This window comes from Paenibacillus lautus, from assembly GCF_050482385.1.
GTDB classification, from domain to species: domain Bacteria; phylum Bacillota; class Bacilli; order Paenibacillales; family Paenibacillaceae; genus Paenibacillus_AQ; species Paenibacillus_AQ lautus_B.
This window is the reverse complement of record NZ_JBCNHV010000023.1, coordinates 1-57,671: the sequence shown is the minus strand read 5'-3', so window position 1 is coordinate 57,671 and position 57,671 is coordinate 1. Positions and strand designations below refer to the sequence as shown.

53 protein-coding genes, 2 pseudogenes and 1 riboswitch (1 of these 56 running past the window's edge) are annotated in these 57,671 nt (G+C 50.4%); of the genes and pseudogenes, 45 read left to right on the top strand and 10 right to left on the bottom strand.

The features are described 5' to 3' along the window. Window positions 1-227, bottom strand: partial view of a VOC family protein gene (locus ABEW73_RS27500; RefSeq protein WP_076325301.1) — the 5' portion only. Its footprint begins 178 nt before the window's first position; only the first 227 of its 405 coding nucleotides appear in the window; the start codon lies at window positions 225-227; the stop codon falls past the left edge of the window. A 122-nt stretch (window positions 228-349) separates the two neighbouring features. Continuing rightward, window positions 350-1,798 carry a cardiolipin synthase gene (gene cls / locus ABEW73_RS27495; RefSeq protein ID WP_430173435.1) on the bottom strand — a complete coding sequence of 483 codons (1,449 nt, stop codon included), beginning with the start codon at window positions 1,796-1,798 and terminating at the stop codon, window positions 350-352. 223 nt (window positions 1,799-2,021) lie between these two features. On the opposite strand from cls, the gene ABEW73_RS27490 reads away from it, so the two are divergent. The 4 genes from ABEW73_RS27490 (at window position 2,022) to ABEW73_RS27475 (ending at window position 5,826) form a co-directional block, all read left to right on the top strand. Next, complete coding sequence (locus ABEW73_RS27490) at window positions 2,022-3,101, top strand: AI-2E family transporter (RefSeq protein WP_430173399.1); 1,080 nt, start codon at window positions 2,022-2,024, stop codon at window positions 3,099-3,101. Between the two features lie 237 nt (window positions 3,102-3,338). Further along, entirely contained in the window at window positions 3,339-4,286 is a 948-nt protein-coding gene (locus tag ABEW73_RS27485) for a ring-cleaving dioxygenase (protein ID WP_430173397.1), read from the top strand. 1 nt (window position 4,287) lies between these two features. Further along, window positions 4,288-4,899, top strand: a complete 612-nt coding sequence (locus ABEW73_RS27480; RefSeq protein ID WP_430173395.1) for a flavin reductase family protein — start codon at window positions 4,288-4,290, stop codon at window positions 4,897-4,899. A gap of 183 nt (window positions 4,900-5,082) precedes the next feature. Then, window positions 5,083-5,826 (top strand): SDR family NAD(P)-dependent oxidoreductase, encoded by a 744-nt coding sequence (locus tag ABEW73_RS27475; RefSeq protein ID WP_430173393.1) that lies wholly within the window; start codon window positions 5,083-5,085, stop codon window positions 5,824-5,826. A gap of 64 nt (window positions 5,827-5,890) precedes the next feature. On the opposite strand, the gene ABEW73_RS27470 is transcribed toward ABEW73_RS27475, so the two are convergent. Then, window positions 5,891-6,832, bottom strand: a complete 942-nt coding sequence (locus ABEW73_RS27470; RefSeq protein WP_430206406.1) for an exosporium glycoprotein BclB-related protein — start codon at window positions 6,830-6,832, stop codon at window positions 5,891-5,893. 517 nt (window positions 6,833-7,349) lie between these two features. Continuing rightward, window positions 7,350-7,495: riboswitch (cyclic di-AMP (ydaO/yuaA leader) on the top strand. 350 nt (window positions 7,496-7,845) lie between these two features. Between ABEW73_RS27470 and ehuB the strand changes: the two genes are divergently transcribed. From ehuB to ABEW73_RS27425, 9 genes and pseudogenes are all read left to right on the top strand, one after another. Then, window positions 7,846-8,700, top strand: coding sequence for an ectoine/hydroxyectoine ABC transporter substrate-binding protein EhuB (gene ehuB / locus ABEW73_RS27465; protein ID WP_430173832.1), 855 nt, complete (start codon window positions 7,846-7,848; stop codon window positions 8,698-8,700). Window position 8,701: 1 nt separating this feature from the next. Next, a complete protein-coding gene (gene ehuC, locus ABEW73_RS27460) occupies window positions 8,702-9,355 on the top strand; it encodes an ectoine/hydroxyectoine ABC transporter permease subunit EhuC (protein ID WP_430173831.1) in 654 nt (217 codons plus the stop codon). Window positions 9,356-9,357: 2 nt separating this feature from the next. Beyond that, window positions 9,358-10,020 carry an ectoine/hydroxyectoine ABC transporter permease subunit EhuD gene (gene ehuD, locus ABEW73_RS27455; RefSeq protein WP_430173830.1) on the top strand — a complete coding sequence of 221 codons (663 nt, stop codon included), beginning with the start codon at window positions 9,358-9,360 and terminating at the stop codon, window positions 10,018-10,020. A 13-nt stretch (window positions 10,021-10,033) separates the two neighbouring features. Further along, window positions 10,034-10,891, top strand: a complete 858-nt coding sequence (gene ehuA, locus ABEW73_RS27450) for an ectoine/hydroxyectoine ABC transporter ATP-binding protein EhuA (RefSeq protein ID WP_430173829.1) — start codon at window positions 10,034-10,036, stop codon at window positions 10,889-10,891. 24 nt (window positions 10,892-10,915) lie between these two features. Beyond that, window positions 10,916-11,428 (top strand): diaminobutyrate acetyltransferase, encoded by a 513-nt coding sequence (ectA, locus tag ABEW73_RS27445; protein ID WP_215161873.1) that lies wholly within the window; start codon window positions 10,916-10,918, stop codon window positions 11,426-11,428. Between the two features lie 16 nt (window positions 11,429-11,444). After that, a complete protein-coding gene (gene ectB, locus ABEW73_RS27440) occupies window positions 11,445-12,737 on the top strand; it encodes a diaminobutyrate--2-oxoglutarate transaminase (protein WP_430173828.1) in 1,293 nt (430 codons plus the stop codon). After that, complete coding sequence (locus ABEW73_RS27435; RefSeq protein WP_430173827.1) at window positions 12,734-13,126, top strand: ectoine synthase; 393 nt, start codon at window positions 12,734-12,736, stop codon at window positions 13,124-13,126. Before ectB ends, ABEW73_RS27435 begins: the two co-directional genes overlap by 4 nt. 14 nt (window positions 13,127-13,140) lie before the next feature. Beyond that, window positions 13,141-14,049 carry an ectoine hydroxylase gene (gene thpD / locus ABEW73_RS27430; RefSeq protein WP_430173826.1) on the top strand — a complete coding sequence of 303 codons (909 nt, stop codon included), beginning with the start codon at window positions 13,141-13,143 and terminating at the stop codon, window positions 14,047-14,049. Further along, window positions 14,046-14,581 (top strand): annotated as a pseudogene (locus ABEW73_RS27425) (DUF2179 domain-containing protein). The gene thpD and the pseudogene ABEW73_RS27425 overlap by 4 nt, the downstream one beginning before the upstream one ends. Window positions 14,582-14,720: 139 nt before the next feature. On the opposite strand, the gene ABEW73_RS27420 reads toward ABEW73_RS27425, so the two are convergent. Together ABEW73_RS27420 and ABEW73_RS27415 are read right to left on the bottom strand one after the other, a co-directional pair. Next, entirely contained in the window at window positions 14,721-15,242 is a 522-nt protein-coding gene (locus ABEW73_RS27420) for a DinB family protein (RefSeq protein WP_430173825.1), read from the bottom strand. A gap of 76 nt (window positions 15,243-15,318) precedes the next feature. Beyond that, entirely contained in the window at window positions 15,319-16,278 is a 960-nt protein-coding gene (locus ABEW73_RS27415; protein ID WP_430173824.1) for a helix-turn-helix transcriptional regulator, read from the bottom strand. A gap of 258 nt (window positions 16,279-16,536) precedes the next feature. Between ABEW73_RS27415 and ABEW73_RS27410 the strand changes: the two genes are divergently transcribed. Then, on the top strand, window positions 16,537-16,761 hold the full coding sequence (locus tag ABEW73_RS27410) for a hypothetical protein (protein ID WP_430136639.1): 225 nt from the start codon (window positions 16,537-16,539) through the stop codon (window positions 16,759-16,761). A 28-nt stretch (window positions 16,762-16,789) separates the two neighbouring features. Beyond that, window positions 16,790-17,452, top strand: a complete 663-nt coding sequence (gene rnhA / locus ABEW73_RS27405; protein ID WP_430173823.1) for a ribonuclease H — start codon at window positions 16,790-16,792, stop codon at window positions 17,450-17,452. Between the two features lie 132 nt (window positions 17,453-17,584). Here rnhA and ABEW73_RS27400 read toward each other — a convergent pair whose 3' ends face one another. The 3 genes from ABEW73_RS27400 to ABEW73_RS27390 all read right to left on the bottom strand — a co-directional run bounded on the left by ABEW73_RS27400 (window position 17,585) and on the right by ABEW73_RS27390 (window position 20,230). Further along, a complete protein-coding gene (locus tag ABEW73_RS27400) occupies window positions 17,585-18,250 on the bottom strand; it encodes a DJ-1/PfpI family protein (protein ID WP_430173822.1) in 666 nt (221 codons plus the stop codon). A gap of 50 nt (window positions 18,251-18,300) precedes the next feature. After that, the gene (locus ABEW73_RS27395) at window positions 18,301-18,891 is read right to left on the bottom strand and encodes a TetR/AcrR family transcriptional regulator (RefSeq protein ID WP_430173821.1); all 591 of its coding nucleotides are present in this window, start codon (window positions 18,889-18,891) and stop codon (window positions 18,301-18,303) included. Between the two features lie 460 nt (window positions 18,892-19,351). Then, entirely contained in the window at window positions 19,352-20,230 is an 879-nt protein-coding gene (locus ABEW73_RS27390) for an AraC family transcriptional regulator (RefSeq protein ID WP_430173834.1), read from the bottom strand. A gap of 157 nt (window positions 20,231-20,387) precedes the next feature. Here ABEW73_RS27390 and ABEW73_RS27385 point away from each other — a divergent pair, with 157 nt between their 5' ends. The 16 genes from ABEW73_RS27385 (at window position 20,388) to ABEW73_RS27310 (ending at window position 40,222) form a co-directional block, all read left to right on the top strand. Continuing rightward, window positions 20,388-21,122, top strand: coding sequence for a ThuA domain-containing protein (locus tag ABEW73_RS27385; RefSeq protein WP_430173820.1), 735 nt, complete (start codon window positions 20,388-20,390; stop codon window positions 21,120-21,122). 285 nt (window positions 21,123-21,407) lie between these two features. After that, the gene (locus ABEW73_RS27380) at window positions 21,408-23,207 is read left to right on the top strand and encodes a cache domain-containing sensor histidine kinase (protein WP_430173819.1); all 1,800 of its coding nucleotides are present in this window, start codon (window positions 21,408-21,410) and stop codon (window positions 23,205-23,207) included. After that, entirely contained in the window at window positions 23,200-24,435 is a 1,236-nt protein-coding gene (locus ABEW73_RS27375) for a response regulator (RefSeq protein WP_430173818.1), read from the top strand. Before ABEW73_RS27380 ends, ABEW73_RS27375 begins: the two co-directional genes overlap by 8 nt. A 193-nt stretch (window positions 24,436-24,628) precedes the next feature. Continuing rightward, entirely contained in the window at window positions 24,629-25,693 is a 1,065-nt protein-coding gene (locus ABEW73_RS27370; RefSeq protein ID WP_430173817.1) for an ABC transporter substrate-binding protein, read from the top strand. Window positions 25,694-25,758: 65 nt separating this feature from the next. Then, entirely contained in the window at window positions 25,759-26,865 is a 1,107-nt protein-coding gene (locus tag ABEW73_RS27365) for an ABC transporter ATP-binding protein (RefSeq protein ID WP_430173816.1), read from the top strand. Beyond that, window positions 26,849-28,540, top strand: coding sequence for an ABC transporter permease (locus ABEW73_RS27360; RefSeq protein ID WP_430173815.1), 1,692 nt, complete (start codon window positions 26,849-26,851; stop codon window positions 28,538-28,540). The genes ABEW73_RS27365 and ABEW73_RS27360 overlap by 17 nt, the downstream gene beginning before the upstream one ends. A 77-nt stretch (window positions 28,541-28,617) precedes the next feature. Then, window positions 28,618-29,874 carry an extracellular solute-binding protein gene (locus ABEW73_RS27355; RefSeq protein ID WP_430173814.1) on the top strand — a complete coding sequence of 419 codons (1,257 nt, stop codon included), beginning with the start codon at window positions 28,618-28,620 and terminating at the stop codon, window positions 29,872-29,874. Window positions 29,875-29,939: 65 nt separating this feature from the next. After that, complete coding sequence (locus tag ABEW73_RS27350) at window positions 29,940-30,797, top strand: protein phosphatase 2C domain-containing protein (RefSeq protein ID WP_430173813.1); 858 nt, start codon at window positions 29,940-29,942, stop codon at window positions 30,795-30,797. A gap of 107 nt (window positions 30,798-30,904) precedes the next feature. Then, window positions 30,905-31,840, top strand: coding sequence for a sugar-binding transcriptional regulator (locus ABEW73_RS27345; protein ID WP_430173811.1), 936 nt, complete (start codon window positions 30,905-30,907; stop codon window positions 31,838-31,840). 395 nt (window positions 31,841-32,235) lie between these two features. Beyond that, entirely contained in the window at window positions 32,236-32,901 is a 666-nt protein-coding gene (gene deoC / locus ABEW73_RS27340; RefSeq protein WP_430173810.1) for a deoxyribose-phosphate aldolase, read from the top strand. Between the two features lie 82 nt (window positions 32,902-32,983). Beyond that, window positions 32,984-34,162, top strand: coding sequence for a NupC/NupG family nucleoside CNT transporter (locus tag ABEW73_RS27335; RefSeq protein WP_430173808.1), 1,179 nt, complete (start codon window positions 32,984-32,986; stop codon window positions 34,160-34,162). A gap of 81 nt (window positions 34,163-34,243) precedes the next feature. Next, the gene (deoB, locus tag ABEW73_RS27330; protein WP_430173807.1) at window positions 34,244-35,422 is read left to right on the top strand and encodes a phosphopentomutase; all 1,179 of its coding nucleotides are present in this window, start codon (window positions 34,244-34,246) and stop codon (window positions 35,420-35,422) included. Between the two features lie 23 nt (window positions 35,423-35,445). Next, the gene (gene deoD / locus ABEW73_RS27325; RefSeq protein ID WP_076325327.1) at window positions 35,446-36,153 is read left to right on the top strand and encodes a purine-nucleoside phosphorylase; all 708 of its coding nucleotides are present in this window, start codon (window positions 35,446-35,448) and stop codon (window positions 36,151-36,153) included. 190 nt (window positions 36,154-36,343) lie between these two features. Beyond that, window positions 36,344-37,645 (top strand): pyrimidine-nucleoside phosphorylase, encoded by a 1,302-nt coding sequence (locus ABEW73_RS27320; protein ID WP_076325328.1) that lies wholly within the window; start codon window positions 36,344-36,346, stop codon window positions 37,643-37,645. 514 nt (window positions 37,646-38,159) lie between these two features. Continuing rightward, entirely contained in the window at window positions 38,160-39,122 is a 963-nt protein-coding gene (locus tag ABEW73_RS27315; protein ID WP_215161904.1) for an MraY family glycosyltransferase, read from the top strand. 233 nt (window positions 39,123-39,355) lie between these two features. Beyond that, window positions 39,356-40,222 carry an SDR family oxidoreductase gene (locus tag ABEW73_RS27310; protein ID WP_430173805.1) on the top strand — a complete coding sequence of 289 codons (867 nt, stop codon included), beginning with the start codon at window positions 39,356-39,358 and terminating at the stop codon, window positions 40,220-40,222. A gap of 248 nt (window positions 40,223-40,470) precedes the next feature. On the opposite strand, the gene murQ is transcribed toward ABEW73_RS27310, so the two are convergent. After that, window positions 40,471-41,382 (bottom strand): N-acetylmuramic acid 6-phosphate etherase, encoded by a 912-nt coding sequence (gene murQ, locus ABEW73_RS27305; protein ID WP_430173803.1) that lies wholly within the window; start codon window positions 41,380-41,382, stop codon window positions 40,471-40,473. 51 nt (window positions 41,383-41,433) lie between these two features. Beyond that, complete coding sequence (locus ABEW73_RS27300) at window positions 41,434-42,390, bottom strand: BadF/BadG/BcrA/BcrD ATPase family protein (protein ID WP_430173802.1); 957 nt, start codon at window positions 42,388-42,390, stop codon at window positions 41,434-41,436. 226 nt (window positions 42,391-42,616) lie between these two features. Between ABEW73_RS27300 and ABEW73_RS27295 the strand changes: the two genes are divergently transcribed. The 14 genes and pseudogenes from ABEW73_RS27295 to map all read left to right on the top strand — a co-directional run bounded on the left by ABEW73_RS27295 (window position 42,617) and on the right by map (window position 57,497). Next, a complete protein-coding gene (locus ABEW73_RS27295) occupies window positions 42,617-43,453 on the top strand; it encodes a MurR/RpiR family transcriptional regulator (protein ID WP_430173800.1) in 837 nt (278 codons plus the stop codon). Window positions 43,454-43,498: 45 nt separating this feature from the next. Further along, on the top strand, window positions 43,499-44,893 hold the full coding sequence (locus ABEW73_RS27290; RefSeq protein WP_430173798.1) for an ABC transporter substrate-binding protein: 1,395 nt from the start codon (window positions 43,499-43,501) through the stop codon (window positions 44,891-44,893). A gap of 130 nt (window positions 44,894-45,023) precedes the next feature. Beyond that, a complete protein-coding gene (locus tag ABEW73_RS27285; protein ID WP_430173796.1) occupies window positions 45,024-45,941 on the top strand; it encodes a carbohydrate ABC transporter permease in 918 nt (305 codons plus the stop codon). Between the two features lie 33 nt (window positions 45,942-45,974). Beyond that, on the top strand, window positions 45,975-46,808 hold the full coding sequence (locus tag ABEW73_RS27280) for a carbohydrate ABC transporter permease (protein WP_076325335.1): 834 nt from the start codon (window positions 45,975-45,977) through the stop codon (window positions 46,806-46,808). Between the two features lie 14 nt (window positions 46,809-46,822). After that, window positions 46,823-47,929: an ABC transporter ATP-binding protein gene (locus ABEW73_RS27275; RefSeq protein WP_430173794.1), complete on the top strand. Its 1,107-nt coding sequence runs from the start codon at window positions 46,823-46,825 to the stop codon at window positions 47,927-47,929. 26 nt (window positions 47,930-47,955) lie between these two features. After that, window positions 47,956-48,651, top strand: coding sequence for a hypothetical protein (locus ABEW73_RS27270; protein ID WP_430173793.1), 696 nt, complete (start codon window positions 47,956-47,958; stop codon window positions 48,649-48,651). Beyond that, window positions 48,648-49,826: a DUF1343 domain-containing protein gene (locus ABEW73_RS27265; protein ID WP_430173791.1), complete on the top strand. Its 1,179-nt coding sequence runs from the start codon at window positions 48,648-48,650 to the stop codon at window positions 49,824-49,826. The genes ABEW73_RS27270 and ABEW73_RS27265 overlap by 4 nt, the downstream gene beginning before the upstream one ends. A 3-nt stretch (window positions 49,827-49,829) precedes the next feature. Further along, window positions 49,830-51,020 carry an anhydro-N-acetylmuramic acid kinase gene (locus ABEW73_RS27260; protein WP_430173789.1) on the top strand — a complete coding sequence of 397 codons (1,191 nt, stop codon included), beginning with the start codon at window positions 49,830-49,832 and terminating at the stop codon, window positions 51,018-51,020. 407 nt (window positions 51,021-51,427) lie between these two features. Next, window positions 51,428-52,897 carry an FAD-linked oxidase C-terminal domain-containing protein gene (locus ABEW73_RS27255; RefSeq protein ID WP_430173788.1) on the top strand — a complete coding sequence of 490 codons (1,470 nt, stop codon included), beginning with the start codon at window positions 51,428-51,430 and terminating at the stop codon, window positions 52,895-52,897. A gap of 16 nt (window positions 52,898-52,913) precedes the next feature. Further along, a complete protein-coding gene (locus tag ABEW73_RS27250) occupies window positions 52,914-54,308 on the top strand; it encodes a (Fe-S)-binding protein (protein ID WP_430173787.1) in 1,395 nt (464 codons plus the stop codon). 326 nt (window positions 54,309-54,634) lie between these two features. Then, a complete protein-coding gene (locus tag ABEW73_RS27245; RefSeq protein WP_430173786.1) occupies window positions 54,635-55,201 on the top strand; it encodes a class I SAM-dependent methyltransferase in 567 nt (188 codons plus the stop codon). 172 nt (window positions 55,202-55,373) lie between these two features. Beyond that, entirely contained in the window at window positions 55,374-56,012 is a 639-nt protein-coding gene (locus ABEW73_RS27240) for a hypothetical protein (protein ID WP_430173785.1), read from the top strand. 110 nt (window positions 56,013-56,122) lie between these two features. Next, window positions 56,123-56,218 (top strand): annotated as a pseudogene (locus ABEW73_RS27235) (TerC family protein); the annotation flags it as partial. A gap of 532 nt (window positions 56,219-56,750) precedes the next feature. Then, window positions 56,751-57,497, top strand: coding sequence for a type I methionyl aminopeptidase (gene map / locus ABEW73_RS27230; RefSeq protein ID WP_076325344.1), 747 nt, complete (start codon window positions 56,751-56,753; stop codon window positions 57,495-57,497). Window positions 57,498-57,671: the final 174 nt, after the last annotated feature.

Genomic DNA, 57,671 nt, shown 5'->3' with positions numbered 1-57,671 from the left:
ATTCCATTCCCGCGCTCCAGGGTTTGGAATATGGAGTCCGACATAAAGATTGGAATTCCTCCTGCTACCAGACTAAGATGCATGACTTTGTCTTTAAGCTCTTCCTTGGTTCCAGGAATTTCGCCATGGGTTTGCACGGACAAGATCTCCCCGCCTAATGCTTGGGTATAAAACTCAGCCTGCGCTTTTGCATCCTCAGAGAAAATATACGGTGTCAGTTTAGCCACGTTCAACATCCTTCCCCGTTTTAAAATGATGGATTCGTTTTCCTTGGCTTTAGTATAAACGGTCTGAGTCTCCCGCATTTCTTCTGGATTGCTAAATGTTGCGGCAGCGCTAAAGGCTTGTTTTACAGAATAGGCGACAGCAAGCGTGAGATGGATTCCTTAAACTTGATCCACCTTGATCGCTCCAGATACTGCTTCATCGTAAGCTGGCTGGATACCTGCAGATCCCGATGAAAGATGTGAGTCAATTGTTTTGATAAATCCTCATCGTACAGGAACGCATTCACTTCAAAATTCAGCTTGAAGCTTCGAACATCAATATTCGCCGTGCCGACGGAAGAAATCTTCTCGTCAATGATGATGGTCTTGGCATGAATGAAGCCATTATTGTAGAGATACACGTTAGCCCCGGTTCTTAGCATTTCCCCGATATAGGATAAGGTCGCCCAATAGACAAAGGGATGGTCCGGTTTATCGGGAATCATCAGGTTAACCTCAACGCCGGACAGCGCCGCAATGCGGAGTGCATCCAGAAGGCTGGCATCGGGGATAAAATACGGCGTCTGAATGTGAATCGATTTCTTGGCGGACGAAATCATTTTGATATAACCGTTCTTGATGTGTTCATATCTGGAATCCGGACCGCTGGTCACAATCTGAATCCCGACATTGCCAGGTGAATCGATCTTGGGAAACAGATTCGATTCATAGGAAATATCGTTATGGTGCGAGGCCTGATTCCAGTCGAGAATGAAACGAACCTGCATCGCATAAACAGCTTCACCTTGAATGCGCAGATGGGTGTCCCGCCAATAGCCGAACCTGGAGTTGAGACCCAGGTACTCATCCCCAACGTTAAAACCGCCGACATATCCGATGTCGCCATCAATGATAGCGAGCTTTCGGTGATTCCGGTAATTCAAGCGAAGATTAATGAAGCGTAGCTTGGACGGGAAGAAGGCCTCGGCTTCTCCGCCGGCTTCGCGAAATGTTTTGAAGAAGCCCTTGGTTAATTGACGCGAGCCCAGCTCGTCGTACAGAACCCGGACCTTCACGCCTTCTTTTGCTTTTTTGGTCAACAGGGACATCAGCTTCTTGCCCAGCTCGTCCCGACGGATAATGTAGTATTGAATATGTATGTAGACTTTGGCTTCCTCAATATCCTGAAACAACCGTTCAAATTTCTTGCGTCCATCCGTGAAAATTTCAACGTGGTTGTCGTCCGTAAGGATCGCCTGATTCTCATTGATATGCATATGGATTAAATCGCTGCTATCCGCCGCGGCTTGATTGCTGAACGGGTATTCCCCGTTATTCATCCCTTCCATTTGAGACAGCAATACCTTCTCGATGCCGGTTTTCTGCAGATCATCCCAATGAAAGAGACGGATTCTTCTTAAATTTTGGGCGAACAACAGGTACAGCGCAAAGCCCAGAATCGGGATGAAGGACAGCACCAACAGCCATGCCCAGGTGGAGCCGGCATCCCGCCGTTCCCTAAAAACCACGAACATGGAGAACACGATATTCAGTACGATGATCAGACCAAGAATGATGGATGTAACATGCATGTTCATAATATCCTCCTAAACTATATCCTTGCCCTTGCAATCCTTCATATTATACGTGAGGCGTTAGGAGAAGTATATATCCGCAGGATGAAGTGAACGGAATGGTTATAAAAGCGATGGCGCTACAATCCGACATCCTATACCAGTGCAGACGCAAGCGATTTGTATATGCACACATTGTCATGATACGATGGTGAAAAAAATAGGAGAAGGGGCATGCTTTTTGCTGAAAATGAACAAGTTTTTCAAATTATGTCTCGCCATGATTCTGGTCCTCATTATTATTTATTTGGGATCGCTGGTGGATTTTATATTCAGACCGATACTTTCGTTCTTCTCGATCATCCTCGTGCCGCTGATGCTGTCCGGATTCTTCTATTACCTGCTCAGGCCGCTGGTTGATCTCCTCGAAAAGCGCAAGCTAAATCGCTCGCTGGCCATCCTGCTCCTATATGTCGTGTTTGCAGGCATACTTACAGGTTTTATTATTGGGGTATGGCCATCCCTGCGGGATCAGATCATTGCTCTTGTGGAGAATGCGCCCGCATTATTTGCTGCCTTAGGTGAACAGCTGCAGGAGTGGGAAAATAACGGGCTCTTTAAGGAGATATTTCCGGAAGATTCTAATCCACTTACCCAATTAACCGATTATTTGAACCAAGGCTTCACGTTTTTGACGAATTATATTATGAACCTGTTTTCGTTTGTTTCGAATTTTGCCATCGTCTTATTTACGTTCCCGATCCTGCTGTACTACATGCTGAAGGAAGGCGGGAAGTTCGGGGAGATGATTGTCAGCTTTTTGCCTAACCGCTTCAAGGAAGTGGGAGCTTCGGTACTGGATGAAATCAACAATGCCCTCAAAGGGTTCATCGTTGGACGAGTGCTCGTCAATCTGGCGCTGGGTGTCTTGATGTACATCGGCTTCCTGATTATTGGTCTGCCTTATGCATTACTGCTTACGACCGTGGCGGTTATCGCGAATTTCATACCATTTATCGGAGCTATTCTATCCGCGATCCCGATCGTGATCATCGGCTTCATTCAATCCCCGGGGACGGCGATCTGGTCGCTTGTTGTCATCCTGGCAGCCCAGCAGATTCAGGATAATCTGATTGGTCCGTATATTTTTGGCAAGCAGCTGGCGATTCATCCCATTACGATCATTATTCTGGTTTTGGTTGGACAGGATCTCGGCGGAATTATAGGGGTTCTGCTGGTGGTACCGATTTACATGATCATTAAGATTATTGTAACAAGAGTGTATCAGCTGTTCTTTAAGGAAAAATGGCAAAAAGCATAGACGCGGGATAGACATGTGGACGCAGTTGTATACTGAAGCCGCCTAAGAGCGTGGAATCGTTCTTGGCGGCTTTTTGTCTGCCCGAGGTAGAAGGGATGCTTGACAATGAGAGAAAAAATATATAATCTTAAATTAAAGATATTAAATTTAAAGATTGTATATTCATCATACAGATACGAGCTGGAATCAGTTATGAAAACATTGGTTTGGACACAAAACGATGAGGAGGCGATGGATATGGCATTACAAACGGCAGGCATTCATCATATTACCGCTTATGCGCAGGACCCGCAGAAGAATGTTGATTTTTATACGGGTGTGCTGGGGCTCAGATTGGTGAAGAAGACGGTGAATTTCGATGCGCCTGAGGTGTACCATTTGTATTTTGGGGATGAAGAGGGACACCCGGGGACTATTATCACCTTCTTTCCGTCTCCTGCTTCGCGTAGAGGGAGACGTGGAGGAGGACAGGTTGGGTATACAACCTTTGTCGTCCCTACGGGTGCTCTGCCTTATTGGGAACAGCGTTTACGAAGCTTCGACGTCCCTGTCATGAGAGCATTCCGTTTTAACGAACATTATCTTCAGTTCTCCGATCGTGATGGGCTTTCTTTGGAGTTGGTCGAGCGGGAAGACGGACCGAAGAGCAGTTGGTCTGTGGACGATGTAACGCCGGACACAGCGATTAAGGGGTTTGGCGGTGCGGTCCTGTTCAGCAGCAAGTGGAAGGAAACGAAGATAGCGCTGGAGCAGGTAATGGGACTGACCTTCATGGGAGAGGACGTTAACTATGCGCGGTTTCAATCAGCAGGGCCCTTCGGCAACGTGATTGATTTACCGATGCGGGATATCCCGTGGGGCACCGGAGGTGCCGGAACGACCCATCATATCGCATGGCGGGCTCAAAATGAAGGTGAGCATGTTACATGGCAAGAGTGGGTGAAACAACATGGCTTTTTGCCAACGGATATTAAGAACCGCAACTATTTCAAATCGTTATATTTCAGGGAACGAGGGGGGATCTTGTTTGAGATTGCAACCGATCTGCCCGGATTTACGGTGGATGAAGACCTGGACTCACTGGGGGAACAATTGAAGCTTCCTGCCTGGTTTGAACCGGAGCGAGCCCGTATTGAGGAAGGTCTGGAGCCTATTCAAGTCAAAATACAAGAGAGGGGTAACTGAAGTGATATCCATTGACCCGAATACCCAAAGCGAACGGGACACCTACAAGCTGCTGATCGGGAGCGTTGTTCCGCGGCCAATCGCTTTTGTTACGACATTATCGGAGGACGGTGTGCTGAATGCGGCGCCATTTAGTTATTTCTCCATTCTCTCCAGCAATCCGCCCTTGCTGTCCGTTTCCGTTCAGCGAAAGAACGGTACGGCTAAGGATACAGCGAGAAATGCCATGCATAGCGGCGAGCTTGTCATCCACATCGTGGACGAAGACAACGTAGAAGCCGTGAACGAAACGGCGGCGAACCTGCCCCCGCATGAGAGTGAACTTGTCCGAGCCCATTTAACCCCGGTCGTTAGCGAGGTCGTTAAAGTTCCCGGCGTTCTGGAGAGCAAGATTCGCATGGAATGCGTGCTGGAGCAGGTCGTCACTTTGAATGGAGCGGATCAGCTACCTGGTGCCGATCTGCTGATTGCCCGCGTAGTCCGCTTCCATGTTGCGGAGGAGCTTTACGAGCAAGGCCGGATTGACGCTGCCAAGTTGAAGCCTGTGAGCCGTATGGCGGGCAATATCTATGCTTCACTGGGAGAGATGTTTACGATCGAGCGGCCTGTATAACAACGGACGGGCTGGATAAGGTTAGGATGCAGCGAATATTAAGTTGTGAATATCCATATGCCGTTATTCGATAGTATGTAATGAAAGAAACAGGGGCTTGTGGAATATCATGCCTGGAATATGTTAACTCTACATGAATGTGGAGACGATATGATGAATTCACAATATAGGAGTGGTTGACAAATGAAATTTGAATCCAAGGTTGTCATTGTGACGGGAGGCGCCAGCGGGATCGGCGAAGCAGCAGTAAGGCTATTTGTAGAAGAGGGAGCCAAGGTTGTTATTGCGGATTATTCGGACCGGGGACAGGCTGTTTCGGATGAATTAAGAGGCGCAGGTTTTGAAACGCTGTTCGTTAAGACGGATGTAACCCAAGAACAGGAAGTTGCGAATATGGTGAAGCAGACGGTTGAGCATTTTGGCCGTGTCGATGTATTGTTCGCCAATGCAGGCATTGCTCATGATGCCCCTGCGGATCAGTTGTCGATGGACAACTGGCAAAAGACGATTGATATTAATCTTACAGGGGTGTTCCTGTGTGATAAATATGTAATCCTACAGATGTTATCCCAAGGAACCGGAGGGGCGATCGTAAACTGCGGCTCGATCCATAGTCATGTCGGAAAAGCGGGTGTTACCGCCTATGCTTCCGCTAAGGGAGGCGTTAAGCTGTTAACCCAGTCGATGGGCGCGGACTATGCTCCAAAAGGGATCCGGGTCAATGCCGTATGTCCGGGATATATCGATACCCCGCTTATTAAGGGAAGAACGGAAGCAATCACCGAGCACCTGGTCGGCCTTCATCCGATGGGCCGCTTGGGACAGCCGGAAGAAGTAGCAAAAGCCGTGTTGTTCCTTGCCAGTGAAGATGCGTCCTTCATTACAGGCACAAGCTTGCTGGTGGATGGCGGATATACGGCCGTATAATCGAAGCAAAGCCCCGATATAAAAATAAAAATCGGGGCTTTTTTTTGCAGAAGGAAAACGAAACTTATATAATGCTGACGCCAGCGCTGCCGTAACCTGCGACTGCAGTGACTAGAGTTGTGCCAGCAGCGGTTGCCGAGAATACCATTAACAAGCGGGTATTGGCTGCCACAGGAATGGCCAGGCCCTCTACAAAGCCATTGCTTACCGTTCCGAGGGTTATGACGCCTGTGAGTGGCGGAGCCAGTGTAACAAGAGCGCCTGGGATCGGTGCGAAAATATTGCTTGTAGCCGGTGCACTGTACAGTTGTGCTGTGATCGTAACCGTCGTTCCCACCAGGGTAAGCGCCAACGTATTGCTGAAGGTAGCGGACAGTGCGGTGATGGTGCCGGCTCGAGGCGTGTTGAATGCAAAATCAAGCGCAGTACCTGCTGCTCCTGTAAGGTCGATCGTTCCGCCAGCGAGGGTAACGGTAGGGCCGGAAATACCAAAGCCGACCAGACCGATTGTACCTGCTACTCCGCCCAAAACAGTCGTCAGAGCAAGCGGTGTACCGGATGCGAATGGGATGATGGCTCCTCCGGCAGCTGCTCCTGTAGCTCCTGTAGCTCCTGTAGCTCCAGTAGCCCCAGTAGCTCCAGTAGCCCCAACGGCTCCAGCAGGCCCAGCCGGTCCGACGGCTCCAGCAGGCCCAGCCGGTCCGACGGCTCCAGCAGGCCCAGCCGGTCCGACGGCTCCAGCAGGTCCGACAGGCCCGACAGGTCCAGCAGGTCCAGCCGGTCCAGTGGGTCCTGCAGGTCCTGCAGTACCGGTGGTCGGTCCGGCAGGTCCGGCGGGTCCAATCGGTCCGATAGGACCTTGAGGCCCGACAGGTCCACGGATAGCTCTTGGGCATCGACGCTTTTTAACAACACAGGCATGACCTTCATGATCTTTATGGTGACCATGCCCATGCTTTTTCTTCGCATGAATGACTTTTTTCTCTATCTTTTTGAGAGCACACAATATTTCTTTTTTTTAGAAGAACCTTCCAAATAGGGCGCCTCCTTTAGATTTGCTTTATACTACGCAAATGCTCTCGGTACGGCATGGGTTAATAGCATATAAATGATAGATAAACACCTATAATTCCCAGAATGTACGCTAGCCCTGAAGGCATTCATCTATTGACAAATAGCAAAAATATAGGATGAATTTCGAATTTTCTACGATATTCATAGGCTTATTACGGAGCGTTTCAAAAAAAAAAAATTAGGCCCTAAATCTAAAGGGGGAAGCTTCCACAATCCGGATTTAATTCATGGCATAAACTATCCAACCCATGAACGAGTAAGGGAGGCATGTCAAACGCCTGCTATATAGCGAAAAATAAACCTGGAATAAAGTCCCTGCATGGTAGGGGAACAGGCTTGAATGAGGCATTTTTCTAGCTTGCATACACCCTGGAAGAATGGCATTTCTGCGTCTGAATTTCCAGAAAAAGCGGTTAAAAGGGTTTGACTTTTCCTAAACTTCCCTTTATCATGGACACACGCTTAGTTTCCGGCATACATTTTCCGGAAAGCGGGGGAACCAGTTTCACCAGGGGCGAGTCACTTGGAATCATGAGTGTAGGGTACCATCTTACCCGAGTCCGTCAGCTAACCTCGTCAGCAGTGGATGGGTCTTGCATACATAATGGATGTTCATAACAAAGGCCCTTGATTCTCTTAGGGGCCTTTTCTCTATTTTTTGACCCCCTGCTGGCGGAGCTATGTCTAAATCCCCTGTTTGGTGGTCTTTTTGTATTCTGCTAAAGAGGAGGGGCAAGGCCTGCAAATGTTTAACCAATTGAATCGGTCAGATCGCATTGGGTTTAAGCGTGCAAGGAGATGGATGAATCATCTTCCCTGAAGCCCCGACTCGTGCAAGGTGTCTGAGTGTCCTTATATCCAAGTTAACATATGTGTTAACAAGGATAATTTCATTATGCCATTTTGTAAGAATTGCAAAGACATTACGAAAGGTTGTGGAAGGTTTTGAAGAGAGTGGTTGTACTGATATTGTCAGTGATTATGGTGGTATCGCTTGCGGCTTGCGGCGACAAAGGGAGTACGTTGGATCGCGCCATGGAGCAGGGGTATATCACCGTAGGTTTTGCGAATGAGAAGCCTTATGCCTATAAAGAGGCCAACGGGGAGCTGACGGGAGAAGCCGTTGAGATTGCCCGGGTTATTCTGGAGCGGCTTGGCATCAAGGAAATGAGGGGAGAGCTTACGGAATTCGGTTCACTGGTTGCCGGACTGCAGGCCGAGCGGTTTGATCTAATCACCGCAGGCATGTTCATTAATCCGGACCGCTGCTCTGCCGTATTGTTTGCTAATCCGGAGTACAGCATCGGGGAGGCCATTGCGGTAAAGCAAGGGAATCCGACGGGACTCGGAAGTTATGAGGATATTGCTAATCATGACAAGGCTAAGGTCGCCGTCATGACAGGCGCGGTTGAAATCGGCTATATGGAGAAGTCCGGTATTCCTTCGGACCGGATCATACAGGTCCCCGACCAGGCCTCGGCTATTAGCGCCCTTCAGGCAGACCGGGTACAGGCGATCACCATGACGGGACCCTCCCTGCAGGCGATGCTGGATTCGGCTAGTGATGACAATATCGAACGTGTAGCTGATTTCGTGCAGCCGGTCATCGATGGAGAAAGCGTTCGAGGTTACGGTGCTACGGCTTTCCGCAAAGCGGATACCGAGTTCCAGGAGGCTTATAATGCGGAGCTGCAAAAAATGAAGGAGTCGGGCGAGCTGCTGGACATTCTGCAGAAGTTCGGATTCACAGAAGAAGAGCTTCCGGGTGAAATGACGGCTGCTGCGCTTTGCGGGGAATAGCATGCCGAATTCGTGGATTGATTTTCTCCCTACGCTGCTAAAAGGGGCGGAGATCACGATTGTGGTTGCTTTCTTCTCGGCTATCCTTGCGGTCTTGATGTCCTTTGCAGCCGGGTTATGCCGACTGTCGAAGCTGTGGATCATTCGCACATTGACAGCTGTGTACGTGGAAGTCTTTCGGGGGACCTCCTTGCTGGTGCAGCTGTTCTGGCTATATTTCGCCCTTCCGTTCATCGGCATCGAGCTTCCGAAAATGTTGGCGGCCATCCTCGCGATCGGGCTAAACTTCGGCGCATACGGCTCGGAGATCGTCCGAAGCGCTGTGCTGGCCGTTCCGAAAGGACAGTGGGAAGCCGCTTTAGCGCTTAATCTGAAGCCTTGGCAAAGGCTGTGGAATGTGATATTGCCTCAAGCTTCCTTGCGAATGCTTCCCCCTTTCGGGAATCAGCTTGTGGAACTCATCAAATCCACCTCACTGGTTTATTTCATCACGATGGCGGATTTAACGTATCAGGCGATGGTGCTCCGCAACAATTACATCTCCTGGACGACCGAGATTCTGGTACTGCTGCTCCTCATGTATTCTGTCATTGCTACGCTCGTATCGCTGGCAGTTCGACTGCTGGAGCGTAAATGGACAGCGGGGAGGTTATAGTCATGTGGGACTGGAACTATGTGTGGGATATCCTGCCGCAGCTCTTGAGTGCGTTAAAGATGACGGTATGGGTGACGATCTGCGCTTTCGTGGTGGCATTAATCATCGGATTGCTGCTTGCCTTTGCGACGCGGAGCCGATTTAAGCTGGTGTCGCTTATAACCAAAGGAATGATTGAATTTATTCGCAATACACCGCTGCTGGTTCAGGTCTTCTTCCTGTATTACAGTCTGCCGCTCCTAACGGGAATTTCCATTCCGGCCTTCTATGCCGGGGTCATCGGTCTCGGGCTGCATTACAGCACCTATCTGTCCGAGGTGTACCGTTCCGGAATCGAGGGAGTGCCGAAGGGGCAATGGGAGGCTGCCACAGCACTGAATTACACGAAAGCTCAAACCTGGCGGAGTATTATCCTGCCGCAAGCGGTGCCGCCAATCATTCCGGTACTGGGCAATTATTTAATTGTCATGTTTAAAGAAACGCCGATTCTATGCGCCATCACGCTGGTGGAGATGATGCTGACGGCCAAAAATATCGTGTCGCAGTCGTTCCGTGCATTTGAGCCGTATACACTGGTCGGGATTCTGTTCCTGATCATCAGTTATATCGCATCTTTGCTTGTACAAAGGCTGGAAAAACGTTTGAATCTGCAGCGTGGAAAATAAAGGAGGGAGTCTATTGAATGCCGTTGTGATTGATGAGCAAGCGGAAGCGTCGAAGGTGCCGCAGCAGGCGAATAATCCCGCTACCGCTGCGGGTACCAAGCCGATTGTGAAATATACGGGCGTGACCAAGTCGTTTGGTGATCTCCAGGTGCTTAAGGGTATCAATCTGGAGATGCAGCCGGGAGAAAAGGTGGCTGTGATCGGTCCGAGCGGATCGGGTAAAACGACGATGGGCCGGATGCTGATGACGCTGGAAGAACCCACCGAAGGAACCATCGAGGTTGATGGCGAGCTGCTCTGGCATATGGAAGAGAAAGGGAAGCTGGTTCGGGCCAGCGAAAAGCATTTGCACCGGATGCGATGCAACGTCGGCATGATCTTCCAGCATTTTAATCTGTTCCCGCACATGAATGTGCTTCGCAATGTGACGGAGGCCCCGCGTAAGGTGCTGGGTTTATCCAAGGAGGAGGCAGAGGAGCGGGCCGTCTCCATGCTAAGCAAGGTCGGTTTGGCCGACAAGCTGAAGATGTATCCGTCCAATCTGTCCGGGGGGCAGAAGCAGCGGGTTGCCATCGCCAGAGCGCTGGTCATGCGGCCGAAGGTAATGGTGTTTGACGAGGTCACCTCGGCGCTTGATCCGGAGCTGGTCGGCGAGGTGCTGGAGGTCATTCGGGAAATCGCGGATGAAGGCGAAATGGCCATGATGCTGATTACGCATGAGATGGATTTCGCGAAGGAAATCGCGGATCGGGTCATATTCGGAGCCGATGGAAGGATCGTTGAGCAGGGCACGCCGGAGGAGATATTCGATAATCCCCAGAGCGAGCGGCTGCAGAGCTTCCTGCAGCGATTCCGTTCCAACGGAAATTAGTTCTGGAAAGAGGTGATGTATAGAATGGCTGTGGATACTGAAACCGAAATTGTTTACCGAAGACCGGAAGCACGGGATGGCACCCGGGTGTGGGAGCTGATACGCGACACCGGATCGCTTGATCTGAACTCCCCTTATTGCTACATGCTGCTTGGAGATTACTTCCATGATACCTGCATGATCGCCGAGCATGAAGGAGATATCATCGGTTTTATTTCCGCCTTCCGTTCTCCTCGTAATCCGGAGACGCTGTTCGTATGGCAAGTGGCCGTTGCTAATTCGCATCGGAGGCAAGGCATTGCCAAGGCGATGCTGACTGGTCTCATGAATCAGAAGGCATGCCATGGCGTCCGTTACATTGAAGCTACGGTATCGCCGAGCAACATGGCGTCCCGTCGTTTGTTTCTCGGTTATGCCGAGGAGAAATCCATTCCCAGCACCGTAACCGTAGGTTATGGAGCAGAGATGTTCCCCGATGGGACATCTCATGAAGATGAGCCGTTATTCGTGATTGGCCCCTTTTTCAATGACATTTAAACAAATGGAGGGAACTATGGACAACCAAGTCATGGAGAAACCGAAGCTTACTGTGTTTAACAAGCTGGAATCGGAAGTAAGAAGTTATTGCCGGAGCTTTCAGACCGTTTTCGACAAGGCCCGGAATGCGAAGCTGTGGGATACGCAGGGCAATGAATACATTGATTTTTTTGCGGGAGCCGGTGCTTTAAATTACGGACATAACAATGAGAAGATTCGCGAGAAACTGGTCGACTACATGCTGAAGGACGGCGTCACGCATAGTCTGGATATGGCTACAGATGCAAAGGAAACGTTTCTGACCCGATTTCAGGAAGTCATCCTGAAGCCGCGCGGGTGGGATCACAAAGTGATGTTTCCCGGTCCGACCGGAACGAATGCCGTAGAGGCAGCGCTCAAAATCGCCCGCAAAGTGACGGGGCGCAGCACCGTTCTGTGCTTCACGAATGCCTTTCACGGCATGTCGCTGGGATCGCTGGCGGTAACAGGCAACTCCTTCAAGCGCCAGGGCGCCGGCGTAGATCTGAGCCATTCGGTATTTATGCCTTATGAGGGTTACTTTGGCGATGACGTGGATACGATGGCATATATGGAGAAGCTGCTGGATGATCCGGGAAGCGGCATTCCGCTTCCGGCGGCGGTTATTGTCGAGGCGGTGCAGGGGGAAGGCGGATTGAACGCTGCCAGCCGGAAATGGCTGCAGAAGCTGGAGCGTATCTGCAAGGATAAGGGGATGCTGCTTATTTTGGATGATATCCAGATGGGCTGCGGCAGAACCGGGCCGTTCTTTAGTTTCGACGATGCCGACATTGAGCCGGATATCGTATGTCTCTCGAAATCGATTGGCGGCTTTGGCTTGCCGATGGCGATTACGCTGATCAAGCCGGAGATCGATATATGGGAGCCGGGGGAGCACAACGGTACCTTCCGGGGCAATAATCTTGGATTCGTTGCCGCGGCCGAAGCGCTGAATTATTGGAAAACGAAAGATTTTCAGCTCGATATCGGCATTAGGGAGAATCGGATCCGCCAATCATTGGAAGGCGTTGTGAAGGATTACCCTGAGCTCGTCGGCGAAATTCGCGGCAGAGGCATGATTCAGGGGGTTGCTTTTGATAAGCCGGAGCTCGCAGGCAGGCTGTCCGAGATCGCCTTCGAGCAGGGATTGATTATGGAAACGTCGGGTCCGCACAGCGAAGTGGCAAAGCTGATGCCGCCGCTGACGATTGAAATGAACACATTGGCACAGGGATTGGGGATATTTGAGAACAGTATGAAACAATTAGCTGCAGAGGAGAGGTTGTCATGATTGTTAAACATTTGGAAGAGATCGTGGATACTAAGGACGATATCGATACCAAGACATGGAATTCGAGAAGGCTGCTGCTCACCAAAGACGGCATGGGTTTCTCTCTCAATGATACCCTCATCAAGGCCGGAACGGAGACGCTGATCTGGTACAAAAACCACGTCGAAGCCGTGTACTGCATCGAAGGGGAGGGAGAAATCGAGGTTGTCGGGGGTGAAACCTACCCGATATCTCCTGGGATGATGTACGCGCTGGATGGTCATGAGAAGCATTATTTGAGAGCCCGTTCGCAGATGCGGATGGTCTGCGTATTCAATCCGCCGCTTACCGGTGCTGAAGTTCATGATGAGGAAGGAACCTATCCGCTGCTCACCCCAATTCCAGACTAAGGAGATGATATGCGATGAGTAATAATCATGTGTCGGCCCTTCAGGAAAAAGAACTGGACGTTTATCCTTCAAGAATACATTCGGAGCCCCGAATCCTAAAGAGACAGGACCCTGTCGTTCATTCCGAATGGAGTCCGGATGCTGCGTTAACGCAGGAACAATCCGACTTCTATGAGCGCAACGGATATTTATTTCTGGAAGACTTCTTTGGTCGAGAGGAGCTGTCGAAATATCAGGCGGAAGCCCGCAGTTTGCAGGTAACGGCAAGAGAAGCGGAGAAGGATGAAGTGATCCGGGAGCCAGGCGGAGATGAGGTGCGGTCGGTATTTGCGGTGCATAAGAGCCACGAAGTGTTCAAGAAGCTATCCCAGCATCCGAGACTCCTGGCGATTATGGAATACCTCTTGGGAAGCGAAACGTATATCCATCAATCCCGAATTAATTACAAGCCGGGCTTCACGGGCAAGGAGTTTTATTGGCACTCCGATTTCGAAACGTGGCATGTCGAGGATGGAATGCCTCGCATGAGAGCCTTGAGCTGCTCCATTGCACTAGAGGATAACTACTCTTATAACGGACCGCTTATGGTTGTACCTGGGTCGCATAAGGAATTCGTTGCCTGCATCGGCCAAACGCCGGAGGATCACTTCAAGGATTCCTTGCGCAAGCAGGAGTACGGTGTTCCGGATCATGACAGCCTGACACGGATGGTGAAGAAAGACGGTATCGACACGCCGGTTGGCAAAGCGGGCTCAATCGTGATTTTTGACTGCAACATTATGCACGGTTCGAACAGTAACATTACGCCGATGCCGCGCAGCAATATTTTCATGGTTTATAACAGCGTGGAGAACAAGGTCAAACAGCCGTATTCGGGCCAGAAGCCAAGACCGGAGTATATCGCCACCCGTGATTCTCTATGATCTCGCTGTCCCTTATCGGTTCCATCATCGGCATCAACGTGATCTATGTCTCGATCTTTTCGCTGCGGCTGATTCTGATGATCAAAGGCAGAAGGGGGATCGCCTCCCTTCTGGCCATGCTGGAGGTATTCGTCTACTTGCTCGGCCTCAATCTCGTCCTGCAAAATCTGGACAATCCCTTTAATATGGCGGCCTATTGCCTCGGCTTCGGCCTTGGTGTGTATGCGGGCAGCCGGATTGAGGAGTATCTGGCACTGGGTACATCGTGGTACAGGTCATTGTTAATTCTGTTGAGACGAACCTGGCGATGAACCTGCGGGAGAAGGGATATGGCGTGACCGCCTGGGAAGCGGACGGCAAGGATGGCAAACGGCTCGTGCTTCAAGTGCTCGTGAAACGGAAGAACGAGCGGCGGTTGATGGAGTCACTATCCAAAATGTCGCCGCAGGCGTTCATTATCTCCCATGAACCGAAGAGTTTCAAGGGCGGCTTCTGGGTACGATTGACGGAAGGACGCAAACTGAAATTGTAGAACACATGTAATAGGAAAGCCTGCTTTGGAACCCAATTCTGAAGCAGGTTTTTTGGGGTGCTGTATTTGCCGGCCTAATACCTGGTATGGAATTTCTGGATCAGGGGCGAGGGGCGATTGCCGCTATGGTTCGAGTCATTCAGGTAAGAACCAACTCCTGCTCATTCTGGTACCAAAAGAAAGCGTAGTCGGTCATCGCGGAGGAGCTTCCGAGCTGGCGCATCATGGCGGCAATATTTCCACGATGGTACGTGCCGTGGTTCACGACATGAAGCATAATCTCGGACAGACGGGTATCCCGGATCCCGGCATAAGGATTATCCAATCGGATGATCCGTTCCAGGTCAGGGTTTTGGCTGAGAAAAGCCGTGAATCGCTCTGACAGCTCGATAAACCGGAGGTTTAGACCCTCCAGTGAAATGGACTCAAGCTCGTCTCGGAGCTGGAAGGCCTCCGTTAAAGCATGGTTCATGTCCATTCCGGACAAAATGTTCATCCATCCGAGATCCGCCGTGTAGATGTGAATCAACGCTTCGGATACAGTTGGGAAAATGCTCGTTATTTTCCGATTGTACAATTCGCCCGGCAGCTCCAGCAGGCGGTTGAATATCGCTTGGTTGGCCCATACATGGTACTCATACATTTTGACAGGATAGTTCATCGTGATCGTCCCCTTTGGCTTCTTCGTTTTTGCTTTCTTGGGAACATTGTAAATAAAAAAGTATGACAGCGGACTGTCATACTTTTGCGTAAACCTGCAGCATGGCTTCTAATTTGGATTGCATGCGCATCCTTAAGTCAGCCGGCTCAATGATCTCGATATCCTCGCCAAAGCTCAGCAGGGTAGACCAGAACCACCACGAATCTGGATGTTCGACCTTGAACGTGAGACGGAGCGAGCCGTCCTCATGAAATTCCCGCTGCACATCATAGAAACGATCCATCGCTCTAGCCAAGGCCCGGGGAGATACGTGAAGGATGACTTCTATCGCATCGGGTGAAGGCTCCCAGGTATGCTGCTCCCCTCGGTGGTACGGATTCTGCTCTTGAAGATGGGGCCCGTGCGTGTGCTCCTCTGAATGCTGGTGCTGAAAGGGCTCGGCGGATGGGGACAGCTCCGACATTCTCGAAATCCGGAATTCGCGGTAATCGGCTCTGGTTCTGCAGAAGCCGTACAAATACCAGGATCCGAATTTATACATGAGTCGCAGAGGTTCGACTTTACGGTGAATGCGTTCATTCTTGGCGCTTATGTATTGAAAGGAGATCACATGCTTGTCGGTAATGGCGCGGCGAAGGAGACGGAGGCTTTCGTTGTAAGAGCGCCAGCTCCCGATATCCATGGACAATCCCTGCGATGCGGAGTTGCCGGAACGGTCTATGGTCTGCAGACGCTGAATGGTATCCATAGCCCGTTCATCCTCAAACACCGTTGACATGCTGTGCAGGATGGTGATCAGGGCGCTGACATCGTAGGAGCCGAGCAAGCTTTTGTCCATCTTGTATTGTTCCATAATGCCATACCCGCCGTTCACTCCTTGATACGATACAACCGGAATGCCGGCTGCGCAGATCGCATCGATGTCGCGGTATATGGTTCTTTGTGACACGTTATATTTCTCTGCCAGGGCAGACGCAGACAGGATCTCGTTGTTCAGCAGCATGTAAATCATGGATATGAGCCGCTCCAGTTTCATATCGGTTTTAGCTCCTCCTGTCTGTTTGGGATCTATTCTCCAATGATTCCGTATTATATCATAGGTTTTATGAAGAAGGAGAAGAGATACCAGATGAGTCGGAAAATGAGATCTCTTCTATAAATAAGTGAGAAGGAATATACGGCTGGCGATTGTTCGTTCATGCGGAGTGGCCGGAACCTGACCGGCTTTTGTTCCATTCCCACCCATTTTGCCTTACAATATAGGAAATCCCATAATACAAGGAGTGTGAGCCTCATGGCCCGTACCAAAACGCAAAAATCGCTCCGCAAAGCGGAACGTGCCGGAACATGGTCAGCCGTCTCGATGAGAAAGACCAACGAAGATTACAGTGCGCTGTCCCAGCATGTGAGAGTGAAGCCGACGAAACAGGAACAATTGAATAAGATCAAGCACAGAAAGCGGATCGGAGACGATGGCGCTTTTTTTGTTGGTTTCGGAGGATGTGATATAGTACGCTAGAGAGGTTAGTTCAGGATGGAGGTTTATGATGGCGAAGCAAAAATATTATGTAGTCTGGGTAGGTAAAGTGCCCGGAATTTATACAAGCTGGGGCGAATGCCAACAGCAGGTTAATCAGTTTACAGGTGCGAAGTTCAAGGCGTTCGAATCCCGAAGCGAAGCGGAACAGGCTTATGCGGCAGGTTATAAAAATTACTGGGGGCAGCAGTCCGGAAGCAAGTCGGGCAGCTCAGGCTCCAAGAGCTATAAGCGCAGCAGCGCATCTACTGCCGAAGAACCCGGCGAGATCGATTATGACAGCATCTCTGTAGATGTGGGGACGCGGGGAAACCCTGGACCCGTTGAGTACAAAGGCGTGGATACGCAGACGGGAGATATTCTGTTCTCGTGCGGACCGATTTCGAAGGGAACGAACAATCTCGGCGAGTTTCTGGCCATCGTCCACGCGCTGGCTTACCTGAAGAAAATTGGCAGCACCAAAACCGTGTACAGCGATTCCATGAATGCACTCAAATGGCTGAAGCAGAAGAAGGTGGCCACCACGCTTCCGCGCGACGCGTCAACCCAAGAGATCTGGGATCTGGTGGACCGGGCCGAGCACTGGCTTCGAACCAATACATATGAGAACAAGGTGCTGAAATGGCAGACGAAGAGCTGGGGAGAGATCAAGGCCGATTACGGGCGCAAGTAATCATACGACTACGACGTAGAAAACGGTGCATTTTCCATGGACTGGAGTATGCGGACTGATATGAAGTGACAAGTTAAGGCCAAGGCGCGGAACCTTAGAACCTGCGCCTTGGCTTTTTCGTTTATGTATGCTTTACGCAGGTCCGGTATTCCAATACGGGTACTCTATCGTGTCAGCCGTTCTTTGAGATCCTTCGGGCCCCAGCCACTGGCCGACCAGATAGAGCGCCATGTCCAACCCGGCAGATACCCCGGCTGAGGTGAGAATATTTCCTTCATCCACGAACCGCACATCCTTTATCACTTCCACATCGGGATACCGTGCTTCCAAATACTCTAGTGCATAAGCATTGGTTGTGGCTTTTTTGCCCGTTAGAAGCCCCGCTTCCGCGAGGATAAGGGCACCGGAGCATACCGAGGCTATTTTACAGCCCGCGACAGCATAGTTTGCAATCCACTGGAGTAATTCACGGTTCTTTAAGCACTGGCGGACGGCCTTTAAGGGGCCGCCTGGCACAATGACGAGGTCATAAGGAGGGTGATCATCCTTGAATTGTAGTTGAGGCACAAGCTGCAGACCGTTATGAGCCGTTACCGTATCCAGCGTATTCGAAATCATCGTGACATGAAAGGGTTTTTCTTGAAGAGGGAGATCTTTCATCAGTAATCGTGAGACATCCTCGGGTTCAAAGACACTTAACGAGAAAACTTCAAACGGTCCAGCGAAATCCAAGACATCTACATGGTCAAACAGAATGATACCGATTTGGACGGGTGTTTTCAGGGATAACAGCTCCATTCAAGTATTTTTGAGACTGATCGGTCTTTTTTTGGGTAAAAAGAAAGGCCTTATTTCATGCAGTTATGAATATAAGCCTTCAGTTGTTCGACATACAGCTCGGCATATTGATCGTTATTAAAGAGCTGTTGCATCATTATATTTCCTTCAAAGGCCGAGGTCAGGAACACGCATATTTGTTCGATTTGCAGATCTTTACGGAATTCGCCGGCCCGAATCCCCTCGGTTATAATGCGGTTCAAAAATTGGAGCCACTCCTCCATCGCTTCACGTGCTTTCTGCTTCAGCAGGGGATGGGTGTCGTCCGAATCGATGGCTGTGTTGAGCAGCGGGCAGCCCCCCTCCAGCGGTGGTGCTTGCCCTCGGCCGGCATATACCGAAAGAACAGCCAGAAGTTTGCCTTCTGCGGTTTGCGCCTGATGCGCAGCAGATCGATAGGCTTGACGCAGCACATCGGATGAATAATCGAATGCTTCCAATGCGATCTCATCTTTGCTCTTGAAATGTCGGTAAATACCGCCTTTTTCAAGACCAGTTGATTGCATGATATCCGACATGGAAGAGCCATAAAAACCCTTCTTATTAAAAATAACGGCCGCTTTCCGGATAATATTGTCACGGGTTTCCAATCCTTTTGCCATTTCACCGACAACCTTTCCCTAAAAAAAGAAACCGATCGGTCTCTTAGTTTAGTATGTTGTAGGGGACTGCTAAAGTCAATTATTTTGTGCCTATCGGGGTTCTAGTATGTGAGTGAAACATGCGAATAAATACAAATCGCTATATGTGGATAATTCAAACAAAGGACGCTTACTTTACACCGGAAGGATTGTGTATAACATTATGAATGGCTTCGTTATACACAGAGTTATAAACATTATCCCCGTTCGTTCTGCACAAATCGAATTTCGATTATATATTTCATGCTAGTTATCCAGCGTTTGTGAACAAATGTGGAGAAGTGCAAGCATAACTCCCTATTAACTGGTGGGAGGAAACCGGTTATCCCCAAAACCGGAGGTTAGCCGTTACGCTTGCAGTGGATCTATCCACAATAGGACGATCTTTATACCGGGAGCCTAGCCACGAGTACACTTCACCTTATTCCTTCTCGCGGACCTGCTTATAGTATTGATTGGGGGACATACCGACATATTTTTTGAACACCTTGCTGAAATAGAACGGATCCTCCAGGCCGGTTAGGTACCCGATCTCCCCAAAGCTGAGGTGGGTGGCCTCGATTAACTCCTTGGCATGATTGATTCGAACCTGATTCACATAGCGCATGATCGTATGGCCGGTAAGCTTAGTGAACACCCGATTGATGTAATCATAGTTGCATTCGAATCGCTGCTCGATCTCCGAGCTGATGATTTTCTCGGCGTAATGTTCATGGATGTAGTCGAGCAGCGCATGCACCTTCATATAGGACTTGGTGTGCGGGCTGTTCTTCTCCAGCTCATCGAACAGGCTCTCACGGGACAGCTCGATCAGCATTTCCATGAATTTGAGTGCCGTCAAACTGCGGTTAAAGTGCTTCCGTCTGTACAGCTGCAGCATTTCGCCGAGGGCATGGTACATGTGATGAAGGCTTTTTTTCTGGGTTAGCGTGCAGGTCTTGGGGAAATATAGCTGCCTGCTGTCATCGTTGCCTGCCGTTTGGTTCTCGCCCATGATCCATTGCTTGGCTAGCAAGGACAAGGGCCTCTCGGGGGCTTGATGAATATCGGGGTGTTCAAAATGAATATAGTAGTAGTCGCAGGGATGTTTCTGTGTTCCCTCGTGGTCCAGATGCGGTTCAAGGACCAGCAAGTCGCCTTTCTTGAGCACATGGGAAACGCCGTTCTCCCGCATATGAAGCTCGCCGCTCTTCACGAAATACAGAATATACTCATGTGTGTTCCGCTTGAAATGAATCCAGGGGTTCTTGTAGGAGACAAATCCCATCAGTTTGATCCTTGGCACATAGTCAGCGTTCATCGATAGCACGAATTCCACCCTCTCTCCCAAAAAAGCGAAGTCGTTTTTGTACAAAAAGAGTAACTTTCACACATTCCCGTTCATTGTAACACAGCCTATACTTGGGATGAATGTATAAGAGGTCGCTTCATTTCAATATTAAAGGAGGCCACTACGCTTGGCTAATATCAATGTAACGGTATGGAATGAATACCGGCACGAGAGACATAATGAACAGATCGCTAAGATTTACCCTGAAGGCATCCACCGTACGATTGCTGATTTTCTGGGAAAGGATGCACAGTTCGTCGTACGCACCGCCGTACTGGATGATCCCGAACACGGCTTGACGGATGAGGTGCTCGCTTCAACGGATGTTCTGATCTGGTGGGGGCATGTGGCTCACGGCGAAGTGCGGGATGATATCGTGGAAAAAGTGCGCCAGCGCGTACTGGACGGTATGGGGATCATCGTGCTGCATTCCGGTCACGGCTCGAAGATTTTCCAGCGCCTTCTCGGCACGAATACAGGCGCACTGAAATGGCGCGATGACGGTGAGAAGGAGCGGTTGTGGGTCATCGATCCCAGCCATCCGATCGTTAGCGGACTTGGAGAATATATCGAGGTTCCACAGGAAGAAATGTACGGTGAGCGCTTTGAGATTCCGGCACCGGATGAACTGGTGTTTGTCTCCTGGTTCGAAGGTGGCGAGGTATTCCGCAGTGGCTGCTGTTACAAGCGCGGACGCGGCAAGCTGTTCTATTTTAGACCGGGTCATGAAGCATTCCCTACCTACCATCAACCTGAAATTCAGCAGGTAATTACGAATGCCGCAGCCTGGGCGGCACCGATCCAAGGGGCAAAAGCTTCTTATGGCCGGGTATCTCCGCTGGAGTACAAAGCATTGATCTAAAGTTTTGCCTCGCTAGACGACATCCGTATAAGGGTTGAAGTACACCCCTTGGAATGGAGATTGGATTAAACCTTGGGTTTAACCGATGAAATTCTTAGGGGTGTATTTTTTATTGGCTGAAGGCATAGAGCTTATCCGATTTAACGAGCATGTCATTCGTAAACGGTAAAGCTGCAGAATCAGGGATCATTTCTGAGAGACAGTATATAGATGCCAGAGGATTGGTGCATCCGACATTTTATGCTATATTAATCTGAAATTCGAGTGAAAATGGGTGAGCCAGTCATGAACTATTGGATGGATCGTTTGCATGCCATGGAACTGAAGACTAAGCTGATGCTGCTGTTTCTTCTGATTGCGGTCATCCCTCTCGCAGTGTTAGGCATTTTCTCCATTCGTAAAGCCTCTAGTGAAATCCAGACCAAAGCCAATGAAATCATTCTGGAAAACCTATCTCAAATCAATTACAGTCTTAATTACTTCGTCGAAGATATTGAACAGCTGTCCATGTATCTGTACAGCAACAAAGACATTCAGGAGATTCTGTCCAAGCCGGCTGCTCGAAGCGTGGAAGAGAAATACCGCGACCAGCAGAAGGTCGCTGCCATTTTGAACAGCTTCCTCGGTTTTAAATCATGGGATATCCAGCTGTATGTGCTCGGAGAGAACGGAGACCGTTACTTTACGGGAAAATTTATACCAAGCTCCTATCTACGTTATAACGCGGATTGGGGGCTTTTTCGTAAAGCAAGGCTGGCAGGTGGAAGTGTGGTCTGGGATAGCCATTATTCCTTGAAAAAATTCGAGGATTACGGGACGGTCCTCAGCTCGGGCCGATTGCTTAAACAGATTGATACCGGCAAACCGCTGGGATATTTCATCGTGGACATTATGGAGCCTGCCCTCGCGGATAAATATGAAAGGGCTTACCGGTATGACGGGGGAGAAGTGTATCTTTTGGATGACAAAGGATATATCATTTCCAGCCATCTCTCCAAACTGGAGGTCGGCACGCGCCTTGAGAAACCTTACCTTTCCACCATTCTGCAAGAAAGAAAGGGATTCTTCCGAATAAAGGAACAGGATGTTGAACATATGGTCATTTACGATACATCCGATACCCATGGTTTTAAATTGATCAATGTGGTTCCTGTTAGCGCTTTAACCGGTGAGAGCGCCAGCATTCGCAATTTCACGATATTCATTGTCATATTCGGAGTGCTGATCTCCTACTGCACGGCCTTCTTGCTGTCCGATTACATTACCCGACCGCTCCACAAGCTGCGTCGACTAATGAGGCAGGTTGAGAAGGGGGACCTTGAGGTCACCTTCGATTCGAAGTACCGGGATGAGGTTGGTCATCTGGGCGGAAGCTTTAACCGGATGCTTCAGAGGATCAAGGAACTGATTAACCAGGTGTACGAGAAGCAGCTAAAGGTGCAGGAGGCGGAGATCAAAGCGATTCATGCCCAGTTCACCCCCCATTTTTTGTACAATGCGCTGGATTCCATCAATTGGATGGCGCGGATTCACAGGATCGAGGTGATCAGCAGCATCGCGGTTTCGCTGGGCAGCTTGCTGCGCTTCAGCATCCGGCGAGGAAATACCGTTATCCCCATTCGTGAGGATATGCAGCAAATTCGCAATTATCTGACAATCCAAGAAATTCGTTATCGGGATAAAATTACGATTTCGGTGGAGATCGATGAAGGCATTCTTGATTTATGCATCCCCAAATTGCTAATTCAGCCGCTGGTGGAGAATGCGATTAACCACGGACTCGAGATGAAAGCCGGTCAGGGTAGTCTGCTTATCTCCGGCCGGTTGGCGGGAGAGCGGGTGCAGTTCGTGGTGGAGGATAACGGACTCGGGATAGCTCCGGATAAACTGCAGCGCATCCTGCGGGGAGAGTACGTTTCCGGTGAGGGGACAAGGACGACCGGAATCGGACTTCATAATCTCTTGCGGAGGCTGGAACTGCATTTTGGACATGCCTACGTTCTGCATATTGATAGCCTGCCGGGTCAAGGGACGAAAGTCAGTCTGAGTATACCGATTATACGGGAGGCGGTAAGCGATGTTTAAAATTCTGATTGCCGATGATGAATGGATGATCCGCGAAGGATTGAAGCAGACGATCAATTGGGAGGCGCTGAATTGCGTTCTGGTCGGTGAAGCGGCGGACGGAGAACAGGCAGTGCAGCAAATTCAGGCGTTTCAACCGGATATTCTCATCTCTGACATTCGAATGCCCGGCATGGACGGTCTAGAGTTGGCATGGTCGGCCCAGGAGTTCTGTCCAGAGTTGAAGGTGATTTTTCTTACCGGATTTGATGATTTTGTTTATGCCCAGCAGGCGATCAAACTCAAAGCCTCCGATTTTGTATTAAAGCCAACAGATCCCGATACGTTGGTAAAGGCAATCGACAAGGTATGTAAGGAGCTTGTCCGCACGAGGCAGCATGCCAGCGTGATGGAGCAGCTGCAGAGTTGGAAAAGGGACAGGGAATCGCTCGTTGTTCAGAAGCTGATTCATGACAGCATGCTCGGAATCACGGATACGGCTTCCTTGGAGATGCTGAAGGAATGGCTGGAGGAGACCGCCGGCTTACAGAAGATACGGGTTGCCGTGGTACAGATGGAGGAAGACGGCGAGGAGCAGCGGCATGAGCGGTGGCTGCATATAAGGGAACGGTTGTATGCCCGCATTTACAGTCCCTTGATTATGATAGATGAGCTGCAAGGAGCGTTCATTATTCCGGATGAAGAAGGGGCGGTGGGCATGTTGAAGGAAACCGTCACCGGATTTGGCAAAGCGCTGGTCTATGTCGGGGTAAGTCTCTCCTATGGGGGGCTTGAGCAGTTGGACCGAGCATATCAGGAAGCGTTAGAAGTTGTCAGGCATAAAGCAGCAAGTAAAAAGAGCGGGGTGTCCGTATACGGTGACATCGAACATCTGGATGATACTGCCGTGCATTTTGCCGAAGGGTTCCGGCAAGTGGAGGCGTATGTCCAGCATCATTTTAACGAAGATATCAGCTTGCAGCAGCTGGCTGCCCGGTTTCACTTGAGCGAGGCGCATTTCAGCCGCCTGTTCCGCAAACGGCTTGGTGTCAGCTTTATAGAATATTTAACCCGGTTAAGAATGGAGCAGGCAAAAAAATTGCTGGGGGACGAGAATGTGAGGATTTATGAGGTTTCGCTTGCCGTGGGGTATCAGGATTCCCGTTATTTCAGTCAAATTTTTCGTAAATATACTGGAGAAACGCCGACGGAATATCGTAAAAGAATGTTTGCATCACATGAAATGTAATATTTGTGTGAGAATATTGGAAGAAGAAGGCCTTTGAAAGCTAAGGGCCTTCTTTTTTTGAACGCTTACATTCACGAAATTAAGCAAAAAATTAAACATTTATGCAATTTTGTCTCGTTGAGAGGTGGAAGTCTTACATGTATAGTGAATTCGTGGAAGGGAAAATAACACAAAAATAAGGGGGATACAAAAAATGGTGAAAAGATGGCTTACCACAATCGTTAGTGTGATCATTTTGTTAGGTGTTATTACAGCTTGTGGCTCTCCTGCAACCGAAGCCAAGGGGGAGTCCGACTCCTCGGATTCCAATTCGAATAACAGCACGGGTACGGGAAAGCTGACCATTTATTCGCCGAATGCAGCCGAAATCAACAACCCGATTATCAAAGAGTTTCAGGATCGGACAGGTATATCCGTCGATCTGATCTCCGGCGGTACAGGTGAATTGTTGAAGCGGGTGCAGGCTGAGGCAAGTAATCCGCTTGGGGATATTTTTTGGGCAGGAGGAGCCGATTCCTTGGCGTCATTTAGCGAATATTTCGAGCCGTATCAAACAAGCGAGAAGGGGGATATTTTCCCGGGCTACCTGGATCCGTCCAACTATTGGACACCGTTTAACGCTCTCCCGATGGTAATCACATACAACAAAGAGCTGGTATCCGAGGATGAGCTGCCTGCATCTTGGGAGGATCTGCTGGATCCCAAGTGGAAGGGGCAGATTGCATTTGCCGATCCAGGCAAGTCGGGCTCCTCCTATACGCAATTGGTGACCATGCTGACGGCTTTTGGTAAGGACGACGAGCAGGGGTGGGAGTATGTTAAGAAACTTGTGACCAATATGGACGGCAAAATTTTGTCGGGCTCCAGTCTGGTCCAACGCGCCGTACCTGACGGTGAGTTTGCTCTCGGCATCACACTGGAGGATGCTGCGCTGCGGTACATGGAAGGAGGGTCGCAGATCGGCATTATTTATCCGAGCGAAGGCACTTCAGCTGTACCTGATGGGGCTGCAATCATCAAAGGAACCAAAAATCCGGATGAAGCAAAGCAGTTTATTGATTTTATTGTCGGCAAGGATGTCCAGGAACTGGTGCAAAAGGAATTTAAGCGCCGCTCGGTTCGCGATGATGTAGACCCGGTGGAAGGCTTGCCTCAGACAGCGGACATCGAACTGGTTGATTACGACTTTAGCTGGGCTTCAGATAACAAAGAGGCTGTTATCAGTAGATTCAACGATATTATGATGGGCAAGGAATAGAGCACAAAGGTGGGGGGATGACTGGCTGATCCGTGGGCAGTTGTCCTCTCGGATATGGAGGCATTATGAGTCAAGTGGTATTCGATCATGTTACAAAATACTTTGGAGAGAACAAGGCGGTTAATGATGCGCATTTTTCAATAAACGAAGGTGAGTTTTTTACCCTGCTGGGACCGAGCGGCTGTGGGAAAACCACTCTTCTCCGAACGATTGCCGGCTTCTATAAACAGGAGGAAGGGGATATCTACTTTGGCAGCCGAGTCATTAATGACGTGCCTACCCATGAGCGCAATATCGGGATGGTGTTTCAGAATTACGCGATCTTCCCTCACTTGAGTGTGTTTGACAATGTGGCCTACGGGCTTCGCGCCCGGAAAGTTTCGAAACGGGACATCGAGAGCCGGGTGATGGAAGCGCTGGAGCTGGTGGAACTGGCCCATCTTCGCGACAGGATACCCGGTAACATGAGCGGGGGACAACAGCAGCGGATTGCTCTGGCAAGAGCAATTGTCATCCGTCCCGCACTGCTGCTAATGGACGAGCCGCTGTCCAATCTGGATGCCAAGCTTCGGGTGAAAATGCGGAGCGATATCCGTCAATTGCAAAAGGAGCTTAATATCACCACCATTTATGTGACGCATGACCAGGAAGAAGCACTCGCCGTTTCGGACCGGATCGCAGTGCTGAGCGAGGGAGTCATTCAGCAGATCGCTTCTCCGAGGGACATCTATCAATACCCCCGGAATCAGTTTGTGGCCAATTTCATCGGTACTTCCAACTTTTTGCAAGGAACCTACACTTCTGAATCGGGAGGGGATGACGGGACCGGAACCATACGGTTGCTCGGCAAGGAGACGCGACTGCCAATCAAACAATCTTATTCAGGCAAAGTGATTTTTTCAATTCGTCCCGAGCAGGTGCAGATCAGCGCGGAACCAAGTCCCGCATTTGCCTTTGAAGGAATCGTTCAAGCAGTCAGCTTCTTGGGCGATAAGGTGAGTTACTTAATGAAGCTTGAGGACGGGACCTTTATCGATGTACATGACTATCCGGGCAAAACCCTAAGTCTGTTTCAGGAGAAGCAACGGTTGTTTCTGGATTTTCAGCTTCAACGGTCCGTTATGTATGACAGCGTTGGCCTGGAGGTGATCTATCGTGCAGGCGAAGCTTAAGCCCGTCGGGTCTCCGACCGTTCGACAGCGTCTGCTGCTCAGAAGATGGGATTTCTGGACGTTTGTAACCGTATGTGTGTATATCTTCATGCTGGTGTTCATTATTTACCCACTGGTGTCCCTGCTGTTAAACAGCTTTATCGGCAAGGACGGGAGCATAACCCTGCAGAACTACCTGGATTTCTTTCATCTCAAGTACTACCATCAGGCTCTGCTGAACAGCTTTCTTGTATCTGCGTTGGCTACCGTGCTGGCGATCCTGATCGGCACCCCGCTAGCCTACATCGCAACAAGGTACGACATCAAATGCAAAGGCTTGATGCAGATGATGGTTATTATGTCTCTGCTATCTCCGCCATTTATCGGAGCGTATTCCTGGATATTATTGATGGGCAATAACGGCTTTGTTACGAGGTTCATCCGGGAGTTGGGGATTAATATTCCTTCCATCTACGGCTGGCACGGGATTGTCATCGTATTTGCCCTTCAATTCTACCCTCATATTTTCCTGTATGTATCCGGTGCGCTCAAGACGATCGATACTTCGTTGGAAGAAGCATCCGAGAGTCTGGGAATGACAGTATGGAATCGTTTGCGAACCGTGACGCTGCCGCTCATATTTCCTACTCTGTCGGCAGGGGCACTGATGGTGTTCATGGCTTCATTTGCTGACTTCGGCACGCCAATGCTGCTTGGGCAGGGCTACAAAGTGCTGCCAATTCTGGCCTACGAGCAGTTTATCAGTGAGATGGGCGGCAATCCCGCAATGGCCAGCACGCTGAGTGTGGTCATGATCTTTTTCTCAACGGCCGTTTTGTTTGGTCAGCGGTATTTTGTATCCCGCAAAAATTATTCCATGACCGGCATGCGAACGCCGACGGTGAAGAAGCTGAAGCGGATGCCGAAGATTCTATTGACCGTGCTGGCATTTATTCCAGCCTGTATATCCATTATGCCCCAGCTGACCGTACTCGTGACCTCCTTCCTTGCGAAAAAGGGACCGGTGTTTCATAGCGGATTCAGTCTAGACAGCTATAAAGAAGTGTTCTTCCGTGTGCCCAAAGCGATCATGAATACGTACTCTTACTCTGTGTTGTCCATCATCGTCATGGTTATTGCGGGCATGCTCATCGCTTATATTCTCGTGCGCCGAAGATCCAAATTCACGGCTTTTATCGACGGTATCATTATGATTCCCTATATCATGCCGGGCACCGTGCTTGGTATAAGTCTGATCATTGCCTTTAACAAGCCGCCGATAGTGCTGACCGGAACATGGATCATCCTTGTCATTGCCTACGTGGTACGAAAAATCCCGTACACGATCAGGTCGAGTACGGCGGTTCTTCACCAGTTGGACCGAAGCGTGGAAGAGGCTTCGATCAGCCTTGGCGTGCCGCCGATGAAAACTTTCTTCAAAACGACGGGCCGGCTGATGGCGCCAGGCGTTATATCCGGTGCCATCCTCAGCTGGATTACAACGATTAATGAATTAAGCTCCACGCTTGTTCTGTATTATGGAGCAACGGCCACCATATCCGTCACCATCTACAGTGAGGTTTTTACCTCCAATTACGGCACCGGAGCCGCACTTGCCTCTATTCTTACGGTCACTACGCTTATATCGCTGCTGATTGCGAACAAGTTGTCGGGCAGCAAAGGGTTGTCCCTGTAACTTATGGTTTGCAATGCTCAATTGGTAGTTCTCCTTCAATATTGCTTCCTTTTATAATGTAAAAAAGGGAGGGGTGCATGCTGGAGCGGAAAAATCGGATTTGGAGCAAGAATGGGCTGATCTGGATCGCCTTTGTACTGATTATTGCCGGAAGCCTGGTCGTTTACTCGACTTATTTCCAGCGGCTCGGGCATCCGCCGGAGCAGAGGATCAAGGAAATCGAGCGAATGGAATGCTGGATTTACAGCAGTGAATGGGAACCGATACTCAAGTCCTTGCAGGCTCGCTATCATGAAGTGGAGATGAATGTGCGCACCTTCCAATCGTATGAGGCTCTGCATTCGGAATTGTCGGCTGCCATCTCGGCAGGACGGGCTCCGCAAATTGCGGAATTAAACAATGCCTACGGTCTGGCGGAATGGGCAGAAGACGGAGCGTTGGAGCCCATCAAACTGCCCGGCGAGACAACGGGCCTAACGGTTTCGGCCCGCAATGCGTTCACGTTTCAAGGTAAGCTGTGGGCGATGCCTGCCGGTGCATCGATTCCGGTACTTTACTATAATCAAGACAAGCTTCGGAACGCAAGTTTTCAGAGAGAATTGGAATTTGCGGATCTTGAGCAATTAAATGAAGAGATTTCAGGCTGGGTGAGAGGTCTGAACCATCGCAATGCGTCCATCAAGTGGAAGCAGGTAATGGCGGTGGATGAGAATTTGGCCTTTGTTTTTTTGAATATGTGGGGCCATCCGGCAGAAGAGGAGAGGAGAGAGCGGCTGCTTAAACTTCTCGGGGCATGGAACAGGCTGGTGTTTGATTCCGGTGTGATGTTTCCTCTGGAGCACCGACTGGCTCTGAGTGAATTCATGGACGGACAGATTCTGCTTCTGGTATCAAGCTCGCAACATATGCAGTGGATGGATAAGTATATTGCAGGCAAGTTCAATTATGGCGCAGTTCCTCTGCCGGGAGCAGCGGACCGAGGGGTGTCGCCGGGCTTTAGCGCTTTTGCCGTACTTGCCGGGGGAGGCAACAGAGAACTGGCGCAGGAGCTTGTTAACCACATTGCTTCCCCGTATATACAGGACACTTTGCTGGATGCTACAGGTTATATGCCGGTCCGTCAAGATAGCCTGGACTCGCTGGCGTGGCAAACAGCGGAGGGGACCCCTTATCACATGTTGTTACGGCTGGTCGGTAAAGATTACGGGATTGCACCAATGTCTGACGATTACAGACGTTGGAACCGAATCGATGAAACGCTGAAAGCCTTGGAGATAGAGCGTAGGCCGGATCTGGAACGGAAGGCAGCCGATCTGCTGCCTCTTCTTCCCTGATCCGGCATACAGAGATTGGAGAACGAGATGATATGCGGGGGAGCTCCGTGGGAGGGATATGGAAAATGATGAAAGTGCAAAATTTGTCGATACAGGGGAGCGGTATCTGGAATGAGGATGCGCTTATTATCAACGATCAGCTGCAGATATACGGCGTTATAGACGGTGCTACTTCGTTGGTGCCGTTTCGAGGCTCAGAGGGGGAGACTGGCGGACGGATTGCCTCGCAGTTGTTAAAGCGATACTTTGAGCAGATTTCACCGGAAGAAAAGCGTAATCTGGAGCAGTTGACCCGTGAGGCCAATCGTTTATTGGGAGTGGAAATGCAGGCGCACGACATATCGACCGATTCCAAGGATCAGTTATGGACGGCGGGAATTGCAGTGATCCGGGTTACCGACCATTATATCGAATATGCTCAATCAGGCGACTGCATGATTATGAGTGCCTATGCTGACGGGTCTGTGCGCATGGTGACACGGGACCATGTGGCGCATGTTGATTATGAATCCAAGCTAATCTGGGAACAGGCCGTCCTAGCCGGAGTCCAGTCGAAGGATCAGTTATGGGAGTTGGTGAAGCCCCGCATTCTCAAGAATAAAGAAAAAATGAATACGGCCAGAGGCTACTCCGTTCTGAATGGACGCTCGGACGCTGAGGATTTTATTGAGTACGGCAAGATTAACCGGATTCAGCTTGAAGAGCTGCTGCTGCATACCGACGGACTCTATTATCCTGAAAAATTGGTGAATGGGGGCAGACGGACCTCCGAGGAAATTTTGTTCCGCAATATTAAGTCGCGGGGACTGAAAGAGTACGCCGATTGGCTGGTGGCATTGGAACATAGCGATCCGGAATGTATTACCTATCCACGATTTAAAATGTCTGACGACAAATCGGCGGTTTTGATCAGACTGGGATAACCTTAGTTCAAGATATATGCCAGCTCCAACTCGCTATCGAATTTTGTGTCAGATCACGTTATAATGTACCCAATTCGGTTACGACATAAATAAAAGTGGGTTGGGTCATGGATCAGGATAAACAGCGCCTTAGCATTGAGGCGGCAAGATTGTATTATATGTCGGATTACAGCCAGCAGGATATCGCGACAAGGCTCGGCGTTTCACGTCCTACGGTCTCCAGGCTGCTTCAGCACGCTAAGGAGCAGGGCTACGTGCAGATCAGCATTGTGGACCCTCTCGAGGACCTGGACGCTTTGGGCGAAGGCGTGAAGAAGAAATACGAACTGGAACAGGTGCTGGTGAGTTATTCTCCTATCAATGAATACCGCGAAATCCAGAAGCATATCAGCAAAAGAGCAGCCGATTACCTGCATGAAACGGTCCAGGATGCCGATATTATCGGCGTGACCTGGGGAACGACCATGCATGCCGTGGCACTTCAGCTGCAGCAGAAGCCCGTTCGGGGCGTTGAGGTTGTGCAGTTGAAGGGCGGCGTTAGCCACTCGCATGTGAACACGTATGCCGCAGAGATCGTCAATCTGTTTGCCGAGGCGTACCACACGATGGCGAGATATTTGCCGCTGCCCGTCATCTTTGATACCACCGAGCTGAAAGAAATGGTGGAGCGGGACCGGCATATCCAGCGGATTATCCAATTAGGCAAACAAGCCAACATCGCCATGTTTACGGTGGGTACCGTTCATGAGGACGCGCTGCTGTTCCGACTCGGTTATCTGAGCAAGGAAGAACAGAAACTACTGCAGCAGATCGGCGCGGGCGATATTTGCTCCCGGTTTTTTGATGCGGAGGGCAGGGTGTGCAGCGAGAATATTAACAATCGTACGGTGGGCATCGATTTGGATGATCTCCGGCACAAGGAGAAATCCATTCTCGTCGCAGGCGGGCAGCGAAAGGTAGATGCCATTCGAGCTGCGCTGGTCGGTAAATATGCAAACATTTTGGTGACGGACCAGTTCACGGCGCAAGCCTTGTTATCATGAAATGCTCAACTTGATGTGGATAACGAAATAGACACCTCGTTTTAGGGAGATTTGAAGCTATTACAGCTTCGCACTCGCCTGGATGAGGTGTTTTTTAGTGCGTTGAAAATAGCTCTCTGTACAGGAAGAGGGGCTTATATTTTGTTTATGTTTACCCTGATCGGGTATAGAGCATAGTAAACGGAGTGAATTGTTAGATTATTCCTGAATGATGAATTGTCATTTTAGTCAACAATGATAAATATCATTGCCATAAATCGGAGTGAACATATTTTCAATATGTATTTTACATATGTTCAAGGCTGTGATATGATGGTCCCGTCTAAAGGATTAAGCGTTATGATAGCGCTTTTACAAGATTGCAAAAAAAACAGATTAAGGAGTGTTTTAACCAGATGAATATAGCAGGAATGATCGACCACACGCTCTTGAAGGCGGATGCAACCCAAGCCGAGATTACGAAAATTACGGATGAGGCTAAAAAGTACGGATTTGCTTCGGTTTGTGTGAACCCGACTTGGGTATCCTACTGTGCTGAGCAGCTAGCGGACACCAACGTCAAAGTATGCACGGTCATCGGTTTCCCTCTGGGAGCTACGACATCGGCGGTAAAAGCTTTTGAAGCGAAGGACGCTATCGCTAACGGGGCTAAAGAGGTTGATATGGTAATCAACATTGGAGCGCTTAAAGATCGTAACGATGAGTTTGTATTGAACGATATTCAGGCTGTAGTGGATGCGGCGAAAGGCAAAGCTCTGGTTAAAGTTATCATTGAGACAAGCCTTCTGACGGAGGAAGAAAAGGTGCGTGCAAGCAAGCTGTCTGTGCAAGCAGGAGCCGATTTCGTGAAGACGTCAACAGGGTTCTCCACGGGCGGAGCGACGCCGGAAGACGTGGCCTTGATGCGTAAAACCGTTGGCGAGAACACCGGCGTGAAGGCTTCCGGCGGCGTACGCAGCAAGGAAGATATGGACCGTTTGATCGAAGCGGGTGCAACGCGTATCGGTGCCAGCTCCGGTGTAAAAATCATGGAGGGCGGCCAATCCAGCTCTTCCTACTAAATTGTTTTTTGGCGTATACGATTTTCGATGATTCGGTAGCTATGCCATAACAAAAAAATACACCTATGGGGGAACAACGACGATGAAATTTCTAATCGCCATACTAGGTTTGCTGGTCGTATTCGGTCTTGCGTTCCTTATCAGCAATGATAAGCGCCACATCCGTTACCGTCCGCTGGCTGTCATGATTGTGCTGCAGCTGATCCTTGGATTTATACTGCTGAACACAAATATCGGCGAGTATCTTGTTAAAGGGATAGCGAGTACGTTTGAAGCACTGCTGAGCTACGCCGGTGCCGGGATCGAGTTTGTGTTTGGCGGCATTGCCAATGAAGGTGCGGGGCCATTCTTCCTGAATGTCTTGCTGCCGATCGTGTTTATTTCTGCATTGATTGGTATACTTCAATATATTAAGGTACTGCCGTTTATCGTAAGATATATCGGTCTCGTCTTGAGTAAAGTCAACGGCATGGGCAAGCTGGAGTCTTACAACGCCGTAGCTTCCGCGATTCTGGGGCAATCCGAGGTGTTTATTTCGGTAAAAAAACAGATTGCCCTCATTCCGAAGCAGCGAATGTATACCCTATGTGCTTCCGCAATGTCCACCGTATCGATGTCGATCGTCGGCGCGTATATGACGATGATCGAGCCGCGCTACGTAGTGACCGCGCTTGTGCTTAACCTGTTTGGCGGTTTTATCATCGCTTCCATCGTCAACCCTTACAAGGTAGAGAAGGATGAGGATATCCTGGAGGTGCAGGAGGAAGAGAAGCAATCCTTCTTCGAGATGCTGGGCGAGTACATCATGGACGGTTTCAAGGTAGCGATTACCGTTGCAGCGATGCTTCTTGGTTTCGTTGCGTTGATCGCGATGATCAACGGCATCTTTGACATCATTTTCGGGATTACCTTCCAAGAGCTGTTAGGATTCATTTTTGCTCCATTTGCTTTTGTCATGGGCGTCCCTTGGAATGAGGCAGTGGATGCAGGCAGCATTATGGCTACGAAGCTGGTATCGAATGAGTTCGTTGCGATGCTCAACCTGGCTAACTTCACGAATATGTCCGAACGCACCGTGGGAATCGTATCGGTATTCCTGGTGTCCTTTGCCAACTTCTCCTCGATCGGCATCATTGCCGGCGCGGTCAAAGGCCTCAACGAGAAGCAGGGGAACGTGGTTGCGCGCTTCGGTCTCAAGCTGCTGTACGGCGCAACGCTGGTGAGCGTGCTGTCGGCCACGATTACCGGACTGTTCCTGTAAGCCATGTATGAAGGACTACGACAAGCGAGCCTTATGGATAGTTTGATTTAACAACTCATATATGAGGGGGAACACTTAGATATGGAACGTTTTGACCGAATTCACTTGATCGTAATGGACTCTGTAGGTATCGGTGAAGCACCGGATGCGGCTGATTTCGATGATATCGGATCTGACACGCTGGGGCATATCGCCCGCGAATGCGGCGGGCTCAACATGCCGAATATGGCAGCGCTTGGGCTGTCCAACATTCGGGAGATAGAGGGAGTCCCGATCGCGGATAAACCTCGGGCTTACTATACGAAGATGCAGGAAGCTTCGAATGGCAAAGACACCATGACAGGCCACTGGGAGATCATGGGCTTGTATATCGATACGCCTTTCCGCGTATTCCCAGACGGATTCCCAGAAGAGCTGATCCAGCGCATCGAAGAGAAGACAGGACGCAAGGTCATCGGCAACAAGCCGGCAAGCGGAACGGAGATTATCGAAGAGCTTGGCGAAGAGCACGTAAAAACGGGGGCTTTGATCATCTATACCTCGGCCGATTCCGTGCTTCAAATCGCTGCGCATGAAGATGTGGTTCCTCTCAAGGAGCTGTACGAAATTTGCGAGTTCTGCCGCGAAATCACACTGGAAGATCCTTATATGCTCGGCCGGATCATCGCCCGTCCTTTCATGGGCGAGGTGGGGAGCTTCAAGCGTACGGCGAATCGGCATGACTATGCCTTGAAGCCTTTCGGACGTACGACGATGAACGAGATGAAAGATGCTGGTCTTGACGTCATCGCCCTCGGGAAAATCTCCGATATTTATGATGGTGAAGGCATTACGAAGGCTATCAGAACCGTATCGAATATGGACGGTATGGACAAAATGGTGCAGACCCTGGATGAACCCTTCAAGGGACTGAGCTTCATAAACCTCGTGGATTTCGATGCCGTGTATGGGCACCGCCGCGATCCGAAAGGATACGGTCAAGCGCTGGAGGATTACGATCAGCGTCTGCCCGAGGTATTTGAGAAAATGACGGAAAAGGATTTGCTGATCATCACGGCCGACCACGGGAATGATCCGACTTACAAAGGAACGGACCATACACGTGAATATGTACCGCTGCTTGTTTATTCTCCACGTTTTGCTGAGGGTAAGGAACTGCCGCTTCGCAAGACCTTTGCTGATCTTGGCGCCACGGTTGCCGACAACTTTAGCGTGAAGCTGCCAGAGCACGGAACAAGCTTTTTGGATGATTTGAAATAATCGAAAACGTGGAGGAATGGGACATGAGTACACATATTGGAGCGAAACCTGGAGATATTGCGGAGTCGATTCTGCTGCCAGGCGACCCGCTGCGGGCTAAATTTATTGCCGAAACGTATCTGGAGGATGTGACCTGCTACAACGAAGTGCGGGGCATGCTCGGATTTACGGGAACTTACAAAGGAAAACGCATCTCCGTGCAAGGTTCGGGCATGGGTGTGCCTTCCATCGGGATTTATGTCAATGAACTCATCCGGGATTATGGCGTCAAAAATTTGTTCCGAGTCGGAACTTGCGGTGCGATGCAGGAGCATGTTCGTGTACGCGACGTCATACTGGCCCAGGCGGCTTGCTCGGATTCCGGCATGAACCGTCACCACTTTAACGGTTATGATTTCTCCCCGATCGCCAGCTTTCCGCTGCTGCTCGGCGCGTATGAGCGCGGCAAGGAGAAGGGTCTCAAGATGCATGTCGGTAACGTGTTCACGTCCGATGTGTTCTACCGTGAGGACAAATCCGTGGTTGAGAAGCTGATGCAGCACGGCGTGCTGGGCGTAGAGATGGAGACAACGGCCCTCTACACGATTGCCGCACGATTCGGTGTGAATGCCCTGACGATCCTGACCGTAAGTGACCATTTGCTGACAGGGGAAGAGACTTCGTCCGAGGAGCGCCAAACGACGTTTAACGAGATGATGGAAGTCGCGCTGGATACGGCGATTTCGTTGTAAGGAAACTGCCCTGAGCCAAGAAGGCGGAATTGTTTTGGAGAAGCGAAGCGGTCGCCTTTGCCCACGGATTACAACAATATTAATAATATATGAGGAATCCGGGGGCAACAGCGATCGGAAGAACAATCCGCATTTGTAGTGATGCCCGTGGAAGAAATACAATCATCGCAAACAGTGAGGAGAATGTACGATGAGAATGGTTGATTTAATTGCGAAGAAACGAGACGGCAAGGAACTGACAACAGAAGAGATCAATTTCTTCATCGACGGATATACCAAGGGAGATATTCCCGACTATCAGGTGAGCGCCATGAACATGGCGATTTATTTCCAGGACATGACCGACCGGGAACGGGCGGACCTGACGATGGCAATGGTAAACTCCGGAGAAACGATTGATCTGTCCGCAATTGAGGGAATCAAGGTTGATAAGCACTCCACCGGGGGCGTAGGCGACACCACGACACTCGTTCTGGCTCCACTTGTAGCGGCACTGGATATTCCCGTAGCGAAGATGTCTGGACGCGGCCTCGGCCATACCGGAGGAACGATTGACAAGCTGGAGTCCATTGAAGGATTTCATGTGGAGATCAGCAAAGACGAATTTGTGAACCTTGTGAATCAACATAAAATCGCCGTCATCGGCCAAACTGGGAACCTCACCCCGGCGGACAAAAAACTGTATGCGCTTCGGGATGTCACGGCTACCGTCAATTCCATTCCGCTGATTGCCAGCTCCATTATGAGCAAGAAGATTGCTGCAGGCTCGGATGCGATTGTACTGGATGTTAAAACCGGAGCAGGCGCGTTCATGAAAACCGTGGAGGATGCCAGGGAATTGGCACACGCCATGGTTAGCATTGGCAACAATGTCGGCCGCAAAACGATGGCCGTCATTTCCGATATGAGTCAGCCGCTTGGGGTTGCGATCGGCAATTCGCTGGAAGTACAGGAAGCAATCGATGCACTTCGCGGCGAGGGTCCGAAGGATCTGGAGGAGCTGTGCCTGGCTCTAGGCCGGCAGATGGTTTTCCTTGCTCAGAAGGCAGATTCGCTTGAAGATGCCGAAGAGATGTTAAGAGAGGTTATCCGCAACGGCAAGGCATTGGAGAAATTCAAGGAATTCATCCAGAACCAGGGCGGAGATCCGTCCGTGGTGGATCACCCCGACCGACTGCCGAAGGCGCAATATCTGATTGAGCTTCCTGCACAACAGGACGGTGTTGTCGCGGAGCTGGTAGCGGATGAGATCGGTACCGCAGCGATGCTGCTTGGAGCCGGTCGTGCAACGAAGGAATCCGAGATTGACTTGGCTGTAGGCCTGATGCTGAACAAGAAGGTCGGCGATGCCGTGAAGAAGGGTGATTCCCTCGTAACCATTCATGCTAACCGCGAGAACGTAGATGATGTGAAGCAGAAGCTGTATGAGAGCATTCGGATTGCAGATCATGCGGATGCACCTGTATTGATTTATGACATTGTGACGGAGTAAGGTGAAGCCTTAATCCCAAAAGAGTCATAAACGAGTACTGGGGACCACCGGGTGAGCACCCACTGCTCGTGCGAATCGCTCATCCCTATACCCGTGTCTCATTTTCAAAGCGAAGCTGATGAAACCTGCTTTCCGTTTTTTATAAACGGGGGCAGGTTTTTTTGCGGTCCCCGTCATAAAACGGGTGGAAGCCTTCATAGGATGGTAGTGGGAAAACGTAAGGCATTTAACGGGAGAGGGAGATGTGTAGCCCGGGCAAGAGCCATCCTGCTTGAAGGAGGCTTTTGGCCATGACCATCGATCAGTTGATTGCTTTGCTGGCACTTATCGTTATGATCATCGGACTTGCGGTGAAGAAGGAGTCCTAACCTGTAAAGTCCGGGAGGGCTGCTGCTAAGTAGAAATTCTACTAATGCAGCAGTCTTTTCTTTTTAATAGGTTGATAGAGTTCAAGATAAGTCATATACTTAGATTGCAATGTTCTCCATTATTCATCATTTATTGGGAGGAAACTATGCTATATTTTGCAGCGTTTGTCATATCTATGGTGCTGGTATTGGTACTGATTCCACCATTTCGTAAACTTGCGATCAAGCTTGATTTTGTGGACAAGCCAAGGCCGGACAGTGAGCGGAAAATACACCGCGAGCCGATACCTTTAACGGCGGGCATCGCCATATTCATCGGATTTTTCATCACTTATTTTGCACTTACCGGCGTCATTTCAAGGGAAGCGGTAGGTATCTTTATCGGTAGCGCCTTGATTCTCGGGATTGGCCTCGTGGACGATTGGTATAAGTCCCAGGGCAAGGAGCTGGCTTCGCTGCCGAAGCTTATTGTACAGGTCAGCGCAGCCGTTGTCGTATACAGCTATGGCATCGCGTTCGAAGGATTCAACAATCCGTTTACGGGTCACTATATTAACCTGCCGGAATGGCTGCAGTTGATCTTAACGATTCTGTGGATCTTCGGCGTTACGACGGTTATTAATTTCTCGGATGGTATCGATGGTCTGGCAGGAGGGCTCTCCGCCATATCCGGAGGTACGCTGTTTGTTGTGGCGATTACGCTGGGCAGAGGCGAATCTGCGCTGCTCGCCGTTATTCTTGTAGGTGCCGCGCTAGGATATCTAAAATACAACAAGCCGCCGGCCAGAGTGTTTATGGGGGATGCCGGAGCCACTTTCCTTGGGTTTATACTCGGGATTATTGCACTGGATGGTGCGTTTAAAGGTGCAACCCTGGCGTCCTTATTCGTTCCAATCTTCGCGCTGGGCGTGCCGATCTTCGATAACATCATCGTGGTCATCCGCAGAATGCTTCAGTCGAAGCCGATCTATCAGGCCGATGCATCCCAGGCCCATTATCGTTTGCTGGCAACGGGACTCAATCAGAAGCAGACACTAGTATTTCTGTGCTTGCTCAATCTCTGTTTCGGTCTGGCTGCCATCATACTTGCGATGAATGGTGGCGCCTGAGGCGTTTATGCCTGCCATAAGCTTTTTCCAGTACGTTAATTAAGTCTCGTCTCCAAGTGAATGTTGGTGGCGGGACTTTTTTTAGAGATAAGAAAGTATAAACTTCAGAGGCTTACCATCCTGATCTCGCAAGAAAAACTTCCGCTAAATGCGGTCTGTCTTCTGAGAAAGTACGTCGATAGACGTTTTTCTTATTACAATGGTAGAAGGTATACGAAACAGGAGGTCTGTGGATGCATGACATGACAGGGAAAATCATCATCGTAACAGGAGCGAACTCCGGAATGGGCCTGGCGACAACCGTAGAGCTGGCCAAAGGGGGAGCGCACGTCGTCATGGCTTGTCGGAGCCAAGCCAGAGGAGAAGCGGCTCTTCGGCAAGCGTTGCAAGAGAGCGGCAACTCGAATATCGAGCTGATGACATTGGATTTGGGCTCTTTTGATAGCATCAGAGTTTTTGCTTCCGACTTTAAGGCCAAATACGACAGGCTCGATGTTTTGGTGAACAACGCGGGTGTGGTCACCCTCAAGCGGGAATTGACGCAGGACGGATATGAAGCCATGATGGGGGTTAATCACCTGGGGCATTTTTTACTGACGAACGAACTCCTGGAGCCTCTTCAACGCGCCCGCCAGGGGAGGGTCGTGAACGTATCCTCTGGCGCGCATAAGGTGGGCAACATCCACTTTGATGACCCTAATCTCGGTAAAGGATTCAATGTGGTCAAAGGTTACGCGCAGTCCAAATTGGCGAATATTTTATTCACGAAAGAGCTGGCCCGTCGGCTGCAGCCGACAAGGGTAACGGTCAATACGCTTCATCCCGGTGCAGTGAGTACGAGCATTGGCGTGAACCGGGATACAGGCTTTGGCAAAGCGGTCCATAAGCTGCTTGGTCCGTTCTTCTTAACCGCGCAGGAAGGAGCACGGACAGCGATTTACTTGGCTTCAAGCCCTGAAGTGGAGCATGTGACAGGGGAATATTACGTCAAATGCAAAGTGGCCAAGACCACCGAGAAGGCAAGGGATCCGAAACTTGCCGCTCGTCTGTGGGCATGGAGTGAACAACAGGTAGGCTGGAAGTCGGACAAGGGTCGATGAACTTATGCGTTTCAAGAAGGTTCGATTCTATGAGTGGGGCTAAAGCTGAATGATCCTGATGAGGGCATGATCAGTCATCAAAGAGCGACGAGACCAATCGGCCCATCATCATGGTGACAACTACCAGTAAATGAAGGTCCATGCTGGCTAACAAATAAACGGGATATCTCCAGATCAACATGATCTTGGGATATCCCGTTTCATTTTACGATCGAAGTTCATGATAGGCCATAGAAACACGCGTTATGTTACTTCGTCGTTTTCATATCGATCGCGCTTCGAACAAATCCGCTGGTACCGTCAAGGAGTTTGGACGCTTCTGCGGCACTGACATTAGCCAGCAGCATCACGATGGCGGTTTTGACATGGGCGCCGGATTCATGGTATGCCTTCTCCACAGCATCCTCAGATGCTCCCGTTGCCAGGGTGATGATGCGTTTGGCGCGATGCACAAGCTTGTTATTGGACGGGTTGAGGTCGACCATCAGGTTTTTGTACACCTTGCCGATGCGAATCATGGCGGTCGTTGTCAGCATGTTCAGAATCAGCTTTTGCGAAGTACCGGCTTTCATCCGCGTGGAGCCCATAATCACTTCCGGTCCGACAACAGCTTCGATTACAAAATCCGCGTACTGATGCATCGGCGATTCATAGTTATTACAGAGTCCGATGACAACGGCTCCACACTCTTTGGCGCGTCTCATTGCCCCAAGAACATAGGGCGTGCGGCCGCTTGCAGCGATGCCGATGACAACATCCTTCTCGTTGATCCCGTTTTCATGGATATCCTGTTCACCTAACTCTTCGCTATCCTCGGCACCTTCGATAGCTTCCTTCACGGCTCTAAAGCCACCTGCGATCAATCCCTGCACCATGGAAGGGTCTGTCCCGTAGGTAGGCGGACACTCGGATGCATCCAGAATCCCGATTCGACCGCTGGTTCCGGCACCTATATAGAACAATCTGCCTCCCTTCTGGAAAGCTTCTACTACGAGATCTGCCGCTCTGGCTATAAGAGGAATAAGCTCGCGGATCGCATCGGTGATCAGGCTATCCTCGCTATTGATGAGGATCATAATTTGTTCTGAGCTCAACTGATCAATGTTCTGCGTATTTTCATGAGGTTGTTCGGTTGTCAATTGACTTAGAATATTCGTCATGAGACAGGTCTCCTTTTTTGCCTTGGAATATGGACGGGCACTGATGTAAAGCTATAGCAAGTCAGAGACGCCGTCTGCAAATAACTTGTAGGCTAACAGGGCCGCACCATGGGCGGGTGTACGTTCGCGATTTCCTTCGGGGAACCGGAGGCGGGGATAACGCGTTAACAGAATGCTAGTGTACGTTTCCCTGAACAATGGCGAATGCTTGAAGATCGAGCCGATCCGCACAAGTTCACTCTCTGCGAATTCAGCTTGCTGTCTGATGAGAGCACTTGTTGTATCGGCCAGTTCTTCTGCCTGCTGCCGGATGATACGGTTTGCTGCTTCATCACCGGCTTGGGCTGCTTCTATGCAGCAGCGGGCGAAAGAAGCGATATCCTGTTTCGTTATAACGGGCTGGTAAATGTAAGATTTGAGATCGGTAATATGCTGGAGAGGATAGGCTGCAACAATCAGGCTGCTCATGATGGTGGGTGGTAAAATGCCCTCATGGCTCTTAATGACAGATTTCAGAGTCTGAAGTCCGATCTGATAGCCGCTGCCTTCGTCTCCGAGAAGATGTCCCCAGCCACCGACGCGGTGGATGTCTCCCGATTTGGTTATAGCGTAGGTATTGGATCCGGTTCCCGAGATCGCAAGTATTCCATACTGTCGTTCCAGTACGGCCATTAATGAAATTTCGGCTTCCGAGCGCATGTAAATACGCATCGAGAGCTGCCGCTGCTGGAAATAAGAATGAAGGAAGGACTGAACACGACGTCGTTCTTCTGCAGAGTTTATCCCTGACATTCCAAGACATATTGATGTAAATAATAATGACTTATTAAAAAAAGGTGCCAGAAGCCCATCCAACACCGTTCGGAGTTCCTCCATCGCTTTATCAAAGGTTACAATGTAAGGATTGGTGGAACCTCCGGTAAACCGGGAAAACACTTCTCCAGCGCTATTGATAGCGGTTGCTTCGGTCTTGGTACCGCCACCATCCACACCGATAAAAATTTCCATATTGAACCACTTCGCTTTCTATATCCAGTATAGGAGAAAACAGAAGTGTTGTAAAATAAAATTTTAAATCATGAATTATGTATTGAAATATAATTTCATACAATTTATAATAAACTCAATCCACTGATATTGAAAGCGGTGCCAGTCATGCTTTCGTTCAAGTTGTGTAAAGTAATATTACATATGGGTGATCGTCAGAGGATTATTTGTAAAGGGGGGGCAAGAAATGAACGGCGGATTGGTTCGATTGCGTGAGGTATATGATTCATTAAATCCGTCCGAGCGCAAAGTTGCAGCCTTCATTTTGCAGGAACCGGCAGAGATGATACAGATGTCGGTCGCGGATCTTGCAGTCCGAAGCGGTTCCAGTCAGGCTGCCATAGTACGCTTGTGCAAAACGATGGGTTTCAAAGGCTATCAGGATCTGAAGCTGAAGGTAGCTGGAGACTTGCAGGAGCCATTAGCCACCGGGTATCAGGATATCCGGCCCAATGACAGCATTTCTGCAATTATACAGAACGTCTCGAACAACAACATTCAATCGATTCGGGATACGATGAAGATTATGGAGGAAGGGAAGGTGGAAGAGGCCGTTCTGGCCCTCGATCAGTCGAAGCGCATTTTCATGTTCGGGGTAGGGGCTTCCAATCTGATCGGGATGGATGCCCAACAGAAATTTTTGCGGATTAATAAGGTATGCATATCTTTTCCGGACCCTCATGTTCAGCTCACCTCGGCGGTGCTGCTGACGCCAGATGATGCGGCCGTATGCATTTCCTATTCCGGTGAAACGGATGAAGTGATCCGCGCAGCAGCCATTGCGAGGGAGAAGGGATGCAAGACGATTGGCATTACCAAATACGGTGATTCTACCTTGAGCCGATCGGTGGACATTCCCTTGTACACCTCCTCCACGGAGAACGAGATTCGCAGTGGCGCGATGTCCTCTCGTATTACGCAGCTTAATCTTATCGATATTTTATATCTTGGCGTCGCCAGTCGGAATTACGAGAATTCAGTGAAATACCTGGATGAGAGCCGGCAAGCGATCAAGCGGTTGTAGTTCATAGCGAAACCACAAATATATAAATGATAAGGGGAGTAGTACATGAAGAAAAAAGGTTGGCTTACATTGTTGGCTTCTTTGATGCTCGTGTTTACCGCAGCTTGCGGCGGATCCGGCGGGGCGAAAACTCCGGAAGGCGGATCCGGGACCTCTTCGGAAGGAAACGGTGAGGCTGCACCGAAGCAGGATACGGTTGTCGTCTGGACCTATCCGGTTCATGGTAAATACGAAGATGAGTTGAAAGAGCATGTGGCGGATCTGAAAGAAAAATATCCGCACATTACGGTCCAAACCGAAGTGCTCTCCTGGGCTGAAGGTCCGAAGAAGTTCGACGTGGCCTTGAATGCCGGTAACCCGCCTGACCTCTATTTCCACGCGGTGGATGGAGCTTATGTGGATACGGGCCTTGCACTGGAGCTTTCCCCTTATATTACAGACGAGATCAAAAACGACTACCTGCCGGGAACGCTTGAGCTGGGCCAAATCCAGGGCAAACAATATGGACTTCCGCTGTACCAATCCCTCTGGGCTTGGGGCGGAAACAAGAAGATTCTTGAAGAAGCAGGCATCGACTGGAAGGCTATTCAAGAGAACGGCTGGACTTGGACCGAATTTAAGGCAGCAGCCGAGAAGCTGACCAAGAAGCTTCCGAACGGAAATACGCAGTATGCTCTGGTGACGGACGGTACTTCCCTGGATTTCATGGAAATGCTGACACGCAGCAACGGCATGCCGGACGTTCTGAACGATAAAGGCGAATTCCAATGGAACGACGAGCGGATTCTGGATACGATGACATTCGTGTCCGATCTGATGAAAGCCGGGCATTTGCCTGCCGAGACTGCCGCGATTACGCCGGCGAAACGGATGGATCTGTTCTATGCAGAGGAAGCCGCGGTTGTGTCCAAAGCGATTCCTTACTACGATGTGATGCTCCAGAACCGCGCGAAGGATATTGACAGCGGTACGGTCCAAGGCGCGAAAATCGAGTTCGTCCTGCTGCCGGTTCCGCATAATGACGGGGCGGAGCGCAAGACATCCATGTTTGGTGAAGGCTATGTCGCTTTCAAACAGAAGAAGGATAAAGGCGAAGAGCATGCGAAGAACACGTTCCTGATCATGGAAGGACTGAGCGGCGCGAAAGCCGGTAATTCCGCGAATGAACTGGTGTTGCCTTTCGTTCGTAAATCCCAAGCGGAGTTTTATGAAGGCAAAGGACTCGGTACGGAATCCACAATCAAAGCAGCGGAAATTTTCGCAAACTTCAAAGAAATTCCGGTGACCCTGAATCTCGATGCAGATGCCTCAGGTAACCAGAAGAAGTTCAAGGAGCAAGTGGTGAAGCCGAACATTCAGGCGCTGTTCTCGGGAGAGAAGACACCGGAGCAGATCGCGCAGGACTTCAAGGATAAAGGCAAACAAATTTTAGGACAGTAATTGAAGTTATAAGGGGGTGTCCCGTTGTCCTTAGCAGGAACAAAACGGGTCACTCCCTTTTTAAACCAATCAATCCAGGCTCAAAAAGCTTCATGAAAATACTTCACCTGTGCGCAAAGGAGGAAATCAAATGCAGACTGCCCCGGCGCAAACCCGGCCCTCGCGTCCCCCAATGAAGGGTTATCTACGCGAATATGGATGGGCGTATTTATTTATTTTGGCTCCCGTACTGTTGTTCTTGATATTTACGCTTTACCCGGTCGCCTCCGCCTTTCTGATGAGCTTCCAGGAATATAGCGTGATGGGCTCCGAATGGATTGGAACGGACAACTACACACGGATGGTACAGGATGAAGTGTTCTGGAAATCCATGAGGAATACGGTTTTATTCACGATCGGTACCGTTCCGGTTAACATTGTCATCACGTATGCGTTATCCTTTTTTATTTTTCAGATGAAGAATAAATGGCAGACGTTCTTCAAGGCTACGATGTATTTGCCGGCCGTTGCTTCCGGCGTCACCATCTCGGTCGTATGGCTCGCGATTTACGATCCGACCCAAGCGGGGTTGTTGAATCGCTTCATTGGATTGTTCGGATTTGACCCGGTCATATGGCTCGGCAAATCGAACACCGCGCTCTTTTCGCTCATCTTGATGAACTGGCTCGGTTCGCATGGCGCGGGCATTATTCTCTATTTGGCTGCCATGGGCGGGATTCCCAAATCGCTCTATGAAGCTGCGGATATTGACCATGCCAGCGGTTGGTCCAAATTCTGGCGCATTACGTGGCCGCTAATGAAACCAACCACGTTGTATCTGCTGGTGACGGGCGTCATTACGTCCTTCCAGGTGTTTATCTCGGTGTATCTGATGACGCAGGGCGGTCCGAACTTCGCGACCACAACCATCGCCTACCTGATTTACAGCACCGCCTTCAATTTCTATGAATTTGGACTCGCAGCAGCGCAATCTTTTGTATTAGCCGCATTGATTATTGTCATTTCCATCATTCAGTTCAAATACTTCTCGTCCGACGTGGAGTATTAATGCATATTTCTGAAGCTAAAAGGGGGTGCACCTATGAAATCAAGATCAAAATTGATCATGCTGATTGTGGCTTCGGTCATCCTGGTGGTATGGAGTGTTCTGACGATCATTCCGATGTACTGGATGTTGATTGGCTCTGTGCAGGACACCAAATCAGCGGCTTCGTTTATCCCGAAAATGATTCCGGACGTATTTTCCGTGGCCCCGTACGAGCGTTTTTTTGGCAAAACCAACGTCATGAGATGGCTCTTTAACTCCTTATTGATCTCGTCCATCTTGACGGTGACCAACGTATTCCTGGCCTCGCTCGCAGGGTATGCCTTTGCGAAGCTGAAGTTCCCGGGGAACAAAGCGGTATTCTGGGTTTTGCTCAGCACGATGATGATTCCGGCGCAAGTGACGCTGATTCCGCTCTATATTTTGATGATTGACGTATTTGATCTCGGGAATACATACACGGCTATACTTCTTCCCGGCATTGTAAGCGTGGGCAATATTTTCTTGATGAAGCAGTACATGTCATCGCTGCCTACCTCTCTGATTCATGCAGCGCGTATCGACGCTTGCGGGGAATTCGGCATCTTCTGGAAGGTCATTCTTCCGATGGCTAAACCGGGTCTTGCCGTACTGGCGATTTTCACGTTCGTTGCATCCTGGAACGATTTCTTCTGGCCCTTCCTCGTGACGAATTCGACGGAAATGAGAACCATTCAAGTCGGTTTGGCTTCCTTCGTGTATGCGGACACAACCGATTTCGGCGCACTTATGGCTGGAGCAACCGTCGCGGCATTGCCGATGATGATCCTGTTCTTCTCGCTTCAGCGCTATTTCCTGCAAGGCATCACCATTGGAGCCGTTAAAGGCTAGAAGGAGGCAAAGTTATGGCACGCGTAGAATTCCGTAATATACGAAAAGAATTTGTAGACGACAACAAAGGGACCTTTACCGCTGTAGCGGGGTCGGACTTTGTGATCAATGATAAAGAGTTCGTGGTATTTGTCGGTCCTTCCGGCTGCGGCAAAACCACCTCGCTGCGCATGATTGCAGGCCTTGAGCGTCAGACGTCCGGCGATATCGTCATCGGCGACCGAGTGGTGAACAATCTTCATCCGAAAGATCGAGATATCGCAATGGTGTTTCAGGATTATGCGCTGTATCCGCATATGACGATTCGCGAAAATCTCTCCTTCGGCTTGAAGAACTTGAAGAAGCCCAAGGCTTATATTGAGCAAAAGGTAGCGCAGGCGGCTTCCATTCTCGGCCTGGAGTCGATGATTGACCGGAAGCCGCGCGAGCTGTCCGGCGGACAGCGTCAGCGTGTGGCGGTAGGGCGAGCCATCGTGCGCGACCCGCAGGTGTTCCTGTTTGACGAGCCGCTGTCGAACCTGGATGCGAAGCTTCGCGTGCAGATGCGGGTAGAGCTGTCCGAGCTGCACAAGCGTCTGGAAGCCACCATTGTATATGTAACGCATGATCAGGTTGAAGCGATGACGCTTGGTGAGCGGATCGTCGTGATGAACAACGGCATTATCCAGCAGATCGCATCACCAACCGAGCTGTATGCGAATCCGCAGAACATGTTCGTAGCCGGCTTTATCGGCTCCCCGCCGATGAACTTTATCGATGTGAAGAAGGAAGGAAATGTCCTCCGCATGGAAGGCGGGGCATTTACCATTCCGGACGCGATGGCGGGTGCGCTGAGCCAATACGACAATGGGCATCTTATTCTGGGGATTCGCCCCGAGCATATTACCGGCGAAGATATGCCAGGCACAACCAATCTGGATTACAAGTATTCTACCAAGGTTCAGGTCGTTGAACATCTCGGTTCTGAGAACCTGGTGTACTTCCGCGTAGGAAGCCGGACCGTTACTGCGAAGGTTCATCCGGAAACGACGGGTTATCCGGGCATGGACAAAACCTTCATTTTCAATTTTGATAAAGTGCATTTCTTCGATCCTGAGACGGAGCAGCGTATCGATTGGTAAACAACGACGAAGAGGAGAGGAAAGCTATGCGCAAGCTGAATGATGTGTTGAAGAAGACCGGGGTTGAGATTTACCGTGAGATTACGGCGGTGGCCTTATACAGCATGATTACCTCGCTGGTGCTCGTGACGGTGGTCATGTTTGTTCCGCTATGGGTAGCGCTGGTGCTGCTGCCGGTTCTGTATATGCCGCTGTTCTATGGTGTTTGTTATGCCTATCACCGCAAGACGGAGCGGGGCAAGTCCAGGCTGAAAGACGTGTTTCAAGGTGCGCTTAAAGGGCTTGGACCTGCCATCGTAATGGGCTTCTTCTTCGTGGTGATGACATTGATTCTATGGTCCACCTGGTGGTATTACGGAGGCAAAGAAGGAATCGGCTATCTTGCGATTGGCGTATTCCAAACCTATTTCGTCATGATGGCACTCATCTCCCAATTCTACACCTTTCAGCTTGTCATTCAGGAAGGGATGGGCATCTTCAAGGCGATGGCCCACAGTGTAAAGCTGTTCCTGAAGTTTCCGGCCTATACACTGGGTGCATGCTTTCAAGCCTTCTGCGTCGCGATTCCGCTGATGGTTACGGTCGTTGGCTTTGGATTTTTGTTTAATGGCATGTGGGCTATATACCAACATAAGGTTACGTATAATGTAATGAATCCGGAAGAGGCCAAACCGGTGGAAGACGGTGTGGTAGCCTCTGAAGCGAGAGGTGTAAGCATATGATGAGCAGCAACGTGCGGAGCGGAATTGAGATGCTGCCGGACATCAAGCATGAGAAAATCACGGGTCGTCGCCTTGGCGTCATCACGAATCCGACGGGGCTCACGTCGGATTTTCGTTCATCTATCGAGGTGATTGCAGGTTTACCCGAGTCCGAATTGACGGCTTTGTTTGCTTGCGAGCATGGGCTGCGCGGTCAGTTGCAGGCAGGTAAGCACGTCGATGATGAAGTAGACCCGGTATTCGGCGTGCCAGTTTACAGCCTGTATGGTTCGCGGCGTAAACCGGATGCTGACATGCTGAAGACCGTGGATACGGTCATCTTCGATATTCAAGACCTCGGTGTCCGTTTCTACACGTATTTGACCACGCTCCTCTATGTCATGGAGGCATGCGCTGAGCAAGGCAAGAGCTTGCTTGTCCTGGACCGGCCGAATCCGCTTGGCGGTGAGCGCTGTGAAGGCGGTTTGCTGCAGCCGGGATATGAATCCATGGTGGGCGGATGGCAGATTCCGATTAGCACCGGGATGACCATCGGCGAATTCGCGCGCATGGCCAATGACTTGCGGGGGACCGGATGTGATCTGGATGTGATTCAGCTCGAAGGATGGACGCGCGACATGGTTTATAACGACACGGGTCTTCCGTGGGTACTGCCTTCGCCGAACATTCCCACGATGGAGACGGTTCGGCTGTACAGTGGGACTTGTTTCTTCGAAGGGACCAATCTTTCGGAAGGAAGGGGGACGACCCGGCCATTCGAATGGATCGGTGCTCCATGGGTCGATGGCGAAGAGCTGGCGAAGGCGTTCAACGCGTACGGACTGCCGGGTGTGCATGCCCATTCCATGTACATGACACCCACCTTCTCGAAGCATCAGGGCGAAGGCTGCGGCGGGGTGATGTTGTTTGTAACGAATCCGGCAAAAGTGGAAGCTGTGCGTACAGGGCTTGTGCTGCTGCACCTGGTCAGCCGAATGTACCCGGATCAGTTCCAGTGGCTTACCCCACCAGAGGGACGAAACCGGTATTTTATTGATTTGCTGACGGGCAGCGAAGATGTCCGGCGGCACATCCACGAAGAAGCCGGACTCCAGCGCATTGTTGCCGAGTGGGGCAAGGATGCGGAGTTGTGGAGAACGATGCGGACTCCTTATCTGCTGTATGGGGAGGCGTAAAGTATGATGTTCTCGCCATGGAAGGATGGAGGGCCGACCGTTGTGGTCGGCCTGATGTCGGGCACTTCGCTGGACGGCATCGATGCGGCCATCGTCCGCATACACGGAAGCGGCTTCGACGCATCGGTTGAGCTTCTGCATTACTACAGCAAGCCGTACGAACCAGAGCTCCGTCAGCGGCTGCGCGATTTGTGCAGTGAAGAGAATTCCAATAGCGCTGCTGTTTGCAGCATGAATGCATACTTAGGGTATCAGTTCGGGGCGGCAGTCCTGGAAGCGGTTGCCGATGCCGGCATGCGAATCGATGAGGTGGATTTGGTAAGCTCACATGGACAAACGATCTGGCATCAGCCTGAACCCGAACAAGGCGATCCCTATGCTGTCGCTTCGACTCTACAGATCGGTGATATTTCCGTTATCGCCAAGCACACCGGCAAACTTACGGTAGGAGACTTCCGTCCCGCAGATATGGCGGTTGGGGGGCAAGGGGCCCCGTTTGCTCCTTACGGAGATTTGATCCTGTTTCGGCACCCGCAGCGAGGAAGGCTGCTGCAGAACATCGGCGGGATCGGCAATTGCTCGGCGCTGCCCGCAGGGGCGGATCCTGTGGATGTGCTGGCCTTTGATACCGGGCCCGGCAATATGATCATGGATGCCGTAGCCCATATGCTGTCCGGAGGGCAGCTTTCGTATGACGACAGCGGAACATGGGCTGCCCGAGGGAATCCGGATCAGGCTTTGTTAAGCGAGATGATGGAGCATCCTTATTTTCACGCGGAGCCGCCCAAATCAACGGGAAGAGAATGGTTTGGTCACAATTACGCGGTTTCGTTTCTGGAACAAGCCAAGCTCAGGAAGCTTCCGGATGAGGACGTGATAGCAACGGCTACGGCGTTTACCGCCCATACCATTGCGGATAGCTATGAGAGATATGTGTTTCCCCGTTACAAGATCGATGAAGTGATCGTGACTGGCGGAGGAGCTCACAACAAGACGCTGCTCTCCATGTTAAGCGAGCTGCTGCCGGAACAAAAAGTCATGACCTCCAAGGCGCTGGGCTTTGATGACGATGCCAAAGAAGCTGTCATTTTTGCACTCCTAGGCAATGACTTCATGCTCGGTGTTCCTAACAATTTGCCTGCAGCTACGGGAGCCGATCGCCCAACCGTTATGGGGAAGCTGGCCCTGCCATAGTGGAGGAAGCAACCGAGCATAAACCTGTGCTTAGCCCGAGCATAAACCGTTCATTAAAAACCTCAAGAAGGAAGCGCCAAGCGATGGTGCAAAGATAATATTAGATAGATTGAACTAATGAAAAGAAGAACCTCAACGGAGAAGACGGAATTATTCTGGAGAAGCGGTAGCGGTCGCCCGAAAGCTTTCCAAAGGAAAGCTCGCATCGGAAGCATATACTGAACCCGGATTTCAACCATTTTTAATGGATTGATAGAAATCTGGGGGCAACAGCGATCGGAAGAATAATCCGTATTCGTAGTGTGGTGCTCGGGCTGAGAATTTTTAGTTCAACTTATAGTAGGAAGAAATTTGGTAAGTAAAGTGATTATCTGTAGTTAAACCCGTATAGGGGAGGGGGAAACAACGTGCTGGAATCTGTTATTCGCGAGCAGCTGGCCGCCGTGGTTGGCGGGAAGTGGTTCAAGGACGATCCGGAAAGTCTCGTCTCTTACAGTTATGATGCTACGCCGCTATATCAAGCGATGCCGGACGGGGTTATCTTTCCTGGAAGCACGCAGGAAGTATCCGACATCGTCAAAATTTGCGCAAAACACCGCATACCCGTTATTACACGGGGCGCAGGCAGCAATCTGTGCGGCGGGACCATTCCGCTTCAGGGCGGTCTGATCGTGGTCATGACCCGAATGAATAAGCTGCTGGAGATCGATGCGGATAATCTGACCGCGACCTTCCAGACCGGTTTGAATACGAAGCAGTTTCATCTGGCGGTTGAACAGACAGGACTGTTCTATCCTCCGGATCCAAGCAGCATGATCATCTGCACGATGGGCGGTAATATCGCTCTGGGCGCTGGCGGGCTGCGCGGCTTGAAGTATGGAACGACCAAGGATTATGTCCTTGGCCTGGAAGCCGTATTGCCGGATGGCAGCATCCTGCGCACGGGCGGCAAACTGGTGAAGGACGCGGCAGGATATGATTTGACCCGATTGTTGGTAGGGTCGGGTGGAACGCTAGCCATTCTGACCGAGGCCACGGTTAAGTTGATTCCTAGGCCTTCATACAGGAAGGCGATGGTTGCCGTCTACGACGATCTTAACGCGGCGGCCCGAACGGTTTCGAATATTATAGCGAATCATATTTTCCCGTGTACCTTGGAATTCATGGATCAGCCGACCCTCCAGGTGGTTGAGGAATTTGCCAAAATCGGACTGCCGGTTCACGCCAAAGCGATGCTGGCGATTGAGCAGGACGGCAATGTTGATGATGTGGAGCGGGATCTGAAGAAGCTGGAGGAGATATGTCTTGCTTCCGGCGCGGTTCAGCTCAACATTGCTAAGACACCGGAAGAAGGGGCGAAGGTAATGGAGGCGAGACGGAGTGCGCTTGCTGCGCTATCCCGATTGCGGCCGACCACGATCTTGGAGGACGCGACGGTTCCGCGTTCCAAAATTGCGGACATGGTGCTTGAAGTTCAGCGTATCGCCCAGAAATACGATGTGCAGATTTGCACATTCGGCCATGCCGGGGACGGCAATCTGCATCCGACCGCGATGACGGATGCCCGTGACCCGGAAGAGATTCACCGCGTGGAGCAGGCATTCGCCGAAATCTTTGAGGCGGCGATTGCCATGGGGGGCACCATTACCGGTGAGCATGGCGTCGGTATCGTGAAGGCTCCTTACCTGGAATGGAAGGTTGGCGAAGCCGGCATCAAGATGATGAAATCCATTAAGGATGCGATTGATCCGCACCAGATCATGAATCCCGGCAAGTTGTTTGCGGAAACCCGGAAGCGGATTGTCTTCCAGGAGCGGACGGAGCAGGCAGAGCGGGACTCCGTTTCGGATCAGGATCATAAGATCCAAACATCGTGAGAGGAGGCGAACGCGCATGAATTCAACCCATGAGAAGCTTGCACAATCGCTAAAGCTGACGCTGGATGAGGATCAATTGACAAACTGTATGCGCTGCGGGTTTTGCCAGACTGCCTGTCCGACCTTCCTCGAAACAGGGCTCGAAGCTGCCTCCCCCCGCGGGCGGATCGCGCTTATGAAAGCGGTTGTGGATGGTTTGATGGAGCCGGATGAGAGCTTTCGAAGCCAGATGGATCTATGTCTGGGCTGCAGAGCCTGTGAGCCTGCTTGTCCTTCCGATGTGAAATACGGCCAGCTGATCGAGCAGACCCGGGCGGCGATTGCGGCCGAGAAGCCTTATTCGCTGCCGGTACGAGTCGTCCGTAAGACGTTCCTGCAAGGGATATTCCCGCATCGCGGAAGACTGAAGCTGATCGGCAAGACGCTTTCCTTCTATCAGAAATCCGGCCTTCAAAAGTTCGCGCGGAGTTCCGGAGCCATGAAGCTGTTTCCCGACCATCTCCAACAGCTGGAGAAGGCGCTGCCTCCCGTAACGGGCGACGGCCTGGAAGAGCTGTGGAGCAAGGCTGGCTTGCCCTACCGCCGCGAGACGACAGACAGCGGTTCAAGGCTAATGGTTATCCCTGCGGCTGGGGCTAAGGTTGGCCGGGTCGGGATGTTCCGTGGCTGCATTATGGATGTCATGTTTGCATCCACGAACGTGAACACCGTACGGCTGCTGCGGCAAGCCGGGTTCGAAATTGTCATTCCGGAGGAGCAGGCATGCTGCGGAGCGCTGCATGCGCATGCTGGTGAGATGGGCGATGCCAAGCAGCTGGCTGGTCAGAACATATGGGCTTTCGGGGAAGCGGACGTGGATTACATTGCAAGCAATGCAGGAGGTTGTGGCGCACTGCTGAAGGAATACGATCATCTGATGCATGCAGAATCGGATGAGCGGCTTCAGCAAGCGGCGATTCGTTTTGCAGAACAGGTGAAGGACATCTCCGAGCTGCTGCACAGCCTCGGTCGGCCGCTTACGCCGATTCAGGCGGAAAACCCGCAGAACGAGGCCATAACCGTCACCTATCAGGACTCTTGTCACTTGCGCAATGTGATGAGGGTACAAGGCGAGCCGCGCCAGCTGATGGAGCTGCTTCCGGCTGTACAGATGTGCGAGCTTCAGGGGGCCGAGGTATGCTGCGGTTCCGCCGGCATTTATAATTTGACACAGACGGAAATGTCGACCACGCTTCTGGATCACAAGATGGAACATGTGGAGGCTACCGGAGCCAAGGTCATCGTGACTTCGAATCCGGGATGCCTGCTGCAGATGAAGTGGGGGATCGAGCGTGCCGGTATGCAAAAAAATGGCGTAGAAGCTGTTCATCTCGTGGATTTTCTGGCAGAGCAGGTGCTGATTGAGGGATAAGCGTGACTAATTGTACAAATTGGGCAACTTCATGGTCATGATGATCGTGGGGATGCCCTTTTTTAGCCTGATTTATCATCATTCGGTGTGTCTGTTGCGGCCATTTATTATATATAATGGTTCCGAACCGGCATTAATCTTATTAGTACTGTGATATAAGGATGGATACTGTGATATAAGGATGGATACAGTGATATAAGGCAACGAACCGGTTTACATCGGTTCCTATCAACGGTATGGTAGAACGATGGGGGGAGTTCTCCCTCACTGGGTTCATTTTAGTACATATAAGCATAATGCAATCATGCGAGGAGGAGAGCGATACCATGAAAGAGAGTTTTGATTCGTCACTCATAGACCGATTGGAAAGTCCCGAAAGGAAGAAGGAGTTACCGGCATCTTCGCTGCTAGAGAAGCTCCAAGTGAGCGGCGGGGTGGATGTCCTTGACATCGGGGCAGGTACCGGCTATTTTTCCATACCGGCAGCCGCGTTAACGACAGGCACTGTTTACGCGCTGGATACTGAGCCAGCCATGCTGGGTATGATGCGGGGGCGTGCACAGGAACAGGGGCTCACGAATATTAAGGTGATGGAAGGCATGTTGGAAAAGCTTCCCCTCCAGGATGAAGCTGTCGATCGAGTCATCGCTTCCCTGATCCTTCATATCACCGATCAACTGGAGGAGTCCATCCGCCAGATGGCAAGAGTGCTGCGACCAGGAGGACGATGCTTGTGTCTGGAGTGGCAAGAGGATCCTGCTGAGAAGCGGGTTCCCCGTCCGAACCGGGTTGATCCGCATGTAATGAAGGCAATGTTGGAGCAAGCAGGGCTGCATGTGGAAGGCATCGAGTATCCTACAGAGCGTCATTATCTGATCATCGCCAGTAAATAGCCAATGTCGATGAAGCCTCTTGCTGGATGAACTCCCCCCTTTAAATCGATCGCCGTCTAGCGCTTTTGCCTCACCACGTTTTATGGAGGTAGATCCCAGATCGGTGCATTTATTGATAACAGCTGGAACATTTTGGGGGAGGGGGCCGTCTAAGGTTTGAGGTGATTCATTGATGAGAAAATCCAGGGTTACGATCCTGCTTAGCTGCTTGCTGCTGCTCGTGAGTCTGTACACGGTCAAACCAGCCAACGTATTTGCCTGTTCTTGTGCTGTACAGCCTACGGTTGAGGAGAGCTTGGAACGGAGTGCAGCGATATTTGCAGGCAAAGTGACCAAGCTGGTTGGCCCGAAGCCGAAGCTGGTGATGTCATCCGCAGATCCGGTTCATGTTATGTTAGAGGTAACCGAAGTATGGAAGGGCGAATTAGCTGGAATGACGGAGCTTACAACAGCTATGTCATCAGCCAGCTGCGGTTATGATCAATTTGCCGTAGGGAGCGAATTCCTGGTGTTCGCGTCTATAGAATCGGGTCAGCTGAGAACAGGGATGTGTGATGGTACGAAACTCCTCTCCGCTGCAGGGAAAGAGCTAACCGAGCTTGGAGATGGATACCCTCCCGAAGATGCATCTGCTCGGGGATCAGGACCCGGTACGCTTGCCGAGGACGTGTCTCCAGCTGAAGGCGAGCATGCAGGTCAATCTTCATACTTACTGAAGCCCGTTTTGTGGGGAGCCGTAGTAATGCTGCTGGCAGCGGGGGTATGGCTTTATTTTTGGAGGAAGAATAAGAGAAATATAAAGGGAATGTAAAATGTTTACTCCTGTAACCTATTTCCGAGTTGAAACTTTATCGCCGATTTTTGGGGTAAAGTTTTTTTGTTTCCTTTGGTCTTTTGATACGTATGTATGGTAGAGCTTGCGATATTGCGTTTGCGGTTGAGGTGATTTTGGCTGCCGTTGCCCTTGCTCTGACGCTGCCGGAACCCGGCCTCACGAATATCGGGGGCATGGATGGCGAATAATGAACATAGGAAAAAAGAGAGGAATTGTGATCTCGCGTGTAAAATTATCGTTTCTGCGCAACCTTACATTATAATTTATGATACGAGGAGAAACGATTGTCATTGAATAAATGAAGTTCGAAGTTAGATAAAATGCTGCCTGCCCTGATTCTGTTTATGGTTATGGAGAGTCATATGACTTTCTGGGTTACAGCCGAGCTGAAGCTGCCTCCGAGGATACAGCAAGCATATGCTACCGTTCCCGTGCCCGTGCCCGCCCGCGTATAAACAGAAGGCAGACATTCTTAATGGAAATGATTGAGGTTCCCTTGGCTTAGGAGTAGAATAAGATGATGTAGGGCGCCTTTAGCTTTTCTTTTTTTTGGATACAAGACAAGAAGAAAGCAGATACACCTTGTGATTGTGAATCAGCCTTATTGGCCGGGGAGTGGGGAGAGGCAGGTGCCTGTCCTCAAGAATCTTCGATCAGCTAAGGCTTTTTGATTTGAATAGGAGATAACAGCCATATGAGAAGGAGTGAGCAGAATTGATAATCCTCAAAACACAAGAACAAATCGCCAAGATGAATAAGGCAGGGGACATTCTCGCCGAATGCCACCGTCAGATTGCCAAGATGATCAAACCGGGCGTGACAACACTGGAGATTGATCAATTTGTCGAGCGGTTTCTGGCAGAGCGCGGCGCGACACCGGAGCAGAAGGGGTATCACGGATATCCCTTTGCCACCTGCGCATCGGTTAATGACGTAATTTGCCATGGTTTTCCGAGCCATGAGCCATTGAAGGACGGGGATATCGTTACCATTGATATGGTGGTGAAGTATGATGGCTGGCTCGCCGATTCCGCCTGGTCCTATCCGGTCGGAAACGTGTCCGAAGAAGCGCAGCATCTGCTGGACGTAACGAAGAAATCCCTGTATCTCGGCATTGAGCAAGCGGTGATCGGCAATCGAATCGGAGACATCTCCCATGCGATTCAAACCTATGCGGAATCCCAAAATTTATCGGTCGTCCGCCACTTCGTGGGGCACGCCATCGGCGAAAATATGCATGAGGAGCCGCAAGTACCCCATTACGGCCCGCCTAATCGCGGGACACGACTTAAAGAGGGCATGGTCATCACGATTGAACCGATGCTGAATCTTGGCACATATCAATGCAAGATCGATTCAGACGGATGGACCGCGAGAACGGTGGATGGCAAATGGTCCGCACAGTATGAGCATACACTCGCCATCACAAAGGATGGCCCGGTGATCCTGACGGAACAATAAGATGCGACTCCGTAGGGGCTAACGCTCTCTATGGAGTCGTGGGACGGTACAAGCTATAAAGCTCTGCTCATGCACGTGTAGTGATGCAGTCGAATCCTTGAGTATGCCTACAAAAAGGACTTCGACGGAGAAGGCGGAATTGTTCTGCAGAAACGGAAGTGGTCGCCTTTGCCC

Bases quoted from the DNA above. Each gene is read 5' to 3' on its own strand.
- cls (WP_430173435.1), bottom strand. From the start codon at position 1,798: ATGCATGTTACATCCATCATTCTTGGTCTGATCATCGTACTGAATATC.
- ABEW73_RS27485 (WP_430173397.1), top strand. From the start codon at position 3,339: ATGGCATTACAAACGGCAGGCATTCATCATATTACCGCTTATGCGCAG.
- ABEW73_RS27475 (WP_430173393.1), top strand. From the start codon at position 5,083: ATGAAATTTGAATCCAAGGTTGTCATTGTGACGGGAGGCGCCAGCGGG.
- ehuC (WP_430173831.1), top strand. From the start codon at position 8,702: ATGCCGAATTCGTGGATTGATTTTCTCCCTACGCTGCTAAAAGGGGCG.
- ehuD (WP_430173830.1), top strand. From the start codon at position 9,358: ATGTGGGACTGGAACTATGTGTGGGATATCCTGCCGCAGCTCTTGAGT.
- ectA (WP_215161873.1), top strand. From the start codon at position 10,916: ATGGCTGTGGATACTGAAACCGAAATTGTTTACCGAAGACCGGAAGCA.
- ectB (WP_430173828.1), top strand. From the start codon at position 11,445: ATGGACAACCAAGTCATGGAGAAACCGAAGCTTACTGTGTTTAACAAG.
- ABEW73_RS27435 (WP_430173827.1), top strand. From the start codon at position 12,734: ATGATTGTTAAACATTTGGAAGAGATCGTGGATACTAAGGACGATATC.
- thpD (WP_430173826.1), top strand. From the start codon at position 13,141: ATGAGTAATAATCATGTGTCGGCCCTTCAGGAAAAAGAACTGGACGTT.
- ABEW73_RS27420 (WP_430173825.1), bottom strand. From the start codon at position 15,242: ATGAACTATCCTGTCAAAATGTATGAGTACCATGTATGGGCCAACCAA.
- ABEW73_RS27415 (WP_430173824.1), bottom strand. From the start codon at position 16,278: ATGAAACTGGAGCGGCTCATATCCATGATTTACATGCTGCTGAACAAC.
- ABEW73_RS27410 (WP_430136639.1), top strand. From the start codon at position 16,537: ATGGCCCGTACCAAAACGCAAAAATCGCTCCGCAAAGCGGAACGTGCC.
- rnhA (WP_430173823.1), top strand. From the start codon at position 16,790: ATGGCGAAGCAAAAATATTATGTAGTCTGGGTAGGTAAAGTGCCCGGA.
- ABEW73_RS27400 (WP_430173822.1), bottom strand. From the start codon at position 18,250: ATGGAGCTGTTATCCCTGAAAACACCCGTCCAAATCGGTATCATTCTG.
- ABEW73_RS27395 (WP_430173821.1), bottom strand. From the start codon at position 18,891: ATGGCAAAAGGATTGGAAACCCGTGACAATATTATCCGGAAAGCGGCC.
- ABEW73_RS27390 (WP_430173834.1), bottom strand. From the start codon at position 20,230: ATGAACGCTGACTATGTGCCAAGGATCAAACTGATGGGATTTGTCTCC.
- ABEW73_RS27380 (WP_430173819.1), top strand. From the start codon at position 21,408: ATGAACTATTGGATGGATCGTTTGCATGCCATGGAACTGAAGACTAAG.
- ABEW73_RS27375 (WP_430173818.1), top strand. From the start codon at position 23,200: ATGTTTAAAATTCTGATTGCCGATGATGAATGGATGATCCGCGAAGGA.
- ABEW73_RS27370 (WP_430173817.1), top strand. From the start codon at position 24,629: ATGGTGAAAAGATGGCTTACCACAATCGTTAGTGTGATCATTTTGTTA.
- ABEW73_RS27365 (WP_430173816.1), top strand. From the start codon at position 25,759: ATGAGTCAAGTGGTATTCGATCATGTTACAAAATACTTTGGAGAGAAC.
- ABEW73_RS27355 (WP_430173814.1), top strand. From the start codon at position 28,618: ATGCTGGAGCGGAAAAATCGGATTTGGAGCAAGAATGGGCTGATCTGG.
- ABEW73_RS27350 (WP_430173813.1), top strand. From the start codon at position 29,940: ATGATGAAAGTGCAAAATTTGTCGATACAGGGGAGCGGTATCTGGAAT.
- ABEW73_RS27345 (WP_430173811.1), top strand. From the start codon at position 30,905: ATGGATCAGGATAAACAGCGCCTTAGCATTGAGGCGGCAAGATTGTAT.
- deoC (WP_430173810.1), top strand. From the start codon at position 32,236: ATGAATATAGCAGGAATGATCGACCACACGCTCTTGAAGGCGGATGCA.
- ABEW73_RS27335 (WP_430173808.1), top strand. From the start codon at position 32,984: ATGAAATTTCTAATCGCCATACTAGGTTTGCTGGTCGTATTCGGTCTT.
- deoB (WP_430173807.1), top strand. From the start codon at position 34,244: ATGGAACGTTTTGACCGAATTCACTTGATCGTAATGGACTCTGTAGGT.
- deoD (WP_076325327.1), top strand. From the start codon at position 35,446: ATGAGTACACATATTGGAGCGAAACCTGGAGATATTGCGGAGTCGATT.
- ABEW73_RS27320 (WP_076325328.1), top strand. From the start codon at position 36,344: ATGAGAATGGTTGATTTAATTGCGAAGAAACGAGACGGCAAGGAACTG.
- ABEW73_RS27315 (WP_215161904.1), top strand. From the start codon at position 38,160: ATGCTATATTTTGCAGCGTTTGTCATATCTATGGTGCTGGTATTGGTA.
- ABEW73_RS27310 (WP_430173805.1), top strand. From the start codon at position 39,356: ATGCATGACATGACAGGGAAAATCATCATCGTAACAGGAGCGAACTCC.
- murQ (WP_430173803.1), bottom strand. From the start codon at position 41,382: ATGACGAATATTCTAAGTCAATTGACAACCGAACAACCTCATGAAAAT.
- ABEW73_RS27300 (WP_430173802.1), bottom strand. From the start codon at position 42,390: ATGGAAATTTTTATCGGTGTGGATGGTGGCGGTACCAAGACCGAAGCA.
- ABEW73_RS27295 (WP_430173800.1), top strand. From the start codon at position 42,617: ATGAACGGCGGATTGGTTCGATTGCGTGAGGTATATGATTCATTAAAT.
- ABEW73_RS27290 (WP_430173798.1), top strand. From the start codon at position 43,499: ATGAAGAAAAAAGGTTGGCTTACATTGTTGGCTTCTTTGATGCTCGTG.
- ABEW73_RS27285 (WP_430173796.1), top strand. From the start codon at position 45,024: ATGCAGACTGCCCCGGCGCAAACCCGGCCCTCGCGTCCCCCAATGAAG.
- ABEW73_RS27280 (WP_076325335.1), top strand. From the start codon at position 45,975: ATGAAATCAAGATCAAAATTGATCATGCTGATTGTGGCTTCGGTCATC.
- ABEW73_RS27275 (WP_430173794.1), top strand. From the start codon at position 46,823: ATGGCACGCGTAGAATTCCGTAATATACGAAAAGAATTTGTAGACGAC.
- ABEW73_RS27270 (WP_430173793.1), top strand. From the start codon at position 47,956: ATGCGCAAGCTGAATGATGTGTTGAAGAAGACCGGGGTTGAGATTTAC.
- ABEW73_RS27265 (WP_430173791.1), top strand. From the start codon at position 48,648: ATGATGAGCAGCAACGTGCGGAGCGGAATTGAGATGCTGCCGGACATC.
- ABEW73_RS27260 (WP_430173789.1), top strand. From the start codon at position 49,830: ATGATGTTCTCGCCATGGAAGGATGGAGGGCCGACCGTTGTGGTCGGC.
- ABEW73_RS27250 (WP_430173787.1), top strand. From the start codon at position 52,914: ATGAATTCAACCCATGAGAAGCTTGCACAATCGCTAAAGCTGACGCTG.
- ABEW73_RS27245 (WP_430173786.1), top strand. From the start codon at position 54,635: ATGAAAGAGAGTTTTGATTCGTCACTCATAGACCGATTGGAAAGTCCC.
- ABEW73_RS27240 (WP_430173785.1), top strand. From the start codon at position 55,374: ATGAGAAAATCCAGGGTTACGATCCTGCTTAGCTGCTTGCTGCTGCTC.